The sequence below is a fragment of the Promicromonospora sp. NPDC050262 genome (genome assembly GCF_040655935.1).
Lineage (GTDB): Bacteria > Actinomycetota > Actinomycetes > Actinomycetales > Cellulomonadaceae > Promicromonospora.
The window spans coordinates 285,917-342,267 of the sequence record NZ_JBFAKX010000001.1; the positions used below are offsets into that span (position 1 = coordinate 285,917).

At 73.8% G+C, this 56,351-nt stretch carries 47 protein-coding genes (2 of these 47 running past the window's edge); 24 read left to right on the forward strand and 23 right to left on the reverse strand.

All coding sequences use genetic code 11. The features are described 5' to 3' along the window. On the forward strand, positions 1–902 hold the 3' end of the coding sequence (locus tag AB0I29_RS01265; protein ID WP_357477045.1) for a helix-turn-helix domain-containing protein. Its footprint begins 1,276 nt before the window's first position; 902 of the gene's 2,178 nt are visible here — the last part of the coding sequence; the start codon falls outside the window, past its left edge; the stop codon is at positions 900–902. After that, positions 856–1,020: a hypothetical protein gene (locus AB0I29_RS01270; RefSeq protein ID WP_357477048.1), complete on the forward strand. Its 165-nt coding sequence runs from the start codon at positions 856–858 to the stop codon at positions 1,018–1,020. Before AB0I29_RS01265 ends, AB0I29_RS01270 begins: the two co-directional genes overlap by 47 nt. Here the strand turns inward: AB0I29_RS01270 and AB0I29_RS01275 are convergent. Both AB0I29_RS01275 and AB0I29_RS01280 read right to left on the reverse strand, forming a co-directional pair. Beyond that, positions 1,010–1,606 carry an NAD(P)H-binding protein gene (locus AB0I29_RS01275; protein WP_357477051.1) on the reverse strand — a complete coding sequence of 199 codons (597 nt, stop codon included), beginning with the start codon at positions 1,604–1,606 and terminating at the stop codon, positions 1,010–1,012. The genes AB0I29_RS01270 and AB0I29_RS01275 overlap by 11 nt on opposite strands. A gap of 14 nt (positions 1,607–1,620) precedes the next feature. Then, positions 1,621–2,289 (reverse strand): sigma-70 family RNA polymerase sigma factor, encoded by a 669-nt coding sequence (locus tag AB0I29_RS01280; protein WP_285101417.1) that lies wholly within the window; start codon positions 2,287–2,289, stop codon positions 1,621–1,623. 164 nt (positions 2,290–2,453) lie between these two features. On the opposite strand from AB0I29_RS01280, the gene AB0I29_RS01285 reads away from it, so the two are divergent. From AB0I29_RS01285 to AB0I29_RS01295, 3 genes are all read left to right on the forward strand, one after another. After that, entirely contained in the window at positions 2,454–5,264 is a 2,811-nt protein-coding gene (locus AB0I29_RS01285; RefSeq protein WP_357477056.1) for an AAA family ATPase, read from the forward strand. A 93-nt stretch (positions 5,265–5,357) separates the two neighbouring features. Further along, complete coding sequence (locus AB0I29_RS01290) at positions 5,358–6,758, forward strand: FAD-linked oxidase C-terminal domain-containing protein (RefSeq protein WP_357477059.1); 1,401 nt, start codon at positions 5,358–5,360, stop codon at positions 6,756–6,758. 107 nt (positions 6,759–6,865) lie between these two features. Then, positions 6,866–10,171: a family 78 glycoside hydrolase catalytic domain gene (locus AB0I29_RS01295; protein ID WP_357477062.1), complete on the forward strand. Its 3,306-nt coding sequence runs from the start codon at positions 6,866–6,868 to the stop codon at positions 10,169–10,171. Between the two features lie 8 nt (positions 10,172–10,179). On the opposite strand, the gene AB0I29_RS01300 is transcribed toward AB0I29_RS01295, so the two are convergent. The 3 genes from AB0I29_RS01300 to AB0I29_RS01310 form a co-directional block, all read right to left on the reverse strand. Then, the gene (locus AB0I29_RS01300) at positions 10,180–11,073 is read right to left on the reverse strand and encodes a VOC family protein (RefSeq protein ID WP_357477066.1); all 894 of its coding nucleotides are present in this window, start codon (positions 11,071–11,073) and stop codon (positions 10,180–10,182) included. A 1,038-nt stretch (positions 11,074–12,111) separates the two neighbouring features. After that, complete coding sequence (locus tag AB0I29_RS01305; protein WP_357477069.1) at positions 12,112–12,516, reverse strand: Rid family hydrolase; 405 nt, start codon at positions 12,514–12,516, stop codon at positions 12,112–12,114. Between the two features lie 100 nt (positions 12,517–12,616). Continuing rightward, the gene (locus tag AB0I29_RS01310; protein WP_285101407.1) at positions 12,617–13,138 is read right to left on the reverse strand and encodes a CGNR zinc finger domain-containing protein; all 522 of its coding nucleotides are present in this window, start codon (positions 13,136–13,138) and stop codon (positions 12,617–12,619) included. Positions 13,139–13,164: 26 nt separating this feature from the next. On the opposite strand from AB0I29_RS01310, the gene AB0I29_RS01315 reads away from it, so the two are divergent. Further along, the gene (locus AB0I29_RS01315) at positions 13,165–13,434 is read left to right on the forward strand and encodes a hypothetical protein (protein ID WP_285101405.1); all 270 of its coding nucleotides are present in this window, start codon (positions 13,165–13,167) and stop codon (positions 13,432–13,434) included. A gap of 24 nt (positions 13,435–13,458) precedes the next feature. On the opposite strand, the gene AB0I29_RS01320 is transcribed toward AB0I29_RS01315, so the two are convergent. From AB0I29_RS01320 to AB0I29_RS01335, 4 genes are all read right to left on the reverse strand, one after another. Beyond that, entirely contained in the window at positions 13,459–16,383 is a 2,925-nt protein-coding gene (locus tag AB0I29_RS01320; RefSeq protein WP_357477073.1) for a hypothetical protein, read from the reverse strand. Positions 16,384–16,518: 135 nt separating this feature from the next. Next, complete coding sequence (locus AB0I29_RS01325) at positions 16,519–17,718, reverse strand: DUF4190 domain-containing protein (RefSeq protein WP_357477077.1); 1,200 nt, start codon at positions 17,716–17,718, stop codon at positions 16,519–16,521. A gap of 169 nt (positions 17,719–17,887) precedes the next feature. After that, entirely contained in the window at positions 17,888–18,340 is a 453-nt protein-coding gene (locus AB0I29_RS01330) for a GNAT family N-acetyltransferase (RefSeq protein WP_357477080.1), read from the reverse strand. A 110-nt stretch (positions 18,341–18,450) separates the two neighbouring features. Beyond that, positions 18,451–21,846, reverse strand: a complete 3,396-nt coding sequence (locus AB0I29_RS01335) for a CARDB domain-containing protein (RefSeq protein ID WP_357477084.1) — start codon at positions 21,844–21,846, stop codon at positions 18,451–18,453. Positions 21,847–22,138: 292 nt separating this feature from the next. Between AB0I29_RS01335 and AB0I29_RS01340 the strand changes: the two genes are divergently transcribed. Continuing rightward, a complete protein-coding gene (locus AB0I29_RS01340; RefSeq protein ID WP_357477087.1) occupies positions 22,139–22,567 on the forward strand; it encodes a hypothetical protein in 429 nt (142 codons plus the stop codon). Between the two features lie 22 nt (positions 22,568–22,589). Here AB0I29_RS01340 and AB0I29_RS01345 read toward each other — a convergent pair whose 3' ends face one another. After that, on the reverse strand, positions 22,590–23,336 hold the full coding sequence (locus AB0I29_RS01345) for a hypothetical protein (protein WP_357477090.1): 747 nt from the start codon (positions 23,334–23,336) through the stop codon (positions 22,590–22,592). 113 nt (positions 23,337–23,449) lie between these two features. Between AB0I29_RS01345 and AB0I29_RS01350 the strand changes: the two genes are divergently transcribed. Beyond that, positions 23,450–24,586, forward strand: coding sequence for a class I SAM-dependent methyltransferase (locus AB0I29_RS01350; RefSeq protein ID WP_357477094.1), 1,137 nt, complete (start codon positions 23,450–23,452; stop codon positions 24,584–24,586). 61 nt (positions 24,587–24,647) lie between these two features. On the opposite strand, the gene AB0I29_RS01355 is transcribed toward AB0I29_RS01350, so the two are convergent. Continuing rightward, positions 24,648–27,770, reverse strand: a complete 3,123-nt coding sequence (locus AB0I29_RS01355; protein ID WP_357477097.1) for a glycoside hydrolase family 38 C-terminal domain-containing protein — start codon at positions 27,768–27,770, stop codon at positions 24,648–24,650. An 82-nt stretch (positions 27,771–27,852) separates the two neighbouring features. Between AB0I29_RS01355 and AB0I29_RS01360 the strand changes: the two genes are divergently transcribed. From AB0I29_RS01360 to AB0I29_RS01370, 3 genes are all read left to right on the forward strand, one after another. Further along, positions 27,853–28,491 (forward strand): TetR/AcrR family transcriptional regulator, encoded by a 639-nt coding sequence (locus AB0I29_RS01360; protein ID WP_357477101.1) that lies wholly within the window; start codon positions 27,853–27,855, stop codon positions 28,489–28,491. Between the two features lie 128 nt (positions 28,492–28,619). Beyond that, on the forward strand, positions 28,620–29,909 hold the full coding sequence (locus tag AB0I29_RS01365; protein ID WP_357477104.1) for an MFS transporter: 1,290 nt from the start codon (positions 28,620–28,622) through the stop codon (positions 29,907–29,909). A gap of 37 nt (positions 29,910–29,946) precedes the next feature. After that, on the forward strand, positions 29,947–30,471 hold the full coding sequence (locus AB0I29_RS01370; RefSeq protein ID WP_285101393.1) for a 2'-5' RNA ligase family protein: 525 nt from the start codon (positions 29,947–29,949) through the stop codon (positions 30,469–30,471). On the opposite strand, the gene AB0I29_RS01375 is transcribed toward AB0I29_RS01370, so the two are convergent. Together AB0I29_RS01375 and AB0I29_RS01380 are read right to left on the reverse strand one after the other, a co-directional pair. Continuing rightward, positions 30,455–33,232 (reverse strand): hypothetical protein, encoded by a 2,778-nt coding sequence (locus tag AB0I29_RS01375; protein WP_357477108.1) that lies wholly within the window; start codon positions 33,230–33,232, stop codon positions 30,455–30,457. The two genes, AB0I29_RS01370 and AB0I29_RS01375, sit on opposite strands and share 17 nt — an antisense overlap. Positions 33,233–33,410: 178 nt before the next feature. Then, entirely contained in the window at positions 33,411–34,283 is an 873-nt protein-coding gene (locus AB0I29_RS01380) for an oxidoreductase (protein WP_285101389.1), read from the reverse strand. Positions 34,284–34,435: 152 nt separating this feature from the next. On the opposite strand from AB0I29_RS01380, the gene AB0I29_RS01385 reads away from it, so the two are divergent. After that, complete coding sequence (locus AB0I29_RS01385; protein WP_357477111.1) at positions 34,436–35,302, forward strand: LysR family transcriptional regulator; 867 nt, start codon at positions 34,436–34,438, stop codon at positions 35,300–35,302. A 22-nt stretch (positions 35,303–35,324) separates the two neighbouring features. Here AB0I29_RS01385 and AB0I29_RS01390 read toward each other — a convergent pair whose 3' ends face one another. Beyond that, on the reverse strand, positions 35,325–36,326 hold the full coding sequence (locus tag AB0I29_RS01390) for a squalene cyclase (RefSeq protein ID WP_357477114.1): 1,002 nt from the start codon (positions 36,324–36,326) through the stop codon (positions 35,325–35,327). A gap of 99 nt (positions 36,327–36,425) precedes the next feature. Between AB0I29_RS01390 and poxB the strand changes: the two genes are divergently transcribed. Beyond that, on the forward strand, positions 36,426–38,159 hold the full coding sequence (gene poxB / locus AB0I29_RS01395; protein ID WP_357477118.1) for a ubiquinone-dependent pyruvate dehydrogenase: 1,734 nt from the start codon (positions 36,426–36,428) through the stop codon (positions 38,157–38,159). A gap of 57 nt (positions 38,160–38,216) precedes the next feature. Here the strand turns inward: poxB and AB0I29_RS01400 are convergent, their stop codons facing one another. Further along, positions 38,217–39,677: a PLP-dependent aminotransferase family protein gene (locus AB0I29_RS01400; protein WP_357477121.1), complete on the reverse strand. Its 1,461-nt coding sequence runs from the start codon at positions 39,675–39,677 to the stop codon at positions 38,217–38,219. A 47-nt stretch (positions 39,678–39,724) separates the two neighbouring features. Between AB0I29_RS01400 and AB0I29_RS01405 the strand changes: the two genes are divergently transcribed. Both AB0I29_RS01405 and AB0I29_RS01410 read left to right on the forward strand, forming a co-directional pair. Further along, a complete protein-coding gene (locus tag AB0I29_RS01405) occupies positions 39,725–41,002 on the forward strand; it encodes an MFS transporter (RefSeq protein ID WP_357477124.1) in 1,278 nt (425 codons plus the stop codon). Positions 41,003–41,049: 47 nt separating this feature from the next. Next, positions 41,050–41,649, forward strand: a complete 600-nt coding sequence (locus AB0I29_RS01410; RefSeq protein ID WP_285101379.1) for an NAD-dependent epimerase/dehydratase family protein — start codon at positions 41,050–41,052, stop codon at positions 41,647–41,649. A gap of 104 nt (positions 41,650–41,753) precedes the next feature. Here AB0I29_RS01410 and AB0I29_RS01415 read toward each other — a convergent pair whose 3' ends face one another. Then, positions 41,754–42,359, reverse strand: coding sequence for a TetR/AcrR family transcriptional regulator (locus AB0I29_RS01415; RefSeq protein WP_357477129.1), 606 nt, complete (start codon positions 42,357–42,359; stop codon positions 41,754–41,756). Between the two features lie 127 nt (positions 42,360–42,486). Between AB0I29_RS01415 and AB0I29_RS01420 the strand changes: the two genes are divergently transcribed. Both AB0I29_RS01420 and AB0I29_RS01425 read left to right on the forward strand, forming a co-directional pair. Beyond that, positions 42,487–43,389, forward strand: coding sequence for a TIGR03620 family F420-dependent LLM class oxidoreductase (locus tag AB0I29_RS01420; RefSeq protein ID WP_357477133.1), 903 nt, complete (start codon positions 42,487–42,489; stop codon positions 43,387–43,389). Between the two features lie 47 nt (positions 43,390–43,436). After that, positions 43,437–44,186: a glucose 1-dehydrogenase gene (locus tag AB0I29_RS01425; RefSeq protein ID WP_285101373.1), complete on the forward strand. Its 750-nt coding sequence runs from the start codon at positions 43,437–43,439 to the stop codon at positions 44,184–44,186. Positions 44,187–44,264: 78 nt separating this feature from the next. Here AB0I29_RS01425 and AB0I29_RS01430 read toward each other — a convergent pair whose 3' ends face one another. Next, entirely contained in the window at positions 44,265–45,029 is a 765-nt protein-coding gene (locus AB0I29_RS01430) for a tetratricopeptide repeat protein (protein WP_285101371.1), read from the reverse strand. Between the two features lie 255 nt (positions 45,030–45,284). Then, complete coding sequence (locus tag AB0I29_RS01435) at positions 45,285–45,728, reverse strand: cupin domain-containing protein (RefSeq protein WP_357477139.1); 444 nt, start codon at positions 45,726–45,728, stop codon at positions 45,285–45,287. 97 nt (positions 45,729–45,825) lie between these two features. Between AB0I29_RS01435 and AB0I29_RS01440 the strand changes: the two genes are divergently transcribed. Then, a complete protein-coding gene (locus tag AB0I29_RS01440; protein ID WP_357477142.1) occupies positions 45,826–46,800 on the forward strand; it encodes a DUF5937 family protein in 975 nt (324 codons plus the stop codon). 101 nt (positions 46,801–46,901) lie between these two features. Next, positions 46,902–47,375 carry a cold shock domain-containing protein gene (locus AB0I29_RS01445; protein ID WP_357477145.1) on the forward strand — a complete coding sequence of 158 codons (474 nt, stop codon included), beginning with the start codon at positions 46,902–46,904 and terminating at the stop codon, positions 47,373–47,375. 27 nt (positions 47,376–47,402) lie between these two features. On the opposite strand, the gene AB0I29_RS01450 is transcribed toward AB0I29_RS01445, so the two are convergent. Next, the gene (locus AB0I29_RS01450) at positions 47,403–48,158 is read right to left on the reverse strand and encodes an SDR family oxidoreductase (RefSeq protein ID WP_285101364.1); all 756 of its coding nucleotides are present in this window, start codon (positions 48,156–48,158) and stop codon (positions 47,403–47,405) included. 198 nt (positions 48,159–48,356) lie between these two features. Between AB0I29_RS01450 and sigJ the strand changes: the two genes are divergently transcribed. Then, complete coding sequence (sigJ, locus tag AB0I29_RS01455; protein ID WP_285101362.1) at positions 48,357–49,316, forward strand: RNA polymerase sigma factor SigJ; 960 nt, start codon at positions 48,357–48,359, stop codon at positions 49,314–49,316. Continuing rightward, positions 49,309–49,803 (forward strand): hypothetical protein, encoded by a 495-nt coding sequence (locus AB0I29_RS01460; protein ID WP_357477150.1) that lies wholly within the window; start codon positions 49,309–49,311, stop codon positions 49,801–49,803. The genes sigJ and AB0I29_RS01460 overlap by 8 nt, the downstream gene beginning before the upstream one ends. A gap of 69 nt (positions 49,804–49,872) precedes the next feature. Here the strand turns inward: AB0I29_RS01460 and AB0I29_RS01465 are convergent, their stop codons facing one another. Together AB0I29_RS01465 and AB0I29_RS01470 are read right to left on the reverse strand one after the other, a co-directional pair. After that, positions 49,873–50,247, reverse strand: coding sequence for an L-rhamnose mutarotase (locus tag AB0I29_RS01465; protein ID WP_357477153.1), 375 nt, complete (start codon positions 50,245–50,247; stop codon positions 49,873–49,875). A 91-nt stretch (positions 50,248–50,338) separates the two neighbouring features. Beyond that, the gene (locus AB0I29_RS01470; RefSeq protein WP_357477156.1) at positions 50,339–51,313 is read right to left on the reverse strand and encodes an AraC family transcriptional regulator; all 975 of its coding nucleotides are present in this window, start codon (positions 51,311–51,313) and stop codon (positions 50,339–50,341) included. A gap of 80 nt (positions 51,314–51,393) precedes the next feature. On the opposite strand from AB0I29_RS01470, the gene AB0I29_RS01475 reads away from it, so the two are divergent. Continuing rightward, positions 51,394–52,260, forward strand: a complete 867-nt coding sequence (locus AB0I29_RS01475; RefSeq protein WP_357477160.1) for an NmrA family transcriptional regulator — start codon at positions 51,394–51,396, stop codon at positions 52,258–52,260. Positions 52,261–52,353: 93 nt separating this feature from the next. Here the strand turns inward: AB0I29_RS01475 and AB0I29_RS01480 are convergent, their stop codons facing one another. Then, entirely contained in the window at positions 52,354–53,100 is a 747-nt protein-coding gene (locus tag AB0I29_RS01480) for a DUF899 family protein (protein ID WP_357477163.1), read from the reverse strand. Positions 53,101–53,247: 147 nt separating this feature from the next. On the opposite strand from AB0I29_RS01480, the gene AB0I29_RS01485 reads away from it, so the two are divergent. Next, positions 53,248–54,591 carry a hypothetical protein gene (locus AB0I29_RS01485; protein ID WP_357477166.1) on the forward strand — a complete coding sequence of 448 codons (1,344 nt, stop codon included), beginning with the start codon at positions 53,248–53,250 and terminating at the stop codon, positions 54,589–54,591. Positions 54,592–54,709: 118 nt separating this feature from the next. On the opposite strand, the gene AB0I29_RS01490 is transcribed toward AB0I29_RS01485, so the two are convergent. Continuing rightward, positions 54,710–55,369, reverse strand: coding sequence for a GntR family transcriptional regulator (locus tag AB0I29_RS01490; protein WP_285101348.1), 660 nt, complete (start codon positions 55,367–55,369; stop codon positions 54,710–54,712). A 72-nt stretch (positions 55,370–55,441) separates the two neighbouring features. On the opposite strand from AB0I29_RS01490, the gene AB0I29_RS01495 reads away from it, so the two are divergent. Further along, a protein-coding gene (locus tag AB0I29_RS01495; protein ID WP_357477171.1) for an amidohydrolase family protein crosses the window boundary here: on the forward strand, positions 55,442–56,351 show its 5' portion. Its footprint extends 365 nt past the window's final position; only the first 910 of its 1,275 coding nucleotides appear in the window; the start codon lies at positions 55,442–55,444; its stop codon lies beyond the right edge, outside the window.

A 56,351-nucleotide genomic window follows, 5' to 3' on the forward strand; every position in this document is an offset into this window, starting at 1 on the left:
CGGCCGAGCGGCGGATGACCGACTGGCTGCTGGAGACCGCGACCGTGGCCGGGCAGGTCTTCGAGGCCGACGACGAGGCGCCGCCGCCACCCCGCACGGGCCTGGTCGCGCTGTCGATGCCCACGGAGGCCCGGGTGTGGCTGGAGGCGGAGCAGGAGACGTGGCTCGCCGCCCTGCGGCTGGCGGCCGCCGCGGAGCGGGACGAGCAGGTGGCCGAGCTCGGCGAGGCGCTGCGCTGGTACGCGGGCGACAACCAGCAATGGTGCCGTGAGTGGCTGGAGGTGTTCGGGCTGACCCGAGCCGCGGCGGCACGGCTCCCCGACCGCCGTCGCGAGCTCTGGCACATGAACCGCTACGCCTGGGCGTTCACCACCGCCGACACCGCCCAGGGAGGTACGCGGGCGCGGGAGGCGGCGGAGCAGGCAATGGCGGTCCACGAGCTCGCCGCGAGCGCCGGCGGCCGTCCGGGAGCAGGCGGACGCCCTCTGCAATGCGGCCGAGGCCTGGCGGATCTGCCTGGACCACGACCAGGCGCTCCAGGCGTACGCCCGGGGCCGGGAGCTGGCCGAGGCCGACGGCTACCACGGGACCTTCTACTGGGCGAGCAACGGCCTCGCTGCGACGCTCGTCGACCTCGACCGGCGGGACGAGGCGATCGAGGCCTACCGGGACGTGCTGCGGAGCATCGACGAGCTGGGAACGGCCTCCGCCGCCGTGCAGCACGCGCGCATGTTCGCCCAGGCGAGCCTGGCGGGCGCGCTCTGCTTCGCGCAGCGCTTCGAGGAGGCCGTCGAGGTGGCCGAGCCTGCCCTGGCCGAGAGCGTCGAGCGGGGCAGCAGCTGGTGGATCTCGTTGATGCACTGGGTGCTGGGCACCGCCTATGCCGGGTACGGCGCGAATGACGCGGCCCGCGACCACCTGACCCAGGGCATCGAGCGTGCGGAGGAGCGCGGCACGTGGATCCCCGCGATGCTCGGGCGGATGAAGGAGAAGCTGGCGTCGCTCGACGTCAGGCACTGATCGCCGCGCTCCTCCCCGCCTGCTCCGGCCAGCCCGCCTCGACGACGCCGTCGACCGGGCCGCCGGCCGCCCGGCGCGCGACCGCACCGGCGATCTCCCCGGAGCCGATCGGCTGGAGGTGGCCCAGCAGCACCCGCACGGGCGTGTCGGCGGCCGCGGGCTCCCGGACGACCCTCGCGTAGTCGAGCAGGTGCGTGGCGCGGACGATCGAGTAGCGGAGCCCGGACGCGGCGACGAGCCGCTCCTGGGCGGCCCGGGCGCGCAGGTAGTCGCTGCCGGGGAGGCGGTCGCCGCCGACGACCGAGAGCGCGACGTAGTGGCCCACGCCCGCGCGCCGGGCGGCGGCGAGCAGGTTGCCCGTCGACGTCACGAAGTGGGCGGCGAGGTCCGTGGCGTCCGACCAGGGCGCGCTCGACATGTCCACCAGCACGTCGGCGCCGGACGCCGCCTCGGTCAGCCCCACGTCGGCGAGCGCGTCGCAGCCGGTGCCCGGGGTGGCCAGAGCCGCGTCGCACCCGCTCGCGCGGAGCCGGGTGACCACCTTCGAGCAGATCAGGCGCGTCCGGCCCACGACGACGATCCTCATGACGCCCCCCCAGCTCAGGCCGCGGCCGCGGGCGGCGTGGCGGACCTGCCGTCGTCGGCCACCAGCAGCCGCTCGAGGTCGCCCAGGTCACCGTTGCGAGCCGCGTCCAGGAACGCCGCGACGAGGCGGCGGCACGCCGTGGGCGAGACCGGGCGCGCGCGGTCACCGACGAGGCGCGCCTGCGCGCGGCTGACGAGCTGCCGGGAGTTCGCGGCGCTGGTCCGGAGCAGCCGCGCCAGGTCGGCGTACGGGTAGTCGAAGCCGCGCCGCAGCACGTAGGCGGCCAGCTCCCCCGGCGTCAGCCTCGTCAGCAGCAGCGCGAACGCCTCCTCGGCCGCCCCCGTCTGCTCGGCCTGCAGGCCCGGGTCCTGGTCGGAGGCCGAGCGCGCGGCGTCGGGCACCGGCACCGTGGACAGCAGGGACTCCCGGCGGTACCGGGCGGACTGGATGACGTTGAGGGCCAGGTTGGTCGTGGTGGAGGTGAGGAAGGCGGCGGGGTTCCTGACCTTCGTGCGGTCGGTGCGCTGCCAGCGCACCCACGCCTCCTGGACCACGTCGTCGGCCTCCGCGGGGTTGCCGGTCACCCGGCGGGCGATGCGGACCAGCTGGGTCCGCTGGGCGAGGAAGACCGAGAGCGCGGCGTCGTGCTCGGCCGGACCGGTGGGGATCTCGTGTGTCGTCATGCCGTTCACCCTCGGCGCGGCGTCGGGCGGACCGCGCCACGGTGACTCCGTGGTCGGGTCCGTGGTGCACCCCGGGGAGCCGTGCCCCCGGGCAGAGACCGCCCCCTACTTCTGCCTGCCGTTCTGCCTCGTCAAGCATTCGACCGTCGAGTTGGATCGGTGACATGAGCACCTCACCGATCCCCTCCGCCCCCACGGTGCTGCTCGCGAGCGGGGACCGGCGGCTGCCGCTGTACGGCCGGCAGGCGGAGTGCGAGGCCCTGGACCAGCTCGTCGCGACGGTCCAGGCCGGGCGCAGCGCGGTCCTGGTGCTGCGCGGCGCGGCCGGGATCGGCAAGACGGTGCTGCTGGAGTACGCCCACGGCAGCGCGTCGGGCTGCCGGATCGCCCGCACGACGGGGGTCGAGGCCGAGTCGGAGCTGGCCTTCGGAGGCCTGCACCGGCTGTGCGCCCCGTTCCTGGACCACCTGCTGCGCCTGCCCGGCCCGCAGCGCGACGCCCTGTCCACGGCGTTCGGCCTGACCTCCGGCGACACGCCGGACCGCTTCCTGGTCGGCCTCGCGGTGCTCAACCTGCTGGCCGCCGCCGCGGAGAAGGGACCGCTCGTCTGTCTGGTCGACGACGCGCAGTGGCTGGACGAGGTCTCGGCCCGCACCCTCGCCTTCGTCGCGCGGCGGCTGCCCGTCGCGGCGGTCGGGCTGGTGCTCGCGGTGCGCGACCCCCACCTGCGGGCCGAGCTGACGGAGCTGCCGGAGCGCGAGGTGGGGCGGCTGAGCGACGGCGAGGCCCGCGCCCTGCTGGAGTCGGTCACGCCGGGGCGGCTGGACGACCGGGTCCGGGACCGCATGGTCGCCGAGACGCAGGGCAACCCGCGGGCCCTGCTCGTCCTCCCGCTCGGGCTCACGCCCGCCGAGCTGGCCGGCGGGTTCGGGCGGCCCGACGTGCGGCCGGCGGCCGGCGACGTCGAGCAGAGCCTGCTGCGGCGCGTGCGGGCGCTCCCGGACCCGGCCCGGCGGCTGCTGCTGACCGCCGCGGCGGAGCCCATGGGCGACGTCACCCTGCTGAACCGGGCGGCGGACCTGCTGGGCCTCGACCTGGCGAGCGCGGCCCCCGCCGTCGGTGCCGGGCTGATCACGCTGGGCACACGCGTCCTGTTCAACCATCCCCTGGTGCGCTCGGCCACGTACCAGGGCGCCTCGCCGCAGGACCGGCAGGACGCACACCGCGCGCTGGCCGACTCGACCGACCCCGTGGCCGACCCGGAGCGCCGGGCGTGGCACCTGGCCAACGCGCTGGCCGGCCACGACGAGTCCGTGGCCGCCGAGCTGGAGCGCTACGCCGAACGGGTGCGCGCCCGCGCCGGGGCCGCGGCGTCGGCCGCGCTGCTGGAGCGGGCGACCGAGCTCACGCCCGACCCCGGCCGCCGCGGCACACGGGCGCTGGCCGCGGCCCGGGCCAAGCTCCAGGCCGGCGGGTTCGACGCCGCGCTGGAGCTGCTGGGCGCCGCCGAGCTCGGCCCCCTCGACGCGCTCGGACGGGCCCGGTCAGGCCTGCTGCGCGGCCAGGTCGCCCTCGCGTCCACGAGCCCCGGCGTCGCGCTGCCGCTCCTGGTCGCGGTGGCCGAGGACCTGGAGCCGCTGGACCCCGCACTCGCCCGTACGGCCTACCGGGACGCGTTCGAGGCCGCCGTCACGGCCGGGGACCTGCCCGGCGGCGGCCGGCTCGCGGAGGTCGCACGGTCGGTGCTCGCGGTGCCGGCAGGGTCGCCGCCCGGCCGCGGGGACCTGCTGCTCGACGGCGCGGCGGTGATGGCCACCGAGGGCGCCGCGGCGGGGGTGCCGATGGTGCGGCTGGCCCTCGACGCCTTCTGCGCCGAGGCGGGCTCCGTCGAGGAGAGCCTGGACTGGCTCCCCCTCGCGTGCCGCGTGGCCCACAACGCCTGGGAGTTCGACGCCTGGACCACCCTGTCCCGGCGGCTGGTCGACGCGGCCCGCGAGACCGGGACGCTGTCGGTGCTGCCGACCGCGCTGCACCTGCTCCTCTCGAACCGGGCGCTGGCCGGCGAGCTCGCCGTCGCGGACACGCTGCTCGCCGAGGCCGTGACGGTCGGCGAGGTGACCGGCAGCCGGTTCCCCGCCCAGTACGCGGCGCTGGTCCTCGAACCCTGGCGGGGCCGGGAGGCCGCCACCCGGCGGGCCATCGACGCCGTCGCCGGCAACCCCGCCCTGCGCGGCGAGGGCAAGGTGGCCACGGCCACCGGGTGGGCGAGCGCCGTGCTCTACAACGGGCTCGGCCGCTACGAGGAGGCGTACGCAGCGGCCGAGCGCGGCTGCGAGCACCCGGCGCCGCTGGGCGGCCCCTTCAACCGGTCGCTGACCGAGCTCGTGGAGGCGGCGGCCCGCAGCGGACGCCCGGCCCGGGCCGCCGAGGCCGCGCGGCAGCTCGACGTGCTGGCGCGGGAGAGCGACACCGACTGGGCGCTCGGGGTCGCCGCGAGCGCCCGCGCCCAGGTGAGCGAGGGCGCCGACGCCGAGGAGGCGTACCGGGAGTCGGTCGAGCGGCTCGGCCGCACCGAGGTCCGGCTGATGCTGGCCCGCGCCCACCTGCTGTACGGCGAGTGGCTGCGCCTGGGCAACCGTCGCGTGGACGCCCGCGAGCAGCTCGGGGTCGCGTACGAGATGCTCAGCGAGATGGGGGCGGAGGCGTTCGCCGAGCGCGCCCGGCGCGGTCTGCAGGCCGCCGGGGAGACGGTCCGCCGGCGCCTGCCCCAGCCGCACACGGTGCTCACCCCGCAGGAGTCGCACATCGCCCGGCTCGCCGGGGAGGGGCTGACCAACCCGCAGATCGGTACGCAACTCTTCATCAGCCCGCACACCGTCGAGTGGCACCTGCGCAAGGTCTTCCAGAAGCTCGGCATCGTCTCGCGCAAGCAGCTCCGGGGACAGCTCCTGGACCGGGCGGTGGCCACGGCCTGAGCGGGCAGCGGGGCTCGTGAACGCCACCCGGTGGACCGATACCTGAGCAGGGCGCGGGCGGTCCCCAGGTGGCGGGACTACGATCCGGGACCGATGACCACCGACGAGTCCTCCGCGCTGGCCGCGGCCCTGCAGACCGCCCTGCCCGACGGCGCCGTGCTCACCGCCCCGGAAGCGGTCGAGCGCTACGCCCACGACGACGCCGAGTGGGCCGAGTACGCCACGCCCGCCGCCGTCGTGCTCGCCACGAGCCTGGACGACGTGGTCGCCACGGTGCGGATCGCGGGCGAGCACGGCGCGCCCGTGGTGCCGCGCGGTGCGGGGACGGGCCTGTCCGGCGGGGCGAACGCGATGGCCGGCGCCGTGGTGCTGTCGCTGGAACGGATGACGCGGATCGCCGAGGTGAACGCGGCCGAGCGGTTCGCCGTGGTCGAGGCCGGCGTGCTCAACGACGACCTGCGCCGGCACGTCGCCGAGCACGGGCTCTGGTACCCGCCGGACCCGGCGAGCCAGGCGATCTCCACGATCGGGGGCAACGTCGCCACGAACGCGGGCGGCCTGTGCTGCGTCAAGTACGGCGTCACGCGCGACTACGTGCTGGGCATGACGGTGGTGCTCGCCGACGGCTCGGTCGCCCGGCTCGGTCGCACCACCGCGAAGGGCGTGACGGGCTACGACCTGACGGGGCTGCTGGTCGGCTCCGAGGGCACGCTGGGCATCATCGTCGACGTCACCCTGAAGCTCCGGCCGCTCGGCGGCCGCGAGGACCGGGCGATCGTGGGCTGGTTCCCCTCGCTGGCCGACGCCGGCGACGCCGTGGCCGCCGTCTCGGCCGCGGGCATCGTGCCCGCCGCCCTGGAGCTCATCGACAGCACGTGCCTGCGCGCCGTCGCCGACTGGCAGGACTGGACGCTCCCCGAGGGCGCGGCCGCGCTGCTCCTGGCGAAGGTCGACGAGCCCGGGGCCGCGGGCGAGGCGCTGGCCGACCGGGTCGCCGCGTACTTCGAGCAGGCGGGCGGCACCCACGTGGAGCGCGCCTTCGCGCCGGACGACGTCGACCGGCTGTTCCTGGCCCGCCGCCTCGCCTACCCCGCGCTGGAACGGCTCGGGCCCGTGCTCACCGAGGACGTCTGCGTGCCGCGCGGCGTCGTGCCCGCGATGCTCGGCCGCATCGAGGCCATCGCCCGCGAGGCCGACGTGGTGATCGCCAACATCGCGCACGCCGGCGACGGCAACCTGCACCCGCTGATCATCGCGCCCGAGGGCGACGACGCGGCCAAGGCCCGCGCCAAGGTGGCGTTCGACCGCATCGTCGACGAGTGCCGGGCGCTGGGCGGCACCGTGACCGGCGAGCACGGCGTGGGGCTGCTCAAGCTCCCGGGCGCGGCGGCGGAGCTCAGCCCCGTGGTGCTCGCGATGCACCGGGCGGTCAAGGACGCGCTGGACCCGCGCGGGCTCCTCAACCCGGGCAAGGCGTTCCCCGCGGGCGTCTGATCCGCCGCCCCCCTGGTCTGCGGCGGCTCGTCGCCCCTACACTGGCGACCGCGTGTTTGAAACGTTGCAACGGAGCTCGTTCTCTCGACACCGCACATGGAGGCGTCATGGCCCTCGACCGCAGAACGTTCCTCAAGACCGCCGGCGTGGCGTCCACCGCCGCCGCGCTCCCCACCGTGGCCGCAAGCACCGCCGTCGCACTACCGGGCGACGTCGACGCGGCGGGGCCCCGGCCCGACGGGACCGGCGGCATCCGGCTGACCGACCCGCTCGTCGAGAAGAAGACGAGCCCGCTCGGGATCGACGTGGACCGCCCCCGGTTCTCGTGGACGATCGAGACCGACCGGCGCGGCGTCGAGCAGGAGTCCTACCGGCTGCGGGTCAGCACCACCGGGCCGGGTTCCCGCACCGTGTGGGACAGCGGCGTGGTGCCGTCCCGCGAGTCGGCGAACGTCGGGTACGCGGGGCCGGCGCTGCGCGCCGCGACGGAGTACGCCTGGCGGGTCGACGTCGCGACGACGCACGGGGCCGGCTCGACGACGTCGGCCTTCCGCACCGGGCTGTACGCCGAGAGCGACTGGGCGGGTGCCGCGTGGATCGGCAACGAGCGCGTCCCGGACGAGGTCACCGACCTGAGGTTCGACGGCGCCGCGTGGATGTGGGCGGCCGAGGGTGAGCTGCCGGGCCAGGACCGGGCGTTCCGGATCGCGCGCACGGCGCCCGACGGCGCGCACGCCACCCGGGCGGAGGTGCTGATCACGGCCGACGACTCGTTCACGCTCTGGGTCGACGGCGTCGAGGCGGGCGGCACGGAGCCCGCCGAGAACGGCTGGCAGGCGGCACGCTTCCACGACGTCGACCTGCCTGCCGGGTCGCCCGGGACGCCCGGCGCCGCCACGGTGCTCGCCGTGCGCGGCACCAACGACGCGGTCAGCGCGGGCGCGGTGCTCGCCGTCGTCCGCCTGACCTACTCGGACGGGACCACGGCGACCCTCACGAGCGGGAGCGGCTGGAAGGCCGCCACCGCGTTCGAGGCGGACTTCGCCCGGCCGGACCTGGACGACTCCACCTGGGCGCCGGCCGCGCAGATCGCGACCTACGGCTCGGGGCCCTGGGGCCGCGGCGTGCGGCTGCCGACGCCGGACCCGCTGCCGGCCCCGCTGCTGCGCACGGAGCTCGACGTGCGGGCGGGCCTGCGGAGCGCCACCCTCTACCTGGCCGCGGGCGGGTACGCGAACGTGTCGCTGAACGGCAGGCCCGCCGACGACCAGGTGCTCGCGCCGGGGTTCACCGACTACGACGACACGGTCCAGTACACCGCGACCGACCTGACCCGGAGGCTGCGCCGGGGCCGCAACGCGCTGGGCATCGAGCTGGGCCGTGGCTTCTACGGCATGACGGGCGGCAACGTGTGGCGCTGGGAGGCGCCGCCGTGGCACGACGAACCCGTGGTGCGCGCGGTGCTGCGCCTGGAGTACGCCGGGGGCGCCGTCGAGCACGTGGTCACGGACGCGACCTGGCGCGTCCACGCCGGGCCGACGGTGTTCGACGACCTCTACGGCGGCGAGGCCTACGACGCGCGCCGCACGCTTCCCGGCTGGGACACGGCCGGGTTCGACGACGCCGGCTGGGCCACCGCCACCGTGGCGCCCGGCCCGCGCGGGGTGCTGACGGGCCAGCGCCAGCAGCCGATCAAGGTGATCGAGTCGCTGCCCGCCGTCGAGGTGACCGAGCCGGCACCGGGCGTGTACGTCGTCACGTTCCCGCGGGTGCTCGCGGGCTGGGTGCGGTACACCGTGACCGGACCGGCCGGGGCGACGGTCCGGGCCGCCCACGGCGAGAAGCTGACCGCCGCGGGGCGCGTGAACCTGAGCAACAACGGCGGGTTCCAGGCCGGGTTCCAGACCGACCGGTTCACGCTGGCCGGGACGCCGGAGCCGGAGACGTGGGAGCCGCGCTTCTCCTACAAGGGCTTCCAGTACATCGAGGTCACCGGGTGGCCGCAGGACGGCCCGCCGCCGCTCGACGCGTTCACCGCGCGGGTGGTGCACACGGCCGCCGCGGAGACCGGGTCGTTCCACAGCTCCAGCGAGATCATGAACCGGACCCACCGCGCGGTCGTGGACACGTTGACCAACAACATCCACGGCATCCCGACCGACACCCCGATGTTCGAGAAGAACGGCTGGACCGGCGACGCCGCGATCGGCGCGGAGATGTTCCTGCTCAACCTCGACGTGCACGAGCTGTTCGCCAAGTGGCTGCGCGACGTGCACGAGACGCGCGACGAGCAGGGCCGGCCGCTCGTCATCGCGCCCAGCTCCGGCGACTGGGGCGAGTGGGGCGTGTGCCCGCCGTGGCACGCGGCCTACGTGATGATCCCCTGGTGGCTCTACCAGTACGGCGGGGACACCCGCGTGCTGACCGAGTGCTACGACGGCATGAAGCGGTACGTCGACCTCGAGTTCGACCGGTCCCAGGGCGGGATCGTCCCGGACGCCCGCCTGGGCGACTGGGTCAGCCCCGAGGCGAGCCCCGCGGGCGGCAACGCGCCCGAGGACCTCCGGGTCTCCGCCACGGCGTTCCTGTACTCCATGACGCTCTTCATGCGCCGCAGCGCCGGCTTCCTCGGCAAGGCCGCCGACGTCGAGCACTTCGCCCGGAACGCCGCCACGATCAGGGCCGCGTTCAACGAGACCTTCCTCGACGCCGACGCCGGGTACTACCGCGGCGACGGGGACCGCGGGTACCGGCAGACCCACAACGTGCTCGCGGTGGAGTTCGGGCTCGCGCCGGACGCCGCGACGACACGGCGGGTGGTCGACAGCATCGTGGCCGACGTCCGGGCCAAGGGCACCACGCTCAACACGGGCGTGCTCGGCACCAAGTGGCTGCTGCCGGTGCTGACCCGGCACGGGCACGCGGACGTCGCCTACGAGCTCGCCGTGCAGACCGTCTACCCGAGCTGGGGCTACATGATCGAGAGCGGCGCGACCTCGATGTGGGAGCACTGGTCACGGGAGGCGCGCTCCTACGGCCACTACTTCCTCGGCACCGTGGACGACTGGTTCTACCAGCACGTGGCCGGCATCCAGGCCTCGCCCGAGACCGGGTTCCGCGATGTGACGATCGCCCCGGCGGTCACGGAGCACCTGGACCGGGCGAGTGCGAGCGTCCGGACGCCGTTCGGCACGGTCGCGAGCGACTGGCGGCGCGCCGGCGGCAGGCTCCGGCTGAACGTGACGGTCCCGGTGGGGTCGACGGCGACGGTGCGGCTCCCGGTCGACGACCCCGAGGCCGTCACCGAGCAGGGTCGCCCGCTCCGGCGCGCGGAGGGCGTCACGGGCGTCTCGGTCGAGGACGGCGCGGTCGTGGTGCGGGTCGGGTCCGGCCGGTACGCGTTCGTCGCGTAGTCCGGGGCTCAGGCCTTCGGGGCCTGTCGCTCGGCCTCGAGGTACGAGTCCGGCGGATCGAACTGCGCGAGCACGAGCTCGGCGCCGAACGGGTCGCGGATCACCGCCTCCTTGCTCCACTCGCCGTCCTCCGTGCCCAGGACCGTCGCGCCGGAGCCCTCCGCGACCGCGACGGAGGCGTCCCGGTCGGCGACGGCGAAGGCCACCGACCAGTGCGCGGGCCCCTCGCCGCGCAGGATCCCGGCCGCGACGTCGGCGAAACCCGGAGGGACGAACTCCTGCCGCTCCAGGATGCGGGGATCGACCGTACGGGCCAGGTGGTCGCCGTAACCGGGGACGCGCGCCATGCCGGCGCCGAGGTCGTCGCTGCGCTCCCAGCCGAGCAGCGGGCCGTAGAACCGCAGCGCGGCGTCGACGTCCGGGGTGAACAGGTTGCTGAAGTTCCACGTGTTCGGGGCGTTGACGGCCTGTGCGCCGGGGCGGGTGCCCGCCTGGACCAGCCGGCTGGGCGCCCCCTGCGGGTCGACGATCCGCGCCATCCGCCCGGCGGGCTCGCCCGGCGGTCCCACGTCCTCGGGCCCGGAGCTCACGACGCCGCCCAGCTCCGGGACGCGCCCGGCCGTGGCGTCGACGTCGTCCACGGCGACGTAGGTGTGCCACGCGACCTCGCCGTCGAGGCCCGCGGAGGGGGTGGCGATCGCCGCGACCGCGGTCGCGTCCGTGCCGTCCAGCGACGCGACCGCGTAGCGCTCCGGCGTGCCGGGCGGCAGCATCTCGGTGAACCTCCAGCCGAACAGGTCGCCGTAGAAGCCGAGCGCCGCGTCGACGTCCGGTGTCTCCAGGTCGACCCAGCTGGGCACGCCGTGCGGGTAGGTCCGGGGCGTGGTGGGTGTGTCAGCCATGACGTCCTCCAGGTCGGTTCCGCTCTTCTGATCCTGCCTCGCCCGGCCGGCATCCGCCGCCGGGCCGGTCGCGCAGGTCACCGGATGGGACAAATAGGATCTTCCGCCCGAACTGTGTGAAACAATCCGCCGCATGTCGACGACCACCCGGCGTGCTCGGATCTCGCCCTGGTTCTTCCTGCTCATCGCGCCGGTGACGTGGCTGGTGGTGGGTGCGGGCCCGCAGGCGGCGCTGCTCGCCGCCGTCTCCACGCCGAGCATGCCCGAGGCCTCGGCCGTCGCGACGGTGGCCTTCGCCGGCGCGGCCGCCGCGCTCTGCACGTCGTGGCTCAGCCCGAGGCCCCGCTGGGCGGCGGGCGCCGGCGCCCTGGGGATCGTCGTCGTGGCGGGCGCCATCTGGCTGATCGGCCAGGCCCAGCACCTCGACGCGCTGCTCGCGACCACGTGGCGGGCAGGCTCCGCGGGGACCGTGGTGGCCCAGGCGACCTTCCTCGTCGCCCTGGCCGCGTCGCTGCTGGGCCTGCTCGCGGGCCTGTTCGCCGTGCTCGGCCCGGTGTGGCTGCGCGGGTTCTGGCTCGCGGCCCCGGTGTTCTTCGCGCAGGACGTCCTGCGCCTCGCCACGAGCGGCCTGCGCACCGGCGGGCTGAGCCTCGGGCACACGGTCACCGTGCTCGTGTTCGTGCTTCTCGGCGTGGTGCTCGGCGTCAGCGTCACGCGCAGCCGCTGGTCGTGGCTGTCGTGGGTCCCGGCGCTCCTCGTGTTCTGGGTCGCACAGTCGGCCGCCCCCGCCCTCTACACGGCGGCGAGCTCGGTCTACCCCGGGGCCACCTGGCTGACCGCCAACCCGGACGGGCCGCTGATGATCGCCTGGGACGCCTTCCGGGCGGCGTTCGCCGAGCCGGGCACGCATCTGATCGTCCTCCACTGGCGCGCGCTGCTCTGGCTGGTGGCCCTGGCGGTCGGCGTGGCCGTCGGCATCGCCCGCACGCGCGACCGGGCCGACGGCGACGGTAACGATGACGGCGACGGCGACGGCGATCAGCGCACCACGGCCGCGAGCGCCGACACCTCGACCAGCGCGCCCGGCACGCCGAGCCCGCGGACGAACATGCCCATGACCAACGGCGGCTCGGGCAGCCCGGCGAGCGAGGCGGACGCCGCGCCGTAGGCGGCGTTGATGTCGACGCCCTCGACGAGCACGACGGTCACGCTCACCAGGTGCTCGATGCCGGCTCCGGCGGCGGCGAGCGCCGTGGTCAGGTTCTCCATGACCCGCCGGGTCTGCGCCCCGACGTCGTCGCCGCCGACCAGCTGACCGGTCGCGTCGACGGCGTTCTGCCCGCCCACGTGGATCGTCGTGGCCCCGGGCGGGACGACGGCGACGTGGCTGAAGGCGGGGCTCTTCACGAGTCCTTCTGGCTGCAACAGCTCGATCTGGTCCATGCCGGCCACGTTAGGCGTGGTGGAGGACAACCGCTGTCCTAGTCACCCGGCGAGCGCCCGCCCGCGATCCGGCGGCGGCGTGCGACCGGGACCGCCGGAGCTACGGGACCGCCCGCTCCCGGTGCCGGCGCACCGCCGCCCGGTTGGCGCAGCGCACGGAGCAGTACCGCTGCCGCCCGTTCCGGGTGACGTCGACCACCACGTTGGTGCACGGCTCCGACGCGCACCGCCCCAGCCGGTGCATCCCGCGCGTGACGAGGTGCAGCGAGGTGCCCACACCGATCACGGCGCGCAGCACCGCGGACAGCACCTGGTTGTCGTCCCGGTAGTGCAGGTGCCAGTCCTCCCCGTCGTGGTTCGTCAGCCGGGGGTAGGCGGCGACGGCGGCCATCTGGGCGTTCAGCAGTGCGGCCCGCTCGGCCGGGTCGGGGGTGTCCACGACACGCAGCCAGTCGTCGATCGCCTCGCGGGAGCGCGCGTGGTCCTCCGGCACCTCCAGGAACGTCATCGTCATGCCGAACTCACGCGTGCGTGCCTCGATGCCCGCCCGGTCGTCGGGCCAGTCGTTGGCGAGGGACGCCGCGAGCAGCACCGCGTACTCGCCGTAAGGGTTGAGATGCACAAGGCCATTACAGCATCGTGAGGTGCATGACGACGACCGGGACCGGTTCCACGCTCCGCACCACTGCCACCACCTCCGCCGGCACCGGAAGCGCCGCCGGCACCGCCCGCGACGTCGGCCACGAGCACGCGTGGACCACGGACTCGCGGCACCGGACCTCGGCCGGATACGTGCTCTACGTGCGGTGCACGGCGTGCGGAGCGCACCGCGTGGACCTGCAGCGGCGCACGGACGCGCCGCCGGCGCCCCTGAGCAGGGCGGCCGGCGGCGCGTCGCGGGCGCCGACGCCGGCGTGACGACGCCGGCGGAACGGCCTCGGACTACCGGCGCACCACCAGCCGGTCCACGTTGACGCCTGTCCCGGAGGCCGACTCGCTGCCCTGACCCGTCGCCACGAGGGTCAGCGTGTGCTCGCCGGCGCCCAGGTCGGGGCTCGACCAGATGAGCTGGTTGCCCACGCGGGTGCGGCCGTAGAAGTCGGCGGCACCGACCTCCACGCCGTCGACCAGCACGGTGGCGAGCCCCTGGTTGGAGGCGCGCAGCCCGTACAGGTCCACGGACGAGCCCGAGAACCGGAAGTCCACGGAGTCGCCGGCCACCGTCGTCGACGTCACCGACGAGTGGTACAGGCCCGTGCGGTTGATGCAGCCGGGGCAGCTCAGCCAGCCGTCCCCGTGGTAGTCGAGGCGGCCCTGGCCGGTGCCCTCGCTCTGGTCGTCCACCGAGCTCGTCCCGCCGCCCCCGGGCGCGACGTCGACCCGGTCGACCGAGACCCAGCCGCCGGAGCGCCCGGAAGCCACCTCGAACCGCAGGGCGTGCGGGCCGTCGACCAGCACCGGGGTGCGCCACTCCACCGCGCCGCGATCGGCGTAGGACACCGTCACGGGCTCGTTCCCGTCGATCGAGATCCTCGCCGTCCCGCCTCGCGGCCCGGCCACACCGGTCAGCGTGGCCTGCGTCCCGTCGAAGGTCACGGTCAGGGCGTCGCCGCGGTCGCGGCTCGCGCTGACCGTGCCGCCGACGGCGTCGCGGAGCTGCCTGGCGGTCACGGCGGGGCACCGGTCCCCGTGCCGCGCACCCGCCGAGCAGTGGGTCCAGCCGTCGCCCTCGTAGGCGATCGCCGCATCGGCGTCGTCGATCGTCGCGACCGGCCGGAGCGGGCCGACGGCGAGGTCGGCGAACTGCACCGGCGCGTAGTCGCCCGAGAGCCCGACCATGCCGGACGTCCAGGTGGAGTCGGTGACCTCGGCAACCTGCGCGCCGTCGACCGTCGCGGTGATCACGTCCTGGTCGAAGGACAGCTCCAGGTCGTGCCAGCCGGCGCCGGCACCCTCGCCGCCGGACCCGCCGTCCAGCGTCCCCGTGCCGAGCTCCAGCCAGGCCCGCCCGCCGGGCTCGCCCCGGCCGAGCGACCACGTGCCGTCGGCGCCCAGGCTCAGGCCGTAACCGTTCGGCACCGGCTGCATCGCGTCGTTCGACACGCGGCCCAGCACCTCGGCCGTGCCGCCCGCGGGCACGTACGCCGTGACACCCACCGAGTAGTCGGACCAGTTCAGGTCGCCCAGGATCCCGGTCGGCTTCTTCCACGCCGCCCAGGAGATCGCGGGCTGCGGCGACACCTGCGTCAGGCACGTGCCGCTACGGTCGCCCGCGCACGGACGCTCCTCGTAGGCGCCCTCCATCTGGGAGAAGTACGGCGTCTGCCCGCTGGGACCGCCGTCGGCGAGGCTGTTCTCGTACGGGAACGGGAACGCGGACTCGTGCCCGCCCTCGGCGTCGCCGAGACCCTTGGCCGCGCCCTTGCCCGCGCCCTTGTCGCTGACCGTGGTCACCGTGACCACCGCGTTCGCAGGAACGGTCACCGAGTACGTGCCGTCGGCGGCGCGCCGGAGGTCCGGCTGCCGGACCAGCCGGTCCTCCGCCGTCGACTGCCAGACGTGCAGGTCGCGTTCCTTGAGCCCGCCCTCCGCCGAGAGCGTGACCGTGCGGGGCGCGGCCGCGCCGATCGTCTCGATCACGGTGCTCCAGTCACCGCCGCGCGGCGCCTTGCGCGTGACGAAGCTGCCCTGCGTGGTGTCGGCCGCGTCGAGGTAGCCCGACGACGCGTCCAGGTGCTGCCAGCCCGGCTCGGCGAACTGCGTGGTCTGCGCGACCGCCCAGATCGCGGACTGCACCTGGTACGCCCCCGACCAGGGGGTGTTCGCCCGCATCAGGCCCGCGTCGGAGATGCTCAGGCCGTCGTAGTAGGCCGTGAGCAGGTTCCAGAAGTTCACGCCGGTGATGCGGCCCTCGAGGTAGGCGTGGTTGATGAGCGAGGGCACCGAGGCGGACGAGCCGCCCGCGCCCCACTCGGCCGACCACGGCCCGCCCTCGGAGATCCACAGCGGCTTGCCCAGCGCCTGGGCCGTGGCGGAGCTGGGCCCGCGCGAGTAGTGGTTGCCGAGCAGGTCCACGGCGTCGAAGAGCTCCGGGTCGTTCGCCATGTCGACGGCGATGGGCCACTCCCCGCGGCGCGCGGCCTCGTCGGAGGCGATGATCCGCACGTCCGTGTAGCCGGCCGCGTCGAGGGCCGCGCGGTAGTCCTTGACCCACTGCGCCTCGTACTCGCGCTCGTTGCGGATGCCCACGTTGTCGATGGTGAGCCCGTGCCCGGCCGCGCAGTCGAGCCAGTCGACGAAGTAGTCGATCGTGTCCTGCGAGTAGTACTCGCCGTCACCCAGCCAACCGGGTGCGCCCCAGGCGAGGGCACCGAGCGTGATGTCCGGGTTGCGCTTGACCGCCTCCCGCATGAGCCACCACTCGTAGCCCGCGTCACAGCTCACCTCGCCGCGCACGTGCTCGTGGCTCGACTCCGAGCCGTCGGTCGTGTTGGTGTCGCCGCCGATCTCGACCTTCAGCATCTCCAGCGACGCCCCGTAGCCCGGCGTGAAGAGGTAGTCGAGAATCTCCGCTCGCTCCTCGCGCGGGTAGTCCAGCAGCAGCCGGGACGTCGCCCCGCCGCCGGAGATCGCGCCGACGCCGTCGTAGGTGCGGCCGCCGCTCGCGCCGTCGACGACGATGGTCGCGGCGGCGGTGTCGGCCGGGGCGACCTCGGCGGCGGCCGAGACGCTGCCCGCCAGAGCGCCCGCGGCGAGCAGGGCCCCGGCCAGGACCGACGCCGTGAGGCCCCGTCGTCTGCTGCCCCGCCGTGAGCCCGGCGTCCGCGCCGATGGTCCCAGGCGCTCGGGGGTATGGGTGGCTTGCATGCTGGACTACTCCCTCGTATCCGTGCCGCTGCGCCGGGCCGCCCCATCTTTGTGAGCGCTAACATGCCCGGCCGCCACAGACTAATGAGATGTATGACGAATGACAAGATGAGGCGAGTCAGCGCCGGAAGGCCGTCACCCGTCGTACCGTTCCACCAGCTCGGCGCGGACGACGGCGCCCGCCGGGATGTCCACGAAGAAGTCGACGGACGTCTCGGCCGTCGCTCCCGGCTTCACGGCCCGGACGAAGGCCGTGCCGGTGTCGTACGTCGTCCTGCCGTCCCTGCTCTCGACCACCACGTGGATGAAGTAGTCGAACGCCCGCGGGCCGCTGTTCGTCACGGTGACCGGCACCCTGTTCAGGGCGGGCGCCATGAGCTCGATCGCCCCGAACTCGACGTCCTTGCTCAGGTCGGCCAGGCCGACGTCCTCGATCTTCGCGACGGTCAGCGCCGGGACCGTCGAGGCGCCACCGATCTGGTTCTCGTACGTGAAGGACCCGTCCACCACGGCGTGGATCTTCAGCACGTCGCCGGCCTCCACGCCGTCGAGCAGGGCCTCCTCGGCGACGAAGACGGACTGGGTCTCCAGCTCGTACGCGGAGCCCGGCTGGTCCACACCCGCGCCCGCCAGGAAGCGGTCCGGGCCCGTGCTGCCGTCGAACTGCATGACCTCGGCGAACACCACGACGGCACGCCCCTGGGCCTCGTCGGGGTTCTTGGCGATGGACTCCCACTGCGCCGCGTCGAGCCGGACGAACTCCTCCGGGGCGGGGGTCGGGACGCCGTCGTCCTCCTCCGATGGCGTGGTGACGCCCTCCTCGACGATCGTCCGCGCCGTGTCGGTCACGAAGTCCGTCACGGCCGCCGCGGCGAACACACCGAGGACGGCGCCGGCCAGCGAGAGCATGATCCCGGTGATCGCCGCACCCCGCCCGATCGGCGGGTCGGTGCGGCCCGCGCGCGCGACCCCCACGGCCCCGAGCACCACGCCGAGGATCGAGGGCACGAACAGCAGGCCGAGGAACAGCGACGAGATCCCCAGCACGAGGCTTGCCGTCGCCTGCGGGTTGGTCGGTGCCGCCGGCCCGGTGCCGGGCGCGTACGGCGGCTGCTGGTACTGCGTGTGCTGGTACGGCGCCTGCTGGTAGGACCCCTGCGGATACGGCTCGTACGGGCGCGGCACCACGGACGGCGGGGTGGGCCCAGGGGCGGCGGACGGCGGGGTGGACCCTGCGGCGGACGACGGCGGCGCCATCGGCCGCGTGTCCCCGACCGGCGGCTCCGGCGCGGTGAACCGCAGGTCCTGGGTCCGTTCCGACTCCCGCTCGTCCACCCGTGTACCCCCGTCGCCGCGTCGCGCGTCTGTAGCCGGCACCCGTTCCGTCGGAACGACCGGCGCTCCCTGGCTGAGAATCGTACGGGTCAAGCCCGGACAAGTATCGGAAAAAGCCCGTTCAGGACAGGACTCCCGGGGTGAAATTCCGACCGGTCCCCCGCCCGCCTCACGTCCGCAGGTCGAGCTCCCCGACCACCTCGCCCAGCAGCTCGCCCGTGGGCCGGAACCCGCACCTCACGTAGAACCGCTCCGGGCTCCTGGCATGGGTCGCGTCCCACAGGACCGTGATCCGGTCCAGACCGCGCCGCAGGGCCTCGGCGGCGACCTGCTCGACGGCGAACCGCCCCACGCCGCGCCCGCGAGCCGCCGTCGCGACGTTCAGCCGCCAGATACCCGCACGAAAGGCCGGCTCCGGCTCCTCGGGGCTCCAGTTGGCCATGACGAAGCCGACCACCGCGCCGTCGTCGGTCACCGCCCGGGGCCAGGCGGTCGGGTGGACGTACGCCTCGGCGACCGACCAGGCCGTGGACGCGACCGGCTCGTCGTCACCGGCCTGCGGCGGCAGGCGCAGGACGTCGCCGAGGTTGTCGACGCTCAGTTCCTCGAGTCGCAGCACCATGCCTCCGAAGGTACGCGTCACCTCTGACACTCGGCGGCGGGGCGCCGGCACGACGTGCCGACACCCCGCCGTCGTCGTCCTTGCTGAGCGCGGTGAGCTGCTGGGGCGAGCTACTGGCCGGTGAACACGAACGGCGAACCCGGCTCCTTCTCGACGTCCCCGTCACGGGAGTTGGTGACGGTCACGTTCGACAGGATCGCGTTGCCGCGGGCGCCGGCCATCGCGAGGATGCCGGAGCCGTTGTTCGACCGGTCGATCCGCACGTTCGTGATGCGGACGTCGGGCATGTTGCCGCCGCCGTTCTTGAACTGGATGCCGTCGTAGGTGGAGTCGACGATGTCCGTGTCGCGGATGGTGACGCCCACGATGTCGTGGGTCTGCGGGAAGATCGTGATCGCCCCGAACTCCTGGTCCTCGTTCCAGAATGCCCCGCCCGTGCGGTACAGGCCGTTGTTGGCGATGAGCGTGGTCCCCGAGAACGGCAGGGGGTCGTGGTCGGTCGCCAGCATGATGCCGGGGTAGTTCATCGTGTCGTAGACCAGGTTGTTCTCGATGGAGTTGTCGTAGCCGCCGTAGATGGCGATGCCGTTGGCCCGCCACGGGAGCTGGACGGTGTTGTTGCGGAACGCGTTGTCGTGGCCGATGTCGACGTTGCGGTCCTTGACGTACGGGTTGGCCCAGACGGCCAGCGCGTCGTCGCCGGTGTTGCGGAACGACGAGTTGAACACGAGCGAGTTGCGCGTGCCGTTGCTGAAGTTGATGCCGTCCGCGTAGGTGTTGCGGATGCGCATGCCGGAGAACTCGACGCCGTCGCCCGGCCCCCACAGCTCGGGGATGTTGGTGTAGTCGCGACCCACCCACACGCCGACGTTCGCGTGCTCGATCCACACGTTGGTGACCTTCGTGTTCTGGCCGAAGCGCCCGTTGAGGCCGACGCCGCCCTCCTCCTGGCCGTTGTTGCCGCGGATGTCGCCGGAGCCGAAGATCGCGATGTCGGAGATCTGGACGTTGTCGTCGATGTCGAACCCGAAGTTGCCCTCGTGCGGGTGGTTGATGACGCCCGGGGCGAGGTGCGGCTTGATGAGGCTGTAGAGCTGCGAGTGCCACATGCCCGCGCCGCGGATCGTGACGTCGCTGATGCCCACCTGGTTGTGCGTGCCGCGGTTGAGCGGGTCGTCGGTGAGGATCTTCTTCTCCTGGCGCCACTGGCCCGCCGGGATCCACACGCAGTCGATCTCGCCCTCCTGGTTCGCGGTGACGGCGGCCTGGATTGCTGCCGTGTCCTCGAGCCCGTCGTTCGGGACCGCGCCGTACTCGGTGATCGACGTGCACTGCGCGGGCTTCGAGGTGGGCGGCGCCACCTGCTCGAGCTCGACCAGGTCGATGATGTAGAACGCGGCGTCGTCCCCGGCGTCGCGCTGGAGCTTGAACACCGTGCCCGCCGGGAAGGACCGGCTCAGCAGGGCGTGCGACTCGTCGAAGAGGCGGCGCGCGTCACCGCCCGGCGTGTTGACGAGGCCCTCGGGCTGGTCGGTCGTGCCGTACAGCCACGAGTGCTTGGACGACAGCGTCAGCTTCTGCACGAACTGGCCGTCCGCGTAGAGGCTGATCGTCTTCTCCTGTCCCCCGCCGCCGGCGGCGTCGGGGATCGAGTTGCGGACGACGATCGAGTTGGTCTGGTTGGTCGACGTGAACTGCACGTACTGGCCGGTGCTGTTCAGCCGCACCGACTCGCGGCCCGACGACTCGGTCGCGAAGTTGGTGTGCCCAAACGTGCGCAGCGGGTCGGTCTGCAGCAGCGCGCCCGTGTACTGGCCGGCCTCGGCCTCGTAGGTGGTGTACGGCACGGCGGCGCCGCGGCCCACGGTCACCGCGAGCGTGCCGGTGTTGTTCTCCTCGTTCGTCTCGTCGACGACGTCGGTCGCGTCGGCCGTGGCCGTCACCGTGACGCCGCCGTTGGTCGCCGTCCACGTCGCCGAGGGCGTGACCGTGACGGTGCCGCCCGCCGGGACGGCAGGCGTCGTGCCGTTCAGGGTGGTCGAACCCGCCACCACGCGCGTGACGGAACCGGCCGCGACCGCTTGGTTGCCGCGGTTGCGCACCTGGACCGAGAAGGACACGGCCGCACCGACGGCGGGGTTGGCCGGGTTGGAGGAGACCGAGACGACCTCCAGGTCGGGCCCGGGCGCCTCGCCCACGACGAGCTTCGCCGTGGCCGTGAACGCGTTGTCGGTCTCGTCCTGCTCGGCCACCGTGTTGCCGGGGTCGACGACGGCGCCGACCGTGTACTCGCCCGCGGGCCGGGTGCCGGCCGCTACCGTCACCTGGGCTGTCGCGCCGGGCTGGAGCGCGGCGACGTCCGCCGAGCCGGCTGTGCTGCCGCCGATCTTCCCGTCCAGCGACGTGGCCGCCGACGCCCGGTCACCCGTGTTCTTCACGGTCGCGGTGAGCGTCACCGGGGTGGTCGCCGTGGGCGACGCCGGGGACGCCGTCACCGCCGTGACCGTGAGGTTCGGGTTGGGCGCCGGGGCGCCGTAGACCTCGAGCTCGGCGACCTGGCCGTTGCCCGCCCCCGTGTTGCCGGTGAAGCGCAGGCGCACGTCGGTGACGGTGCCGGTGACCGGGATGTCCACGAGGTTGCCGCTCGCGGGTGCGAACGCGTACCCGGCGGACGCCTTGATCTCCTGCCACGCGCCGGTTCCCGAGCGCCCCCAGACGGAGAACGTCTGCGTGCGCGCGCCCCAGGCGGCGTCCGGGTTGACCCGCACGCGCACGCTGCTGACCTGCGTGGGCGCGGCCAGCGAGGCGTCGAGCGTCGACGGGTACTGCCCGCCGGCACCCTCCCAGTACGTGCCGGCCTGCCCGTCCACGGCGTTCGCCGCGACGTACGTCCACTCGGTCGACGACGCCGCCGCGGGCCGGTTCAGGGCGTAGTTGGTGCCGGTCGGGTCGGTGGGATCAGTCGGGTCCGGCGGGTCGGTCGGGTCGCCCGTGGGCGTGCCCCAGACCTGCAGCTCGGAGACCTGGCCGTTGCCCGCGCCGGTGTTGGCGCTGAACGCGAGGCGCACCTCGTCGGCCTCGGCGTCGAGCGGGATCTCGACCGTGTTGCCGGTCGCGGGGTCGAAGCCGTACGACGCGGAGGCCTTGAGCGTCCGGTACGACGACTCGCCGTCGGACCGGCCGAGCACGCTGAACGTCTGGGTGCGCGGGGACCACGCGGCGGGCGGCGGGAGCTTGACGACGACGCGCTCGACGTCGGAGTCCCGCCCGAGGTCGACCGTGAGGTGCGCCGGGTACTGCCCGCCCGCGCCCTCCCAGTAGGAGGCGGTGTTCCCGTCGTTCGCGTTGCCCGCGACGTAGTTCTGCGTCACGGACGACGCCGTGATCGGCTTGCCGAGGGCGAGGTTGGTGGCGTCCGCGGCGTGCGCGACGGCGGCCAGGCCGAGCGGCGCGACGAGCGCCAGCGCGGCGCCCGTCACGACCGTGTGCTTCCAGGGGATTCTCATGAACGTCCTCGTTCTCCCGCCGGTGGCGGGCTCGGCCACCCACGGGCAACGGCGCCCGACGACGGCGCGACCGGCTGGTGCGTCGACGTCCTGGGTGGGTCGGGTCGGCGCCACCGAGGCAGCCCGAAGAGGGCTGCGTGCCGGGGGCGAGAGTGCAGAGTTGCAGTACGCGCACTGCTTTGTGCTCGTTGTCTGTCAAGTTCTTGCAGTCTTGCGGTTCGGATATTACGAGGGCGAAACCTGGGACGTCAAGGGTCCGGAGCCACCCGGAAGCGCTGGCATCATGGCCCGCATGTCCGACGCCGCACGCCTCACCTGCCCGTTCTGTCACCTGGCCGTCTCGCCGGCCACGCTCCGTCTGCACTCGTGGTGGCACCAGCGGCGCCGCCGGGACGGCCAGCAGAAGGAGCACGTGACCCTGACGCCTGATGCCCGGTACGAGGGCTCGCTCGACGGCGTCCCCCAGGCCTACCGCCACCTGGTCTGCGGAGCGGGCACGGGCATGCCCGAGGAGATCGTCCGCAGCTACCTCGCCAACCCGTTCCTCTACGGTGACCGCTCGTTCTGCACCGGCTGCGGCGACTACGTGTCGAAGGCGGAGCTGCGCTGGATCGAGACCGGCCAGCCGCTGCGCGAGTACTTCGACGCGCTCCGCGCGGCGGCGACGCCGGAGCTACGGGCGCGGGCGCACGCGCACTACCGGGGGATCGGGGACCGGTAGCAGCTGGTGGGGCACGGGCCGCTCAGACGTGAACCTGTGCGGTGGTCGCCCAGCGGCCGAGCGCCGCCTCGGCCGCCTCGACGTCACGTCGCAGTGCCGCGAACTCGGTCTCGTCGAAGGGCGTGTCGCCGGCGAGGTAGCGGGAGCGCGCCTGGTCGGCCGTTGCGACGCTCCACAGGTGGTCCAGGAACATCCGCCGTTCGACGACGCCCAGCTGGTCGAACCGCGAGATCAGGCGCAGCACGTCGCGGTTCCGGCCCAGCACCGCGCTGCGCGCCGTCCGGTCGACGCGCAGCTCTCGGATCTCGCGGACGGAACCGCGGGCGAGCCAGCCGGCGACAAAAGCTGCGATCCCGAGAACCGCGAGGTACGTGAGAGTCACCGGTGTCGCGTCGTCGAAGGCCGCCCGGGTGTCGCCGCCCGCAGCCTGGCCGGCTGCGGCCACGAGGGCAATGAAGAGCACGGGCCAGGCGTAGAACAACCCGGTCAACACGCGGGCCGGCACGTAGCGCAACCGCGCCCTGCGCCCGACCTCAACGAGCCGGCCTTGAGCAGCCGCGAGCGCATCCGGCGGCGCGGAGGGGTCGACGACGACGACCCACCGATCGATTCCCGACTCGGGCGCCGTGCCGATTGCCAGGCTGCGCGTGATGAAGATCGGCGACGTCACGTTCTCAACGAACCAGGCGAACGCCAGAAAACCGCCCGGACGGGGACTAACCCAGACATGCTGCACCTGCACACAGTAGAGCTCGACCAGGTCCGACATGCCGTCGCCGCCGGCCCGAGAGCCGACAACCGTTGAGCCGCCGTGCCGCGCGCCCGGAAAGATCCCCCGCTCCCGCAGTGGTGGGCCGCGCGCGACAGGCGGACCGTGGAGAGATGGATCCCACCCCGGACGCGGCCTCGACCGACGCGGCGACGGACGCGACACCGACCGACACACCCTCCGCCGATGCCGTGGCCGAACGCCTCTTCGGCGCCGTCCTCGGCACCGTCGACCTGATGTCGACGTTCCTGGGCGACCGCCTGGGCTGGTACCGGTCGCTGGCCGACGACGGCCCCGCGACACCGCCCCAGCTCGCCGAGCGCACCGGCACGGACGCCCGCTACGCGCGGGAGTGGCTGGAGCAGCAGACCGTCACCGGTCTGCTGCACCTCGACTCGGACGGCACCCCTGACGAACGCGTCTTCAGCATCCCGCCGGGCACCGCGGATGTGCTGACCAACCAGGACAGCCTCAACTTCCTGGCCCCCGTGGGACGGATGTTCGGGGCCGTCGGCCCTGCTCTCCCCCAGCTGCTGGCCGCCTACCGTACCGGCGACGGCGTGAGCTGGGACGACCTCGGCGACCATGCCCGCGAGGGTCAGGCGGACGCGAACCGGCCGTGGTTCGAGCACCGGCTGGCCGACGCGCTCGCCGGCGTCGCCGACCTCCACGAGCGGCTCGCGCGACCCGGCGCCCAGGTGCTCGACGTCGGCTCCGGCGGCGGCTGGTCCAGCATCGCCCTCGGCCGGGCGTACCCCGGCGCGACGGTCCACGGCATCGACATCGACGCGCCGTCGGTGGCGATGGCCACCGAGAACGCACGCGCCGCCGGCGTCGCCGACCGGGTCCGTTTCTCCCATGGCGACGCCGCCGAGCTGCCGGCCGGCCGGTACGACGCGGCCTTCGCCTTCGAGTGCGTCCACGACCTGCCCCGCCCGGTCGACGTGCTCGCGGCCGTCCGGGCGTCTCTCGCACCGGGGGCGCCGTTGATCGTGATGGACGAGGCCGTGGCCGAGTCGTTCGCGCCGCACGGCGACGAGCTCGAGCGCATGATGTACGGCTTCAGCCTCTTCGTCTGCCTGCCCGACGGCCGCTCCAGCCGGCCGAGCGCGGCCACCGGGACGGTGATGCGGCCGTCCCTGCTGCGGGAGTACGGCGCGGCCGCCGGGTTCAGCGAGTTCGAGGTGCTGCCGATCGAGGACTTCGGGTTCTTCCGCTTCTACCGGATGAAGGAGGCGGGGACGTCCTAGAGCTGGGACCCGCCGCCGTCGCCGGCCGGCCCCCGCCCCGCCGGCCCCGTGGCCTGACGGTTCAGGACGTCGTCCGCACGCGGACGGTCGCGATCTGGAACGGGCGCAGCTCCAGGCCGATCGGCTCCCCGCCCGCCCAGGACTGCTCGCCCAGGTCGCGCTCGAGGAGATCGGTGCGCCACGCCGCCGAGAAGGGCGTGCCGAGCCCGAGGGTGACCGCGGTCCGTGCGCCCTGCGCCTCGTACAGCCGGACGACGAGGTCGCCCGACCGGTCCTCGGCGAGCTTCACCGACTCGACCAGGACCGAGGGCGCCGAGACGGTCACGATCGGGTCGACGACGGCGTCCGGGTCCCCCGGAACGTGCCGCGCCGGGAGGTTGAGCCGGTAGCCGGCGGCCGCGGCGTCGAGCACCGTCGCCGCCGGGCCGATCGTGGTCCGGAAGACGTGGGCCCCTTGGTCGGCCTCGGGGTCCGGGAACTTCGGCGCCCGCAGCAGGGACTGCCGGACCAGGGTCGTCGTGCCGCCGTCGGCGCGCGTGGAGCGCGTCACGTCGTGCCCGTACGTGGACGCGTTGGCCACGGCCACCCCGAACCCCGGCTCGCCGACGTGCACCCACCGGTGGGCGACGGTCTCGAACCGCGCGGCGTCCCAGGACGTGTTCGCGAAGGTGGGGCGCATGACGTGCCCGAACTGGATCTCGGAGGCGAAGTCGTCGGCGCGCACGTCCACGGGGAAGGCGAGCTTGAGCAGCTTCTCCTGCTCGTGCCAGTCGACCTCCGTCTCGACCTGCAGCTCCGCGGCGCCGGCGGCCAGCCGGAACCGCTGGACGATCGTGGAGCCGCCGTGGGTGTGCGTCACGGTCAGGGCGTCGCCCGTGACCTCGACCGTGTCCGGGGTGCGCAGCTCGGTGACGGCGTTGGCGTAGGAGCGGTCGATGTCCCACGCCTCGAACATGTTGGGGCGGTCCCGGAAGACCTGCAGCAGCGCTGCCTGCTCGCCGTCGGGGACGAGGTCGCGGCCCGACGACAGATCGACCAGGGAGACCAGCAGCCCCGCGGCGTCGAAGCGCGCCGAGAGGCGGCCGTTGTCCAGGCGGTAGCCGCCGGGCACGGCGGCCGGGGCCACGTTCGGCGTCGAACCCGGGCCGGCACCCGGCCCCGCACCCTGCCCCGCGGCGACGTCCTGCGGGGCGAGGACGGCGGCGCCCAGCGCCGGCACGTCCCCGTGGTCGAACGGTGCCGCGTTGAAGACGACGGCGGCTCCCCCGTCGCCGGCGAGCGCCCGCTGGGCGGACGCGATGATGCCCTCCAGCTCCTCGCCGACCCGCCGGTAGGCCTCCTCGGCCTCCTCGTGGACCCATGCGATCGCCGAGCCGGGGAGGATGTCGTGGAACTGCTGCAGCAGCACCGTGTGCCAGATCGTGTCGAGCCGCTCGTAGGGGTAGTCGAGCAGTCCGCGGACGGCGGTCGTCGCGCTCCACAGCTCGGCCTCCCGCAGCAGGTGCTCGCTGCGCCGGTTGCCGAGCTTGGTCCGGGCCTGGGAGGTGTAGGTGCCCCGATGGGTCTCCAGGTACATCTCGCCGGTCCAGACGGCGGGCCGGGGCAGGTTCTCCTTGGCCGCCGCGAAGAAGTCGGCCGGCGCGCCGAGCGTCACCCGCGGGGAGCCCTCGAGGTCCCGGGTGCGCCGCGCGGCGGCGATCATCTCGCGGGTGGGCCCGCCGCCGCCGTCGGACCAGCCGAACAGGGTGACCGACGTGTTCGACGTCGCCTTCTCGGTGTGCTGCCGCTGCGCCTTGGCCAGGTCGGCGGCGCCGAGGTCCGAGCCGTAGGTGTCGTTCGGCGGGAAGTGCGTGAAGAGCCGGGTGCCGTCCAGGCCCTCCCAGAGGAAGGTGTGGTGCGGCATCCGGTTGGTGTCGTTCCAGGACATCTTCTGGGTGAGGAAGCTGTCCGTGCCCGCCGAGCGCGCGATCTGCGGGAAGGCCGCGGTGAACCCGAAGGAGTCGGGCAGCCAGGCCTCCCGCGCGAGCGTCCCGAACTCGCGGAGGAAGAACCCCTGCCCGTGCAGGAACTGGCGCACCAGCGCCTCGCCGCCCGGCATGTTCGTGTCGCTCTCCACCCACATGCCGCCCACGGGGACGAACCGCCCCTCGGCGACCCGGGCCCGGATGCGCTCGAAGAGCTGGGGGTAGTACTCCTTGACCCACGCGAGCTGCTGCGCGCTGGAGCAGGCGAAGACGAAGTCGGGGTCGGCGTCCATCAGGTCGAGCACGTTGGAGAACGTGCGGGCGCACTTGCGCACGGTCTCGCGCGTGGGCCACAGCCAGGCGGAGTCGAGGTGCGCGTGGCCGACGGCGACGATCGAGTGGGCGGTCGCATGGGCCGGGGCGGCGAGCACGGCCGCGAGCTCGCCCCGGGCGGCCGCCACGGTCGCCGCGACGTCGTCCGGGTCGATCGCGTCGCACGCCCGCTCCAGCGCGCGCACGATCTCGGCCCGGCGCGGGAGCCCCGGGTCGAGCTCGCGCGCCAGGCCGACCAGCGCGGAGATGTCGCTCAGCAGCGCGTCCACGTCGAGGTCGCGCTCGACGAGCGTCACGTCGCGCAGCGTGTAGACGGGCTCGGAGCCGGCCGTCGCCTTGTGGCCCAGGCGCGCGATGTGGGAGGCGCCGGCGGGCAGGAAGGTCCCCGGGAGCGCCGCCGCCATCCCCGCCGCCGGGGTGGGCGGTGCCGAGGCGAAGAAGTGCTCCAGCATGTTCGGGTTGGACGCCGCCTCCACGAAGACGTCGACCGTGTCGCCGTCGACGTCGACGACGTGGTTGAACGGCTCGACGCCCTTGATGATCGAGCCGTCCGGCCGGTACAGCAGGCCCTCCGCCTGGAAGGCGGGCATCAGGCGCGAGAAGCCGAGGTCGACGAAGAGCTGGACGGTGGTGCCCGCCCGCCCCCAGCCGTCCGGGACGGCGCCCGTGACGTGGAACCACGTGGTCCCCCAGGGCCTGCTCCAGGCCTGACCCACCTCGAACGGCGTGAACTCGTGCCGCACGGCCTCCGCGAAGGGCACGGGCTCGTCGGGCACCTCCCAGGCCGTGACACGGACGGGCGCCCTGCGCGGGAAGAGGGCGGGTACGAGGAGGTCGCGGACCGTGTTGTTGACCCGGTGCTCGACCTGGACGGCGTTGTCGTTCATGAGGGCACCGTAACAGAAAAGCTCCGCGTGGAACTTTTCGCGCTGATAGGTTGAGGTCCGGCGAGCAACATGGAGGTGGGACGTGTCGCAGAGCGAGCGCGCCGAGGCGCCCGTGAGCACGGAACCGGAGAGCCGGTCACGACCGCGCGGCAGGTACCCCAAGGGGATCCTGCGCCGGCAGCAGATCCTCGACCGCACCATCGGGGTGTTCGCCGAGCTGGGGTCCGAGGGCACCAGCCTGCGCGCGATCGGCGAGGCGATCGGCGTGAGCCACGCCGCCCTGCGCCGGTACTTCGAGACCCGCGAGGAGCTCTTCCTCGAGGTGCTCCGCGAGAAGGACCGCCAGGCCCTGGCCGACGCCCGCGAGAGCGGCGCCGCCCCGACCGACTTCACCGCGCACCTGGAGGCCTACGCCCGGCGGACGCCGGGACTCATGGCCCTGCGGCACAGCATGGTGGCCCGGGCGCTGGAGTCCGACAACGAGCACTCCCGCACGTTCTTCGTCGACCGCTACCGGTCGCTGCGCGACGAGGCGCTGGCGATCCTGCGCGTCGCGCAGGCCGCCGGCACCGTGCGGTCCGACATCTCACCGCAGGTGGCGGCCTCCCTGGTAATCGCCGCCATGGACGGGCTCTCGACGCAGTGGCTGCTCGACCCGGACGTGGACATGCTCCAGGGGATGACGCTCCTGGAGAACCTCCTGCGGCCGGCCGAGGGGTAGGGACGGACGGGAGCGCGAGACGGCCGACGAGAGGCGGGCCACCAAAAAGTTCCACGCGGAACTTTTTGGTGTTACGTTGACTCCTGCCCGGGCACCGCAGCCCGGAATGCTCGCAGAGAGAAGTCGACGTGGACGAGAACCCCCATCCCGTGCCCACCGACGGCGGCCCGACGGCCGTCGCCGCTCCCCCGACCCCGGCGCCCGGCGCCGGGACACTGCGCTCGCGCTATCCCCAGGTCGCCGTCCCGCTGGCCATCCTCGGGTTCTCGATCGCCCTGGTCCCGCCGCTCGTCGTCACCATCGCGCTGCGGCTGCGCGAGCTCGACCTGGACAACGCCGCCGCCGACCTCGGCCTGATCCTCGGCGTCGGCGCGGTCTTCTCGCTCATCGCCAACCCCCTGGCGGGACGGTTCTCGGACCGGACGACCAGCCGCCTCGGCATGCGCAAGCCGTGGATCTTCTCGGGTGCCGCCGTCGGCTACGCCGGGATCGTCGTCATCGCCTTCGCACCGAACGTACCGCTGGTGCTCGTGGGATGGAGCATCGCGCAGGTCGGCCTGAACTTCGCGCTCGCGGCGCTCGTGGCCATGCTCCCGGACCAGGTCGGTCCCGAGCGGCGCGGGCGGACTGCGTCGTTCATCAGCCTGGCGCAGAATGTCGGCGGCGTCGCCGCGACGTTCCTCGTGCAGCTCTTCCCGTCCGGGCTGGTGCAGTACCTGGTGCCCAGCCTGATCGGCGTGGTGCTGATGGTCGTCATGGTGGCGCCCGTCAAGGACCGGGTGCGCACGGAGCGCACCCGGGAGCCCTTCGGTCCGCGGGCCCTCCTCGGCTCGTTCGTCTTCGACCCGCGCAAGAACCCGGACTTCGGCTGGGCGTGGCTCACGCGGTTCTTCCTGACCACGACGCAGTTCACCGCGACCAGCTACCTCACGTACTTCCTCATCGCCCAGTTCGGGGTGTCCGACGCCGAGGCACCCACCCTGGTCTTCCAGGCGATCCTCGCCAACGCGGTCGGCATCGTGCTCGTCGCACCCCTGCTCGGCTGGCTCTCGGACCGCCTCCGGCGCCGCAAGCCGTTCGTGATCGTCTCCGCGGCGATCGCCATCGTCGGGCTCACGGTGATCGCGCTGGCGCCGTCGATCGAGGTCGTGCTGCTCGGCGAGCTCGTGCTCGGCGCGGGCCTGGGCGCGTTCTTCGCCGTCGAGCTGGCCCTGATCGCCGACGTGCTGCCCAGCTCGGACACCGCGGGCAAGGACCTGGGCGTGGCCAACCTCGCGCAGTCGCTCCCCCAGTCGCTGATCCCGGTCGCGGCACCCGGCCTGATCGCCGCGTTCGGCTATCCGGGCCTGTTCCTCAGCGGCGCCCTCCTCGGCGTCCTGGGCGCGATCAGCGTCACGCGGGTCAAGCAGGTGCGGTAGCCGCCGCGGCGGGCGGCCACCGTCCTAGGCTGTCCTCGTGGCGCTGGCCGTCTGCCTGCTCTTCGACAGGCCCACCGAGCGGGTCCTGCGACGGCTGTGGCAGCGACTCGAGGACCAGGGCGTGCCCACGCTCGCCGGCCACACCCACCGCCGGCACGTGCCGCACCTCTCCCTGGCGGTGCTGCGCTCCTGGGACCTGGACAAGGTGCGCGCCGCCATGGAGGCGCTGCCCGACGCCGGCCCCACGACCGTGCGGTTCGACGCCGTCGCCGCGTTCCGCCGGGGCCGGATGAGCCTGGTCCCGGCGGTGACGAGCGCGCTCGCGGCCCGCCAGGAGCGGGTCGTCGAGGCGCTCGGCGCGACCGACGACGAGCTGCACAAGCACTACGTGCCCGGCGTCTGGACGCCGCACGTCACCGTGGCCACCCGCGCCCGGCTCGACCAGACGCCGCTGGTGCTGGAGGCGGTCTACGAGATCGTGCCGCTCACCGGCACGCTGAGCCGGGCCGCGCTGGTGGACGCCGGGACCGGGATCGCCTACCCGCTCAGGATCGTCCCCTGACGGACAGCACGTCCACGCCGTCGAGCGTGAAGGTGCCGCCGACCACGCGGACCGCGACCGTGTGCGACCGCTGCCGCAGGTCGCGCAGCCAGTACGACGTCTCGCGGGTGCCCGCAGGCCCGACCTGCACGGTCGTGGGCGCGCCGCCGTCCACGGCCACCTCCAGCGTCGCGGCCGCCGTGGCACCGAACAGGTTCAGGCCGGTGCCGGTGAACGCCACGTCCACCGACTGGCCCGCCCTCAGGACGTGCTGCGTCCGGTTGAAGTGCGCGTAGCCCGCCTGGGTGAACGTGAAGCCGTCGGGGTAGGTCAGCCGCGCGTCCGAGTCGTCGATCTTCTCCGACGCCCAGGCGTGGCCCGGCACCGCGGTGACCGCGAGGTTGTCGTACTGCGTGTTGTAGAACCCGCTGGTCAGGGCGATCCGGCCGGTCAGCACCGGGTTCGCCCCGGCGTCGGTCCACCGGGCGAACCGGTCGCCGTCGAGGGTCGCCGTCACGATGTTCCCCCGCGCCTCGACCGCGAGCCGGTGCCACCGGCCGCCGTCGAACCCGGCCACCGTGCCCGAGGCCACGACCTGGTCGAGCTTGCGTAGCTGCCAGCGGCCGTCCTCGTGCACGCGGACCGCGTAGGTGGCCTGGTCGCCGCCGCGGGCGTAGACCTGGCGCACGCCGAGCCCGGCGAAGTTCTCCAGCGCCGCGTCGCGGTCCACGGCGTCGAGCCGGAAGTCCACCGCCGCGGTGTAGTCGGCCCAGCGGTGGTCACCCAGCACGGTCGACGGAGCCGCCGTCTGGAGCACGTCCTGGCGCCCGTTGCCCCAGACGTTCCAGGTGAACCCGCGGTTGCCCGCGTGGATCTGCTGCTGGAGCACGTGCCCCTTGCGGCGGTCGCCGGCGTCGACCACCTCGAACGCGCCGTCCTGGTCCGCCGTGTAGCGTGGCGTGCCGCCCCGCCGCTCCAGGTAGGTCATCTTCTGCCCGCCGACCTGCTTCACCGGGTACCCGGCGTACTCGAAGTCGTCCCGGTAGGGCAGCGGGAGGATCGTGTCCTCGGCGTCGGGCGCGAAGTCGCCCGGCGCGTACGGCTCCGTGGCGCCGGCCACACCGTGCGCGAGCGTGGACAGCGTGACGATCGAGTACGCCGGGACCTTGACGCGGTAGACGTCGTGCTCGACACCGCCGACCGTCTCCGTGCGGACCGGCTCATAGACGTCGGTGTTCTGGAAGTAGTTCTCGTCGTGTTCCTGGCCGGCGTCCGGCCCGCGCGTCTCCCACGCGTACAGCGGCCGGTCGGCCGGGCCCAGGTCCGCGACCTTCACCTCGAAGTACCGGTCGGTGCGGGTGTTGTTGGCGTGCACCTGCGACCACTGCGCCTCGCCGTCGGCGTCCGCGGGCGTGCGGGCGGTCAGAACGGTGCGGGTCGACGTGTCGACGTTGGTGCCGCCGTCGCCCTTGGTGCCGTCGCCGCCCGTGGCGCCCTCGACGTACTCCCAGCCGTCCCCGACGAACTGGTGGAAGTGCCGCACGGCGACCAGGCCGACATCGCCCTCCCAGTAGCCGGACCACGGGTCGGAGGCCCGCACCAGGTGCTTGGGCGAGTACTGCGTGCCCTCGTACATGGCGCTGACCGCCGGCTGGAACAGGAACGTGGTCATGTGCGCGGGGTCGTTCCCGGCGCCGCTCCAGCGGTAGGCGTTGATGAACCGGTCCGCGATGTCGGCGGCCGAGACCGTGCCGCCCACGCCGCCGCGGGCCGGGTCGGCCGCGACCCGGTACTGCGGGTCGATCATCGGGGCCACGCCCTCGGAGTACAGGACCTCCTTGCCGAACTCCTTGTTCAGCCGCGTGACGTTGGGCCCGCCGACGATGTCGTAGTGGAAGGCGAGCGCGTCCACCTGTTCCAGCGCCGCCGGGTCGGCCAGGATGCGCGCCGCGACGGCGTCGCCCTCGCGGTAGGAGTCCAGCGCCACGATCTTGATGTGCGAGTAGTCGTAGCGGGCGTCCGGCGCCGCGGCGTCCCGCTCCAGCCACTGCGCGAACCGCACGGTCCACGCCAGCTCGGACGCCTGGTAGGTCGCGCCGCGCACCTCGTTCTGCGACGGGCTCATCCAGTCGAGCTCCACCCCGTACGTGTCGTACGCGGCGTCGATCGTCTCCTTGTACCACTGGTACCGCTTCACCGGGTCGTTCCCGGTCCAGGACGGCTCGCCCCAGCGCAGCGCCTCGGTCTCGATGTCCGGGTTGATCGTCAGCGCGTCCGCGATGAAGTGGAAGCCGGCGCCACGCAGCACGTTCGCGGGCTCGTCGGCGCTGCGCTTCGTGGCCGGCTCCGCCCCCGACGAGCTGTTGCTGTCCGCGCCGAGCTCCACCTTGATGTGCTTGAGCCCCGCGCCCGTGACCGGGTCGAAGAGCATCCGCATGATCCGCCAGTAGGCCTCCGGCTGCTCCTCCTTGTAGTCGAGCAGCAGGTTGGAGGTGTTGTTGCAGGACACCGAGCCGAACCCGCCGAACGTGTTGTACGCGCCGCCGTCGGCGCGGCGCTCCACGTCGTCGCCGTCGACCAGGAGCTCCCGCCAGTCGATCGAGGGGTCGTCCAGCCGGAGCACCGGCAGGTCTGGCTGGGCTGCGGTGGTCGACGACGGCGTCGTGGCTGCGGCGCCCGGTGCGCTCGCGCTCGCCGAGGGGGCCAGGAGGCCGCCCGCGGCGAGGACGAGGACCGCGGCGACCGCGGTGGATCTGGCCGTGCGGCGGTGGGGACGTGGCATGGGGCACTCTCCGTCGTCGTTGACTGGACCGGGTGCACGGGGCGACGATCAGCGGTGATCGTTTGTGATCGCTTCGCGCGATCACCCCGTGCTCTGCTCAGGCAGAACGTAGGCCGGGCGCACGACGAGGTCAATATTCTGATCGGTAATGATCGAATCGTGCGCGCCGGCGAGCACGCTATCCCCCGATCCGGTCCAGCTCGGCGAGCTCGTCCGCGCCGAGCACCAGGCCCGCGCCTGCCACGTTCTCCCGCAGGTGCGCGACCGACGACGTGCCCGGGATCAGCAGCACGTTGGCGGAGCGCTGGAGCAGCCACGCCAGCGCCACCGCGATCGTCGTGGTGCCCAGCCGGGCGGCGACGGCGGTCAGCGCATCGGACTGCAACGGGCTGAACCCGCCGAGCGGGAACCAGGGCACGTAGGCGATGCCGTCGGCGGCGAGCCGATCCACCAGCCCGTCGTCCTCGCGGTGGGCCAGGTTGTACATGTTCTGCACGCTCACGATCGGCGCGATGGTCCGGGCCTCCGCGACCTGACGGGCGGTCACGTTGGTCAGGCCCAGGTGCCGGACCAGCCCTTCCTGCTGCAGCGCGGCCATCGTCTCGAAGGCCTCCGCGAGCGAACCCTCCTTCCGGCCCGACGCGTCGCCGAGGCGCAGATGGACCAGGTCCAGCGTGTTCAGCCCGAGGGTCTCCAGGTCGCTGTGGATCTGCCGCCGGAGCTGGTCGGGCCGGCGCTCGACCGGCCAGCCACCCTGCTCGTCGCGGTAGGCGCCTGCCTTCGTGACCACGTGCAGCGTGTCGGGGTAGGGGTGCAGGGCCTCGCGGATGAGCTCGTTGGTGATCCGCGGCCCGTAGGCGCCGGCGGTGTCGATGTGGGTGATACCCAGGTCGACGGCCTCGCGCAGGACGGCGAGGGCGCCGTCCCGGTCGGCGGGCGGACCCAGCACCCCGGGACCGGCGAGCTGCATGGCGCCGTAGCCGAAGCGGGTGACGGTCATGTCCCCCAGGGTCCAGGTGCCGCCGGGCAGGGTGGGAGCGGTGGTGCTCACGATCGTGGCCTCTCGTCGGTGGAAGTCGCGGACGACGGCAGGTGTGCGGCCGTCCGGCCCCGACGTCGATCGTGCGGCCGCCACCACGGCGGCGTCCAAGACCGGTTCGATCGGGACTGATACCCCACCGGTATCACCGCTACCCTGGGCCTGTGGACGGACTGGAGACCCGCGAGCTGAGGTACTTCGTCGCCGTGGCGGAGGAGCTGCACTTCGGCCGGGCCGCGGAGCGCCTGAACATGGCCCAGCCGCCGCTGTCGCGCGCCGTCCAGCAGCTCGAGCGGCGCCTCGGTGTCGTACTCCTGGACCGGGACCGCCGGGGCGTCTCGCTCACGGCCGCCGGGGCGGCCATGCTGGCCGAGGCGCGGCTCGCCCTCGACGCGGTGGACGCCGTCGTACGCCGGACCCGGCGTGCGGCGGCGCCGACGCCAGGGCTGGTCCTGACCACGAAGGCCGGCGCCTCCCACGAGCTGCTCAAGCGGTTGCTCGACTCGTACGCGGCGCGACCCGGTGCCGTGGAGGTCGACGTGCTGCTCTGCGAGATCGGTGGGCAGGGCCAGCTCCTGCGCAACGGCAGCGCGGACGTCGCGCTCGTGCACTCCCCGTTCGACGTGCTGACGGGCCTGGACACCGTCGAGATCGTGACCGAGGGCCAGGTCGCGATCGTCCCCGCCGCGCACCCGCTCGCGCAGCGCACCAGCCTGACCGTGGCCGAGGTGAGCGGCGTGCCCGGCCTGCCGATCGCGCGCTGGCCGCAGCACGACGGCACCTACCCGCCCGGTCCCGGGCCCGAGGTCCGCACCCAGTCCCAGCTCGCGCAGCTCGTCGCCCTCGGCCGCACGCTGCTGGTCATCCCGGGCTCCAGCCGGGCCTGGCAGTGGCCGGAGCACGTGGCGGTGCCCGTCGTCGACGCACCCGAGGTGACGACGCTGCTCGCCTGGCCGGCGGGCGCCCGGTCGGCGGCGCTGGACGGCCTCCTGGAGACCGCGGCGCACCTGGCGGCGAGCGCCTCGTCCTGACCCCGTCCCGGCCGGACGCGCCTCAGCAGCTCCCGTGGGCGGCGTCGTCCCACCAGGCCAGCACCCGCGCGGCGTGGAACGTCAGCCACTTCGACGGCTGCCCCGCGTCGACGTCGACCTCGAACCACACGCGGCCCGGGTGGCGCCGCGCCTGCAGCCAGGTGCCGTCCGGCTGCCGCTGCGCGCGGACCAGCTCGACCGCCTCCGCGACCCGTGCGTCGGGCGGCGTGCCGCGGAGCACGGAGGCCGCACGGAAGTAGTCGGTGGCGCTGAGCACGTCGTAGAACGACCGGAACGGGTACGCGAGCCGGAAGACCCAGTCGGCGACGGGCTCGCCGGTGGTCAGCCGCCGGATCAGGTGCCGCTCCAGGAGGTACTCCTCGCCGCGGGCCTGCGCCTGGCGGACGGCGTCCGTGCCGCCGGTCGCCTCCTCGTAGGCGAGCAGGCCCTTGAGGGAGTTGAGCGTGGAGCGCACCGAGGCGCGGGTCGACCCCTCGACCCACTCGCAGTTCCAGCCGCCCTCGTCCATCTGGTGCGCCACGAACCAGTCGGCGATCCCCTGGACGTCCGCCCCGAGCCAGACGCCGTTGGCCAGCGTGAACCCGTTGATGCACGCGTCCACCTCGCCGCCCCAGTACGGCAGGTCGTCGTACTCCCACCGGGCGTTGGCCGCGATCAGCCCGGCGGTGTCCCGCTCGCGCAGCACCGCGGCGTCCAGGCCCCACTCCCGCAGGGAGTTGAGCGACCACGTGGTGGCCGTCCACGGCTGCCCGGCTCCGGGCTGGGCCTCCGGCCCGGAGAAGTCGAAGCCCGCGGGGAAGAACGCCCCGCCGGCCCAGGTACCGGCGTCGTCCTGCCGGGCGAGGAGGCCGGCACCCAGGCCCTCCGTGGCCACGCGGGCGCGAGTGGCCCGCCAGACGGCGTCGGGCGCGCGCAGCAGGTCCCGCTCGACCTGCCAGCGCAGCGCCGGGTCGCTGTCGAGCAGCCAGGCCAGCACGTCGTCGGACACCCGCGAGGAGGTCATACGCCGAGACTAGAGCGCGACGGTCGCGCGTTCCAGGCAAGTGCGGGTGACCCGGCATCCGGCGTTGCGACGCGATTCGACCGGGCATACGTTCGCGCCATGACCAACGTTGCCGAGACCATCGTCGAGATCATCGAGGACGCGGGGGTCGAGCGGGTCCACGGCCTGCCGGGCGACTCGCTGAACGGGTTCACGGACGCCATCCGGCGCAACGACACGGTCACCTGGCAGCACGTGCGCCACGAGGAGGCGGCGGCGTTCGCGGCGGCCGCCGAGGCCGCGCTGACCGGTGAGCTCGCGGTGTGCGCGGGGAGCTGCGGGCCCGGCAACCTGCACCTGATCAACGGGCTCTACGACGCCAACCGGAGCCGGGTCCCCGTGCTCGCGATCGCGGCGCACATCCCCGGGGCCGAGATCGGCAGCACCTACTTCCAGGAGACGCACCCGCAGGAGCTGTTCCGCGAGTGCAGCGTCTACACCGAGCTGGTGAGCATGCCGGAGCAGCTCCCGCGGGTGCTCGAGATCGCGATGCGCACCGCGGTGGAGCGGCGCGGCGTCGCCGTCGTCGTCGTGCCGGGCGAGGTGTTCCTCGCCGAGAGCGCGGGCCGCAAGAAGTCGGCGCCGATCCGGGCGACCCAGCCCGTGGTGCGCCCGGGCGAGCACGAGCTGGGGATCGCGGCGCAGATCCTGAACGAGGCGAAGAAGGTGACCATCCTGGGCGGCGCCGGCACGGAGGGCGCCCACGAGCAGGTGGTCCGGATCGCCGAGAAGCTCAAGGCGCCCGTCGTGCACGCGCTGCGCGGCAAGGAGTTCCTGGAGTACGACAACCCGTACGACGTCGGCATGACGGGGCTGCTCGGCTTCGCCTCCGGCTACCGGGCCATGGAGAGCTGCGACGCCCTGCTCATGCTCGGCACCGACTTTCCCTACCAGCAGTTCTACCCGTCCAAGGCGCAGATCGTGCAGGTCGACCTGCGGGGCGAGCAGCTCGGCCGGCGCACGCCGATCGACCTGGGCCTGGTGGGCGACGTCGGCGACACCATCGAGGCGCTGTTGCCGCGGTTGGACGAGCGCGGCAACCGCCGGCACCTCGACTCCTCCCTCAAGCACTACGCGCGGGCGCGCAAGAGCCTCGACGAGCTGGCCGACAACGACCGCAACCGCGAGCCGATCCACCCGCAGTACGTCGCGCGGCTGGTGAGCGAGCTGGCGAGCGACGACGCGGTGTTCATCCCCGATGTCGGCTCCCCCGTGGTCTGGGCCGCCCGCTACCTGGAGATGAACGGCAGGCGCCGGCTGATCGGGTCGTTCAACCACGGGACCATGGCGAACGCCCTGCCCCACGCCATCGGCGCCCAGTCGGCGTTCCCGGAGCGTCAGGTGGTCGCGCTGGCGGGCGACGGCGGGCTCGCGATGCTGCTGGGCGAGCTGCTCACCCTGCGGCAGAACAAGCTGCCCGTGAAGATCGTGGTGTTCAACAACTCCTCGCTGAACTTCGTCGAGGTGGAGATGAAGGCCGCCGGCTTCGTGAACTTCGGCACCCAGCTCGACAACCCGAACTTCGCGGACGTCGCGAACGCGATGGGGATCCACGGCCGGCGGGTCGAGCAGCCCGACGACCTGGAGGGCGCCCTGCGCGCCGCCTTCGAGCACGACGGCCCGGCGCTGGTGGACGTCGTGACGGCCCGCCAGGAGCTGTCGATCCCGCCCGCGATCAGCGCCCAGCAGGTCAAGGGCTTCACGCTGTACGCGATCCGCACGATCATGTCCGGGCGCGGCGACGAGCTGGTGGACCTCGCCGACACGAACGTGTTCCGGCGCCTGTTCGACTGATCCGGCCGCGTCGCCGTGCGACACCGCCGTGCACTGGTCACATCGTCCCTGAGGGGCTCACCCGGGCCGCCGACCCGGCCCTGGCGGCATGATGCGGCAGAGCGTGTCCAGCGCACGCGGCCAGGCGCTGTCCGACACCGCGGAGTAGTTGACGACGAGCGCTGCCCGGTCCGACCCGTGCGAGCCGGTGGTCAGGCCCTCGTGCCGGAACTCGGTGAGCCCGCTCACCAGGAGACCGTGCTGCGCCGCCGACCGGAGCGCCGCCCGCTCGGTCCCGGGTGGTAGCTCCACCACCGCCTGCAGGCCCGCCGCCATACCCGTCACCCGGACGCCCGGCGCGTGCTCCGCCAGGGCCGTGATCAGCTGGTCGCGCCGACGGCGATAGCGCTGCCGCATCGCCCGCACGTGGCGGTCGAACCCGCCCGAGGCGATGAGCTCCGCGAAGGTCAGCTGGTCGAGGACGCTCGTCACCTCGACCGGCCCCTTGACCGCGGCCACCCTCGGGACCCAGCCCTTGGGCAGGACCATCCAGGCGAGGCGCAGCGCGGGGGCCAGCGACTTGCTCGCCGTGCCGAAGTACGCGACCCGTTCGGGGTCCAGTCCCTGGAGCGCCCCGATGGGCTGCCTGTCGTACCTGAACTCCCCGTCGTAGTCGTCCTCCACGATCAGCCCGCCGGTGCGGTGCGCCCAGTCGAGCACTGCCGCCCGGCGTCCGGGAGCCAGCGCGACGCCGGTCGGGAACTGGTGCGCCGGTGTCAGCAGGACGGCACCGACCCCGGGCAGGGTGGCCAGGTCGCCCGTCCGCGCACCGTCGGCGTCGACGCGCAGCGCAGGGATGTCGAGCCCGGCGTCGGCCAGCAGCTCGCGGTAGAGGTCGAGGCCGTAGGACTCGACGGCGACGGCCCGGACGCCCTGCGCCTTCAGGGCGCGGGCGAGCAGGCCCAACCCCTGGTGGAAGCCCGCGCTGATGATGATTCTCTCCGGCTCGGCGTACACGCCCCGTACGCGGGCGAGGTACTCCGCCAGCGCGGAGCGCAGCTCGATGCGGCCGAGCGGGTCGCCGTACCCGAACGCGTCGTACGGCGCCGCGGCCAGGGCCCGTCGCGCGGCGGCCACCCATGCGGTCCGGGGGAACTCCGCGAAGTCCTCGGCGCCCGGGACCAGTCCTTGGGCAGGTCGCCGGTGCATGCGGTGCGGCTGGGGCGGCGTCGGCCCGCCGGCCCCAGGACCGGGCCGGGCGGCCACCCGGGTGCCGGAGCCCTGCTGGGCGGTGAGCCAGCCCTCGGCCACCAGCTCGGCGTAGCACTCGGTCACGGTGCTGCGCGCCATCCCGAGGTCGGCGGCCAGCGTGCGGGACGCGGGGAGCCGGGTGCCGGGAACCAGGCGTCCGGTACGCACCGCCTGCCGGAGGGCGTCGGTGAGTCCGGCCCGAACGCCGGGGCCCTTCGGTTCCAGGTGCAGGTCGATCCCAGCGGCCGAGAGGAACTCCGCCCCCGAATTGGTCTGCGAAACTTCCATGAAAGTGGACGGTATGCCCGGACCGCTTGCTTCGTAAAGTCGGGGGCATGCGCAACAACCAGCTCCATGGCGCCGCGGGCAGCAGCCCCGAGCGGCGCACGCTTCCTGCAGGCCTGGCACTGGCGGGTGCGGCTCTCGCGTTCACCAGCATGTATCTCGCGGCAGGTGCGCTCACGCCCCTGCTCGTCGTCTACCGGGCCCGGTGGGACTTCCCGCCGTCCTTGCTCACCGTGGCGTTCGCGGTCTACGCGGTCGGCTTCCTCGCCGCGGCGCTCGTCCTGGGCTCGCTGTCGGACCATCTCGGGCGACGGCCGGTGCTGATCGGCGCCCTGGTCGTCCAGCTCGCGTCGAACCTGGTCTTTCTCCTCGCACTCGACGTCGGCTGGGTCATCGCGGGCCGGATCATCCAGGGGATCGCCAGCGGCGCGGCGACCGCCGCCTTCACCGCCGCACTGGTCGAGCACGCGCCCGACGGCCGGAAGGGCCTCGGCCCGATCCTCGGCAGCGTCGGGCTCACCGGCGGCCTGGCCGTCGGCTCGCTCCTCGCCGGTCTCGCGATCCAGCTCACACCCTCGGCCAACACGATCGTCTTCGTCGTGCTGAGCGTGCTGACCGTGGTCGGCGGACTCGCCGTCGCCGCGTCCCCGGAGACCATCCGGAGAGGCCCCGGCGCCCTCCGGTCGATGATCCCCCAGGTCGCCGTCCCGCCCGCGGCGCGCCCCGAGTTCCTCGCCGCGGCTCCCGTGGTGGCGGCGGTGTGGATGCTCGCGGGCCTCTCGGGCGGCCTCGCCCCGAGCATGGTGCACAGCGTGTTCCACCTCGACAGCGGCCTGCTCGACGGGCTCGCCGGGTTCATCGCACCGGCGGTCTCCGTGGTCGTCGGCCTGTCGTTCGCGCGGGTGCGCCCCCGCACGGCGGTCACCATCGGGATCTACTCGGCGTCCCTGGGCGCCGTCGGGATCATCGCCGGAGCCTGGGCGGGCAGCCTCGGTGCCATGTTCGTGGGGCAGGCGGTCGCCGGCGTCGGGTTCGGCGCGGCGTTCACCGCGGCCCTGGGCCTGATCATCCCGCTCGTGGCCGCGCACCAGCGGGCAGGAGTGGTCGCGGGCGTCTATGTCGTGTCGTACCTCGGCCTGGGGCTGCCCGTCGTCGTCGCCGGCCAGCTCACGGACGCCCTCGGGGTGGTGCCCACCGTCGGCTGGTACAGCGCGGTCGTCGTCGCCCTCTCGCTGCTCAGCCTCGGCGCACAGCAGCACCTGAAGCGCCGCGGGCTGGGGCAGGACGCCGGCGACCCGGCCGGCCCGCGCGAGCTCAGCCGCGCATGACCAGCTACCCACAAGAAGAAACCCCCACAAGGAAAGAAGGTAGGCACATGCCCAGCACCAACGGCCGACGAGTGTTCGTCGCCGGAGCGTCCGGCGTCATCGGTCAGCTACTGGTCCCTCGGCTGGTCGAGGCCGGCTACGTCGTCGGCGGGATGACACGAACCGCCGGCAAGGCCGACCTGCTCAGGCAGCTCGGCGCCGAGGCGATCGTCTGCGACGTGTTCGACCGCGAGAGGCTGGTCCAGGTGGTCCGTGACTTCGCGCCCGACGTGATCCTGAACGAGCTCACCGACCTGCCGGACGACGTCGGGAGCATCGGCGCCCATGCGGAGCTGAACGCCCGCATCCGCACGGAGGGGAACCAGAACCTGATCGAGGCCGCTCGCGCGAGCGGGTCGCCGAGGTACCTCGCGCAGACGGTCGCCTGGCAGCTGCCCGACGGACCGGACGCGCTGGCCGTGGCCGAGCTGGAGCGCACCACCCTCGCGGAGGGCGGCGTCGTGCTGAGCTACGGGCAGTTCTACGGCCCCGGCACCTACAACGAGGGGCCGGTCCCCACCGAGCCGCGGGTGCAGATCGACCACGCCGCGAAGCTGACCGTCGAGCTGTTGGACGCGCCCTCGGGCGTCGTCGTCATCACCGACTGAGGCAGCGGCGTCGGCACCGGCCGGGGCCGGGGCCCGGGGTGGACGCGGCTGCCGCGCCCACCCCGTCGCGTCCACCCCGTCGCGGCCACTCCGTCGCGGCCCGGTCAGCCCGCGGGCGCGAGAGCCTGCTCGAACGCCTTGAGGGCGATCGCCGCGGACTGCATCAGCTCGTCGCGCGTGACGCCCGCGGACGCGTGGACGGCCTGCCCCTCGGACACGACCATGACGTAGCGGGCGAGGGCCGCAGGGTCGGCGTCGGCGGGCAGGTCGCCCTCCTCGCGCGCCCGGGTGAGACGCTCGGCCAGCGCGTCCTCACCGGCCCGGCGGCTGCTCGCGAGGAACTGCGTCACCGTGTCGTGGGCGGGGTTGGCGGACAACCCGCCCTGGATCGACAGGCACCCCCGGGGGCGGTCGGGGCGCGTGAGCGCGACCGCGTTGCGGTCGAGGTAGTCGCGCACCACCTCCATCGCCGTCGGGCGGGTGAGGGCGTCGCGGAAGTAGGCGAGCTCCACCTCGGCGTAGCGCCGCACGACCTGCTGGAACAGCTCCTCCTTGGTGCCGAACACCGCGTACAGGCTCGGCTTGTTGACGCCCATCCGCTCGGTCAGCTCCGAGACGGCCGTGCCCTCGTAGCCCTGTCGCCAGAACACCTCGACCGCACGGTCCAGCGCTGCCTCGGCATCGAACGTCCGCGGCCTTCCGCCCGCCATGACCACTCCTTCCCGAGTGTCTCCGCCTGCAGTGTACCCAATTTACAACCGATCGTTCAGAAACTTGGCGCTCGCGATCGCAGCGTGCTACGTTCCAGTTCTTAACCGAGCGGTTAGAAACTAGGAGATGAGTGTGATGGCAGGACGCGAGCTGGCCAGAATCCTGGGGCCCCTGGGCGTGTGGAGCATGCAGCTCCGGGGTGCGGACCGGCCGGTGGTGCAGGACGCGGCCGCCGAGCTGAACGAGCTCGGGCTGCGCGCGCTGTGGATCCCCGGGCTCGACGGGAAGGGCGTGCTCGAGGACACCGAGAACCTCCTGCGCGCGGCGCCGGAGAGCACGGTCGCACTGGGCGTCCTTGGCATCTGGGGCACCCCGGCCGAGAAGGTCGCGCACGAGGTGGCCCGGCTCGACCGGCTGCACGGGCCCCGGACCGTCGTGGGTCTCGGGATCAGCGACCCCGGCTCGGCGCGCGGCCACGGGCACCAGTTCGGCAGGCCCGTCGTCTCCATGACCCGGTACCTCGACGACCTGGACGCCGCACCGACGCCGCTGCCGGCGGACCGTCGGCTGCTCGGCGCCCTGGGGCCGCGCATGGCGACCCTCGGCGCGGCGCGAACCGCCGGCACCCACCCCTTCCTGGTCACACCGCGGTACACCGCACGCTTGCGGGCGGCGCTCGGCCCGAGCCCGCTCATCGCCCCGCACCAGGCGGTCGTCCTGGACAGCGACCCAGACCGCGCGCGGGCGACCGCCCGCGCCGGCGTCGGCATGTTCGTCGGTCTCCCCGCCTACCGGAACAACCTCCGCCGCCTCGGCTTCGACGACGACGACCTCGTGCCGGGCGGGAGCGACCGGCTGATCGACGCCGTCGTCGCCTGGGGTGACGTCGACACGATCCAGGCGCGGGTGCGTGCGCACCTCGACGCCGGGGCCGACCACGTCGCCGTCCACGTCCTGGGCTCCGACGACCTCCCGCGGGCCACCTGGCGCGAGCTGGCGACGTTCCTGCCGTCGCTCGCCGAGGCCTGACCCACCTACCAGCCCCACCCTGACCACCACGAAAGAAGAAGATCGACATGGGACAGCTCCAGAACAAGACCGCACTGGTCACCGGCGGCACGTCGGGCATCGGCCTGGCCACCGCGCGCAGGTTCGCGGCCGAGGGGGCGCACGTCTTCCTCACCGGCCGCCGGCAGGCGGAGCTCGACGCCGCGGTGGCGGAGCTCGGTGACAACGCCACCGGTATCCGCGGCGACGTCTCCGACCTCGACGACCTCGACCGGGTCTTCGCGACGGTCACCGCGCACGGCCGGGGGCTCGACGTGCTGTTCGTCAACGCCGGGGGCGGCCGGTTCGCCACCCTCCAGGAGCTGACGCCGGCAGGCTTCGACGAGACCTTCGGCGTCAACGTCCGCGGCACGGTGTTCACCGTGCAGAAGGCCCTGCCCGTGCTCAACGACGGCGCGTCCGTCGTGATCACCGGCTCCACCGCCGCCAGCAAGGGGGCCCCGTCGTTCGGCGTCTACTCGGCGACCAAGGCCGCGCTGCGGTCCTTCACCCGGACCTGGGCCGCGGAGCTGACCGGCCGCGGGATCCGCGTGAACGCGATCGCCCCCGGACCCACCGAGACGCCCGGGCTGAGCGGCCTCGCGCCCGACCCCGCCCAGGCCCCCGGCCTGCTCACCATGCTCGCCGGCAACGTCCCGCTGGGCCGGCTCGGCAGGCCCGAGGAGATCGCGAACGCGGTGCTGTTCCTGGCCTCCGACCAGAGCAGCTTCGTCACGGGCACCGAGCTGTTCGTCGACGGTGGTGAGGTGCAGGTCTGACCGGGGCCGGCGAACCCTGAGCGCGCTGCCGGTTCGGCGGCTGCTCCTCCCGCGCCGGCTCGACTTCGCGGGCCGGCTCTACTTCCCGGTTCGGGCGACGCCGGGCTCGACGCCTCGTTCCACGGCGCGGACCAGCGTCTCCCACGGGTCCAGCCCGGCCCCGGCCACGCGTTCCTCCTCGGCCCGGACCGCGCCGAGCGCGCTCCGCACCGCCGTCTCGACGGCGGCGAGCTCCTCGGCGTCGTCCGGGTCGGGGACCTGGCCCAGGTCGTCGAAGGCGCGCCGCGCGAGGCCGAGCAGGCGGGCCGCCCGGACCAGGTCGTCGTCGGCCACCGCCGTCGCGGCGGCCCCGACGTACGCGTACGGGACGAAGTCGCGGTACCCGGCGCCGACGATCCGGGACCGGCTTGTCGCGAACCGCTCGCGGGCCGCCGCCGTCTCGCCGAGGCTCAGCTCCGTGAACGCCAGGTTGTGCAGCTCGGAGGTGACGGTGTCGTCGTTGCCCAGCGCCTCGTTGAGGTCGATGCTCTCCTGGTAGAGCACGCGGGCGCGGGGCAGGTCGCCCGCCATCCGCGTCACGCCGGCCAGGACGTGCCGCGGTCGTTCCTCCAGGCTCCGATCGCCGGTCCGGACGGCGGCCGCCAGCGCGTCCGAGGCGATGCGCGCCGCCTCGGCCAGGTCGCCGCCCCGGATCGCCAGCCGCGACTGCATGTAGAGCGCCTCGACGAGCGCGGGCAGGTCGTCGGCCACGCGGGCCCGCTCGACCTCGTCGTGCGCCAGCCGCGCGACGGCGGCGTCGTCCCCGCGCCGGAACGCAGCGCGCGCGGTCTCGCTGAAACTCATCCGGGTTGCCTTTCTCGTAGCCCCGGTGAGCCTAGCCGCGCAGGGACGCCGACCGGGCGGCCGTCGAGGGGACGGTCGAGAGGGCCATCGAGGCCTCTGACCGGCCGTGGCCGACGGCGGGCATGGCCAGCTCATCTTCGAGGGCCCGACTTTCTTCGCTTTGGAGCCGTCCAAAGCGAAGAAAGTCGGGCCCTCGAAGGCGAGCAGGGTCAGACGCCGCCCGGCATCGCCGTCGGGGTCCGCCGCCGGCCGCCGTCACCGGTCCTCGTCGACGAAGTGGTTGTCGTGCGCCTCGTGCAGCCGATCCATGTCCGCCTCCCGGGCGGTGGCGAGCTGCGCGAAGTAATCCTCCCGCCGCACGCCCGGCGAGAGCACCATGAGCAGGGTGGCCGGCTCGTCGCGCTCCTTGCGGAGCCCGTGCACGGTGCCGCGCGGGGAGTGTGCCGTGCCGCCCGCGCGGAGGGTGCGCCACGCGGTCCCGTCGAAGTAGTCGACCTCGCCGTCCTCGACCACGAACGTCTCGCCGAAGGTGGTGTGGAAGTGCGGGGCCGGTCCCCTGCTGGTGGGCGCCAGGCGCCAGCGGTAGAGGCTCAGGGCCCCGTCGGTCTCCCCGGCGCTCGCGAGGACCTCGATGGTCGAACCGCTGGCGCCGAGGTGGATCAGCCGGTCGTCGGTCTGCTGCGTCGTGTCCTGTGTCATGCCCCGAGTCTCGCCAGCGGGCCACGCCGCCCGCGCTCGATTCGGCCGTGGCCGAACAGTCTGGTCCCGCCTGCGGTGATGCCCCGACAATGAGGCGGTGATCCGCTACCGACTGGGCGCCGGCGCCGCGAGCGTCCGGTGGGCGATGTCGCCGGTCCACGAGGTGGTCAGCCTCGCCCGGCTGCTGACCGAGCCGCGGCGGCACCCCGTGTTCCAGCCGTGGCTGCGCCGGCGGCGGCAGCGTCTGACGGGCCTGGACCTGTCGGCGCTGACGGTCTTCATGGCCGACGGCGCCTACCGCCCCGACTTCCTGGACCCGTCACCCATGTCCAGCGAGCCGACCTTCGACGACGGCCTGGCCGCCCTGCTCGCCGCGCCGCTCGACCAGGTGCACGCCGAGCTGGTCGACGCCGCGGCCAGGCACGACGACGACGTCCGCCGCCGCCTGCTCGACGACCCCGAGCGGACCCGCACCCAGGCCGCCGCCGCGGTGCGCCGCCTGTGGAAGGCGGCCGTGGAACCGGAGTGGCCGTCCATGCGGCAGGCGCTCCGCGCCGAGATGCTGGACCGGGCCGTGCAGGTCAACCGCGAGGGGCTACGCGCGGTCGTGCCACGCCTGCACCCCTCCGCGAGCGCCGAGGGCGACACGATCACGATCGAGTCGGCGGTCGACGTCGGCGTCGACTGCCCGGACGGGCTCATCCTGGTGCCGTCGCTGTTCATCACCGACCGGGTGCAGTGCACCACGTCGGACCACTGGTCCCCGGCGATCTGCTACCCGGCGACGGGACGCTACCTCTGGTCGGCGCCCGTGACCCCGAGGTCCCTGGACCGGCTGCTGGGCGTCACCCGGTCGCGGATCCTGGCCGCGCTCGTCACACCGCTGCAGACCTCCGTGGTGGCCGACCTGGTCAGCGTCACGAAGCCGACGGCCAGCGAGCACCTGACGATCCTGCGCGACGCCGGGCTGATCGACAGCAGCCGGGCCGGACGCACGGTCACGCACGAGCTCACCGTGGCCGGCCGCGCCCTGCTGGAGGCGGCCCCGCCGCGCCCCCGACCGGGCCGCTGACGGGGCCGACCGGCCCGGCCTCCTTGTCGCCGCCCGGCTCCCCCGCTACGGTCCTGGCCAGACGACCGCACCGCACGACCACACCGCACAGGGGGCACGTGATGGCCGAGGGGACCGTGTCGGCGTACGACGCCGGGACCGGGTGGGGCGTGATCGTCCCGGACGGCGGCGGGCCGCCGCTGCGCGTGCACCAGGTCGAGATCCGGACGCACGGCGACCAGGCGCTGGAGCGAGGCGAGCGGGTCGCGTTCGCGATCGCGCAGCACGCCGACGGCCCACGCGCGGCCGCAGTCACCCCGCTCGGCCCGATCCTCACCGAGGAGGAACTGGCGGGGCTCGGGCTCGTACCGGAGCCCGGACCCGCCCAACCGGCCCGCCCGGACCAGTCGGACCAGCCGGTCAAGCTCCCCACCTGGATGCGAGCCGTGATCACGCTGGTCGCCCTCGCGGCGCTGCCCAGCCTGGTGATCGGCGTGATCCAGGTGGCCAACGGGCACGAGGAATGGACGCCGCTGCTGATCAGCGGCGTCATCATGCTCGTGGTGCTCCGGTGGATCCCGCACGACCTCTGGTGAGCGGGGGTCCGCCGGGGCCCGTGACCGTCAGCCGACCGGCCGGTGGTCCTCGCTCGCCAGCCAGTCGTCGAAGGTGATCTTGCCCTCGACGCGCTCGCTGCCGCCGCGCAGCGAGCCGGAGGCCAGGCCCCGCGTGTAGGTGCCGGGCAGCCGGACCTCCCACACCCTGCGGCGGATGCCCTCGTGCGCGAGCTGGCGGCGCGCGACGTCGGCGAGCTGCTCGTCCCGCGGCCCGACCAGGTCGGTGGCCCGCCCCACGGCCCCGCCCTCGGCCACGGTCACGAGGTGCTCGCCGACCTCACGGGCGGCGACCGGGCGCATCGGCGCCGTCGGCATGATCACGACCGGGCCCTTCTGGCTGTGCAGGAGCTGCCCGACGAACTCGTGGAACTGCGCCGCGCGCGCGATCGTGTACGGCACGTCGCCCGCCATGACGGCACGCTCCTGCGCGATCTTGCCCGCGTAGTAGGAGGCGTCGATGTTGTCGATCCCGACGATCGACAGGGCCACGTGGTGGCCGACGCCGTTCGCCCGCTCTGCCGCGAGCAGGTGGTGCGTCGCGGTCTCGAAGAACTTTCGCGCCGTGGACGCGAAGAACGTGGTGGTGTTGGTGACGTCGATGACGACGTCCACCCCGTGCAGCGCCGCCGTCAGCCCCCGGCCCGTGGTGACGTCCACGCCGTCCGATCGCGACAGCACCACCGCGTCGTGCCCGCGCTCGCGCGCCGCGGCGACGACGTGCCTGCCGACCGTTCCTGTTCCTCCTGCGACTGCGATCCTCATCGCTCTTCCTCCGGTCCTTGCCTCATTGTGTCCCTGGAGGGTCGGGGCCGCGCCCCAGCCCTCCGGGGTCCTGACGAGACGGGCGCGGAAAGTGTGAGGTCCGCCGCAGGGTCACCCACCCGGCCTCACACTCCGCGGGGCTGCGTCGTCAGGGTGATGATGAACGAGAGACCACCCCACCGAAGGCCGGGAACGTCCATGAACGACCAGCCGGACCACACGGATCAGCCGGACCACACGCTGGACGACGTGTTCGCCGAGCGCCGCCGCCTGCTGTCGCTGGCGTACCGGATGACCGGGACCCTCGCCGACGCCGAGGACGTGGTGCAGGAGACCTACGTGCGCTGGTACCGGATCGACGAGGCCGAGCGCGCCGAGATCGTCAACCCCGCCGGGTGGCTGACCCGCGTGGCCGGCCGCATCGCCCTCGACCTCCTGGCGTCGGCGCGCCGGCGGCGGGAGCAGTACGTCGGGCAGTGGCTGCCCGAGCCGGTGCCCGCCGGCCTGTTCGACGGCACGGCCCCGCTCGACGGCACGACCGACCCGCTGGAGCGGGTCACCCTGGACGACGCCGTCAGCACGGCGCTGCTCGTCGTCCTGGAGGCGATGACCCCCGCGCAGCGGGTCGCGTTCGTGCTGCACGACGTGTTCGCCGTCCCGTTCGACGAGATCGCGGGGATCGTCGGGCGGTCGCCCGCCGCCGTCCGGCAGCTCGCGGCGTCCGGACGGCGGCAGGTCCGCGAGAACCGGACCGCCGCCGTGCCCCGCGAGGAGCACGACCGGACGGTCCGGGCGTTCCTGCACGCCGCCCAGGCCGGCGACATCCAGCAGCTCATGCGGGTGCTCGCGCCGGACGTCCAGCTCCGCACGGACGCGAACGGCCTGGTCACCGCCGCGCTCAACGTCATCGAGGGCCCGGGCCGGGTGGCGCGGCTCGTGCTCGGCGTCGACGCCAAGATGCCCGAGCTGACCCACCACCTGGAACCCACCGCCGACGGCCTGGGCGTGGTGCTGCGCACCGGCGACCAGGTGGCCGGCGTGATGACCCTGCACGTGGAGAACGACCTGGTCACCGACGTGTGGATCATGCTCAACCCCGCCAAGCTCACCCACTGGATCCCGACCCCCGAGAAGCTCGAAGGACACGACCATGACTGACCCGGCAACCACAGCGCCCGCACCGGCCGGGACGCGGCCGGTGGGCCGCGTCCAGTACGGGTCCCTGGTCGCGACCGTGATCATCGTCGGCTTCGTCGGCGCGTGGTCGTACTTCCTGCCGCAGGCCTACTACGACCACTTCCCGTCCGTGCTCGGCGAGTGGGTCTCCAAGGACGGCCCCTACAACGAGCACCTGGTCCGCGACCACGGCGCCATGTACCTCGCGCTCGGCGCGGCGAGCCTCTACGGGCTCTTCCGGCCCTCCCAGGCGGGCTGCCGCGTGCTCGGGATCGCGTGGACGGTCTTCGGCGTCCTGCACTTCGCGTACCACGTGACCCACCTCGGACACCTCCCGACCGACGAGGCGATAGGCCAGGTCGTGGTGCTCGCCGTCGCGATCCTGCTGGCGATCGGGCTGCTGGTCCCGGGCCGCCGCCCGCAATCGATTGCAGGCCCGACGGGAGACGTCACCCAGCCGGAGAGGTAACGGAGACGTAGCACTGCTACGTCTCCGTTACCCGCTCCCGGGGACGACGTCGCCCCCGCACCCGCCCCGTCAGGACAGGTGCCAGACCTCCTGCATGTCGCGCCAGCCCTCGCCCGGCGCGGCGTCGGTGCCGAACGCCGTCTGGCACGGGTCGGTGTGCGTCCACCACTCCTGCGTCACGGGGTCCTCCGCGATCCGGGCCATGTCGGCCTCATGATCGTCGCCGGTGTACTCGTAGTAGGCGAACAGCGTGTTCTCCAGCACGAAGATCGTGTAGTTGTGCACGTTGCAGGCCTGGAGCGTCGCCTCGACCTGCGGCCAGACGGCGGCGTGCAGGCGCAGGTACTCCTCGCGCTTCTCGGGCACCACGTCGACCACGAGCCCGTGCCGCTCGACCTGCGGCTCGACGTGCTGTTCGACATGCTGCTTTGCTTGTCGGTTCACGGGTCGGCACGGTATCAGGACCTGGTCAGAGCCCGAAGAACTCGCGGGGGACCGTATCGCGGGCACCGGGCGCGGCCACGACGATCCGGGCTCAGCCCCGCATCACCTTCGTCGCCCCGACCGACCGCGGACCCTCCGCGAGGCGACGCCGGTACGCGGCCGGGCTGACGTCGAACGCGCGCGTGAACGCCGTGCTCAGCGCGAACCCGCTCGAGTACCCGACGCGCTGGGCCACGGCGTCGAGCGTGAGCGAGCGGTCCACGAGCAGGTCGCGCGCGAGGGCGAGCCGCCAGCTCGTCAGGTACCGCAGCGGGGGCGTGCCGACGAGCTCGGTGAACCGCGCGGCGAGCGTCGCGCGGGAGACGGCGGCCGCCTGCGCGAGGCCGGCGACGGTCCAGGCGCGCTCGGGTTCGGCGTGCATCGCCCGGAGGGCCGCGTTCACCGCGGGGTCGCCGATCCCACCCACCCAGCTGGGCCCGGCGGGCGGGTGCGCGCCGGTCCAGGCGCGGATCGACTCGATGGTCACCACGTCGACCAGGCGGTCCAGCACCACGCTCTGGCCGAGGTCGTCGCGCGCGATCTCCCGCGCCAGGTGGCCGACGAGCGCCGGGTCGAGCGCGCCCGCATCGACCACGGCGGCGTCGGGCAGCACCTCGGTGACGAACCGCCCGACGCTGCCGACGTCGGCGTAGGAGGCGACGATCATCCGGTCCGGGCCGTCGGGGTCGTTGCCCCAGTGCCGCAGCCCGTGGGCGAGGGCCAGGTCGAGCGGGGCGCCGTCCGGCGTGACGCAGCGCTGGCCGGGCTCGATGATCGCGACCGTCGCGCTGCCCGCGGCGTCGGCCACGCGGTAGGGCAGCGGGCCGCGGACCAGCGCGACGTCCCCCGTGCGCAGCTCGTGCACCGCGTCGCCGGCCTCCAGCAGGCCGCCGCCCGAGGTGACGATCACGACCGTGAGCGCGGCCTCGTCCTCGACCCGGACCGCCCAGGGCGCGCGCATCGACATCAGCAGCGTGAAGGCGCCCTCGGCGTGCGGGTGCGCGAGGAGCTGCGACAGGGGGTCCATCCGCCCACCTTAGACGCTGGAACATGGGGCATAGACTCTGAGCTATTCAGAGTCCAGGCCGGCGCCGCTTCGATGGACCCATGACTACTTCGGAGAGCACCGCACCAACCACCACCACGACCACCGCGCCGATCCTCGTCACCGGCGGCACCGGCCGAACCGGCCGCCGCGTCGCCGACCGGCTCCGCGCCCAGGGCCGCCAGCCCCGCATCGCCTCGCGCTCCGGTGCAGCCCCCTTCGACTGGCACGACGACGCCGGCTGGGACGCCGCACTGGACGGGACCTCCGCCGTCTACGTCTGCTACTCCCCCGATCTGGCGCTGCCCGGCGCCGACGCGGTGATCGACGCGTTCACCGCGCGCGCCGTCCGGCACGGTGTCGAGCGCATCGTCCTGCTCTCGGGCCGCGGGGAGGACGGCGCGCGGGCCTGCGAGGACCTCGCCCTCGCCGCCTCGGCCGCCACGACCGTGGTGCGCTGCTCCTGGTTCCAGGAGAACTTCAGCGAGCACTTCCTGCTCGGCGGCGTGCTCGACGGCCGCATCGCCGTCCCTGCCGACCAGGTGCGCGAGCCGTTCGTCAGCCTGGAGGACGTCGCAGACGTCGCCACCCTCGCGCTCACCAGCGACACCCACGCCGGCGAGGTCCTGGAGCTGACGGGCCCTGAAGCCTTGACGTTCACCGAGGTCGCGCGCGTGCTGAGCGCGGCGACCGGACGGACGGTCCAGCACGTGCCGCTCACGCCCGCCGACTTCGTCGCCGAGCTCACCGCCGCCGGCGTGCACCCCGAGGAGGCCGAGAGCCTCGCCTGGCTCTTCCAGGAGGTGCTCGACGGGCGCAACACGGCGACCACGGACACGGTCGAGCGGGTGCTCGGCCGGCCCGCGACGCCGTTCGACGCCTTCGCCCGCCGGGCCGCGGCGTCGGGCGCCTGGACGCTCCCGGCCTGAGGCCGGGTCGGTCGTCCGGCTCCTGCACGAACCACCCGTCGCCCGTGACGTGCGTGTGGCACGGCCCCGTGCCGGCGATCGCGCCCGTCAACATCAGGCCCCCGGCCGGGTCCACTGCGGCGTGGGCCGGCTGGTCGGTCCCCAGGTGGCCTCTCCGTCCGCGTCGGTGGCCCAGTACCAGCACGAGGTGTGGCCCGCGGGCCAGCCCTCGGGCACGTCCTCCCAGGCCTCGCCGCGTCCGTAGGGCGTCATGTCCAGCAGGCCGAAGATCCCGGCGGCCGGCTCGTTGCCGCGGCCCGTGGTCCGGTAGGTGAGGTAGACGCGGTCGCCGTCGCGCAGGAAGCAGGCGATGTGACCCATGTCGACGCCCAGCGGCGCGGGCAGGTCGCGCACCGAGTACCAGGGCTCGGTGTAGCCCATGAACTCCACGAACGGCGCGACCTCGGCCCAGGGGCCCTCGGTCAGCATCGCGAAGGACACGCCGCGCGCCCGGAGGTAGGGGGCGGCCTGCTGGACGTGCCAGGTGTTCATGGTGCAGCCGGGGCACTGGCCGCTGATCGGGTCGCCGTCGTGCCACATGTGCTGGTAGACCACGAGCTCGTCGCGCCCCTGGAACAGGTCGGCGAACCGCACCGGGCCATCGGCGCCGGTGACCGGGACGGTGCCGTCGAGCTCCGTCATCGGCAGCCGGCGACGGGCGGCCGCGAGCGCGTCGCCCGCGCGGGTGTGCGCCTTCTCCAGGGCCAGGAGCTCGTCGCGGGCGGCCTGCCAGGCGTCCCGGTCGACGACGGGCGGACGGGCGGTGGTTCTCGGCAGGGTGGTCTCGGGCGTCTCGGTCATCGTCTGCTCCTGGGCATCGGGTCCGGCGCCGGACAGCGCCCACAGGTACCGACGACGACCGGGGCCCCGACTCATCGCGCGGAGCCCTGGTCGCGGCCGGGCAACCCCTCTACGCTGCATCGGAGCATGCCGGGCGAAGGGGGTCGCATGAGATCAAGGCAGCGTCGCGTCTCCGTGTTCCTGCAGGTCGTCGGCCTCCTCGCGTGGCTGGCGTCGGCCGTCTCGTCGATCGTGCTCGTGGTGCACGACGAGTCGCGGGACCTACGGGTCGTCCCGTGCGCGACGATCGCCGTCTCGCTCGCCGTCATCACGCTGCTCGTCCCGCCGGAGGTCACGCCGCTGCCCGCCCTGTCCGGCCGCCGACGGCGGAGCGTGGCCGCGTTCGGCCGGCTGGTGGTGCGGGTGTGCTGGCTGCTGCGTGGCCTGGCGACCGGTGCGGCCGCGTGGGTCGTGACGTGGAACGCCGACTCGGCGGCCTTCCAACCGCTGACAGCGGCCCTGGTCGCGGCCTCGATGACGCTCGCCACCGCGGGCCAGCTCGGGCAGCATGCCGCGGGGTTCGTCACGGCGGCCGAGGACCTGCGCGGGAGGGGGCTGCTGAACCGGTTGGGCACGATCGTCGTCGCGGCGGTCACCGCCGGCTCCGCGGGCCTCGTCGCCGCGTTCGTGAACTGGTTCTGGGACCGGGCCGGGGAACCGGTCTGGACGCTCACCCGCGAGGACTGGGGTCTGCCCTCGTTCGTGGCCGGCCTGCTCACCGGCGTGACGACGTTCCTGGTCGTGGCGACGATCGCCGGTGCCGTGGGTGTGGCGATGATGTCGGTCGCCCTGGCCCTCGGACCGGGCAACGCCGTCGGACGATGGCTGGGCGCCCACTCACCGGTCCAGTACGCGCGCTGGATCGACAGCGTCCACGTGAACGTGCTGGGGTTCACCTACTCCGGCCCCGCCGTGCCCACGGAACGTGTCGCCCGGTCGATCTACCGCGGGGTGCGCGACAGCTCGGGCGTCCTGCACCCCGTCTTCCTCCGGATGCTGTCCGAGGACGTCCTGGCTGCCGCAGCCCGGCTGCTCCCGGCCGGAGCCCAGGAACCGTGGGTCTCGCTGCGCGCGGTCGGGGACCACGAGGAGATCTACCTCGAGTTCCTGCCCGCCGGAGCCGGCCCGGACGAGCCGCGCGAGACCCGCCGGCTCCACGACTTCGCCGAGGCCGCCGCTCTGCGGCGCCTCCGGACCGGGCTGCCCTCGCCGCTGGAGGGGCTGCCCGCGGAGGTGCGGTGCGCACCCCGGGGGACCCCGATGGGTGCGGGGCGATGGACCGACCTCGGCGACTCCACCGTGGGTGAGCCGAGGGCCGCCAACGGCGACCCGCTGGAGCCTGACTGGGCCGACGTGCCGGTCCGTGACGACCTGATCCGGGAGGTGGTGCGTCACCCGCCGGGCCCGCGCCGGGTGCGCGAGCAGCTCGGTCTGCCGCAGGTCCGGTGGTGACCGGCCGGACGCCGGAGAGCGCACACCGGGGAAGGAACCTCGCGCCGAGGGTGTGAACCGGGTCCCTGCAGCCTTACTGCTTGGAGCCTTACTGCCTGGAGCCCTACTGCCCGGAGCCCTACCCCGGCGACGGCGCCGCCCGGCGCTCGGCCGCCGCCGAGCGGCTCGTGCGCAGGTGCTCGCGGGCCAGCCGCGCGGCGGCCTCGGCGTCCTGGTCGCGGACGGCGTCGAGCAGCGCCCGGTGCTCGTCCGCGATGCCCGTCAGGTCGGAGTGCTGGGCCAGGAGCCACCGCACCCGGCTGGCGGTGACGGCGTGCAGCTCGGCGAGCACGGGGTTGCCCGACGCCGCGACGACCGCCTCGTGGAAGTCCGCCGCCGCCCGCCGTGCCGCCGGGGCGTCGCCGCGCCGGGCGGCGGCGTCCTCGCGCTCCCATGCCTCGGTCAGGGCCGCGAGCTGCTCCGGGGTGCGCCGCCGCGCGGCGAGCCGGAACTGCGTGGGGTCGGTCGCCTCGCGCACCTCCTGCAGGTGCGCGACGTCGGCGTCGGTGAACTCCCGCACGACGGCCCAGGTCCGCGGGCGCGGCGTGACCAGCCCCTCCGCGACGAGCGCCCGCAGGGCGTCCCGCACCGGGATGCGGCTCACGCCCAGCTCCGCGGCGAGGTCGCGTTCGACGAGCCGGCTGCCGGGCGCGCGGGTGCCGTCCACGATCTGCTCGCGGACGGCACGCGCGACCCGCACCGACTCGGGCTCGAAGTCGCCGTCCGGCGGCATGCTCATGGGCGCCATCCTGCCAGGAACTGAAATGGGATACCATTTTACGCCGCCTGCCCCACCGAGGAAGGAACCCTCATGACGAGCACCACCCCCGTCACCGTCCTGCGCGACGTGCGCCCCTGGGGCGGCGAGCGCAGCGACCTGCACATCGCCGACGGCGTGATCACCGCCGTCCTCCCCCACGACCCGGCAGCGGGCGGCGCCGCCCGCGACACCGGCGGCGGCGCGCCCGGCGGGACCGTCGAGGGCGCGCCCGGCGGGACCGTCGAGGGCGCGCCCGGCGTCGTCGACGGCGGCGGCCTGCTCGCGTTGCCCGGCCTGGTCAACGCGCACGCGCACGTCGACAAGTCGTGGTGGGGCAAGCCGTGGGTGAGCTACGGCGGGGAGCCGGGCACGCAGGGCCGGATCGCGCACGAGCGCGCGCACCGCGACGAGCTCGGCATCCCGGGCGTCGACGTGACGCTCGCCGTGCTGCGCGAGTCGGTCCGCACCGGCACCACCGCCGTCCGCTCGCACGTGGACGTCGACCTGGGTGTGGGGCTGCGCGGCATCGAGGTGGTGCGCGAGGCCGTCGCCGCCCTGGGCGGTGCGGTGCACGCCGAGATCGTGGCGTTCCCGCAGGACGGCGTGCTGCGTCGCCCGGGCGTGCTGGACCTGCTCGACCAGGCGGCGGCCGCCGGGGCCGAGCACGTCGGCGGCCTGGACCCGGCGTCCATCGACCGCGACCCGGTGGGCCAGCTCGACGGCCTGTTCGCGATCGCGGAGCGGCGCGGCGTCGGCATCGACGTGCACCTGCACGACGGCGGCGAGCTGGGCGCGTTCCAGATCGAGCTGATGATCGACCGCACCGTCCGGTCCGGCCTGCAGGGCAAGGTCAACGTGGCGCACGGCTTCGCCGTCGGGCAGCTCGCGGGCACCCGCCAGGCCGACCTGGTCGCGGCGATGGGCGAGGCGGGCATCACGATGACCACGGTCGCGCCGATCG

What these genes read in the sequence shown, in the direction of transcription:
- AB0I29_RS01270 (WP_357477048.1), top strand. Translation starts at nt 856, where the DNA reads ATGCACTGGGTGCTGGGCACCGCCTATGCCGGGTACGGCGCGAATGAC.
- AB0I29_RS01275 (WP_357477051.1), bottom strand. Translation starts at nt 1,606, where the DNA reads ATGAGGATCGTCGTCGTGGGCCGGACGCGCCTGATCTGCTCGAAGGTG.
- AB0I29_RS01280 (WP_285101417.1), bottom strand. Translation starts at nt 2,289, where the DNA reads ATGACGACACACGAGATCCCCACCGGTCCGGCCGAGCACGACGCCGCG.
- AB0I29_RS01285 (WP_357477056.1), top strand. Translation starts at nt 2,454, where the DNA reads ATGAGCACCTCACCGATCCCCTCCGCCCCCACGGTGCTGCTCGCGAGC.
- AB0I29_RS01290 (WP_357477059.1), top strand. Translation starts at nt 5,358, where the DNA reads ATGACCACCGACGAGTCCTCCGCGCTGGCCGCGGCCCTGCAGACCGCC.
- AB0I29_RS01295 (WP_357477062.1), top strand. Translation starts at nt 6,866, where the DNA reads ATGGCCCTCGACCGCAGAACGTTCCTCAAGACCGCCGGCGTGGCGTCC.
- AB0I29_RS01300 (WP_357477066.1), bottom strand. Translation starts at nt 11,073, where the DNA reads ATGGCTGACACACCCACCACGCCCCGGACCTACCCGCACGGCGTGCCC.
- AB0I29_RS01305 (WP_357477069.1), bottom strand. Translation starts at nt 12,516, where the DNA reads ATGGACCAGATCGAGCTGTTGCAGCCAGAAGGACTCGTGAAGAGCCCC.
- AB0I29_RS01315 (WP_285101405.1), top strand. Translation starts at nt 13,165, where the DNA reads ATGACGACGACCGGGACCGGTTCCACGCTCCGCACCACTGCCACCACC.
- AB0I29_RS01320 (WP_357477073.1), bottom strand. Translation starts at nt 16,383, where the DNA reads ATGCAAGCCACCCATACCCCCGAGCGCCTGGGACCATCGGCGCGGACG.
- AB0I29_RS01330 (WP_357477080.1), bottom strand. Translation starts at nt 18,340, where the DNA reads ATGGTGCTGCGACTCGAGGAACTGAGCGTCGACAACCTCGGCGACGTC.
- AB0I29_RS01335 (WP_357477084.1), bottom strand. Translation starts at nt 21,846, where the DNA reads ATGAGAATCCCCTGGAAGCACACGGTCGTGACGGGCGCCGCGCTGGCG.
- AB0I29_RS01340 (WP_357477087.1), top strand. Translation starts at nt 22,139, where the DNA reads ATGTCCGACGCCGCACGCCTCACCTGCCCGTTCTGTCACCTGGCCGTC.
- AB0I29_RS01345 (WP_357477090.1), bottom strand. Translation starts at nt 23,336, where the DNA reads ATGTCGGACCTGGTCGAGCTCTACTGTGTGCAGGTGCAGCATGTCTGG.
- AB0I29_RS01350 (WP_357477094.1), top strand. Translation starts at nt 23,450, where the DNA reads ATGGATCCCACCCCGGACGCGGCCTCGACCGACGCGGCGACGGACGCG.
- AB0I29_RS01355 (WP_357477097.1), bottom strand. Translation starts at nt 27,770, where the DNA reads ATGAACGACAACGCCGTCCAGGTCGAGCACCGGGTCAACAACACGGTC.
- AB0I29_RS01375 (WP_357477108.1), bottom strand. Translation starts at nt 33,232, where the DNA reads ATGCCACGTCCCCACCGCCGCACGGCCAGATCCACCGCGGTCGCCGCG.
- AB0I29_RS01390 (WP_357477114.1), bottom strand. Translation starts at nt 36,326, where the DNA reads ATGACCTCCTCGCGGGTGTCCGACGACGTGCTGGCCTGGCTGCTCGAC.
- poxB (WP_357477118.1), top strand. Translation starts at nt 36,426, where the DNA reads ATGACCAACGTTGCCGAGACCATCGTCGAGATCATCGAGGACGCGGGG.
- AB0I29_RS01400 (WP_357477121.1), bottom strand. Translation starts at nt 39,677, where the DNA reads ATGGAAGTTTCGCAGACCAATTCGGGGGCGGAGTTCCTCTCGGCCGCT.
- AB0I29_RS01405 (WP_357477124.1), top strand. Translation starts at nt 39,725, where the DNA reads ATGCGCAACAACCAGCTCCATGGCGCCGCGGGCAGCAGCCCCGAGCGG.
- AB0I29_RS01410 (WP_285101379.1), top strand. Translation starts at nt 41,050, where the DNA reads ATGCCCAGCACCAACGGCCGACGAGTGTTCGTCGCCGGAGCGTCCGGC.
- AB0I29_RS01415 (WP_357477129.1), bottom strand. Translation starts at nt 42,359, where the DNA reads ATGGCGGGCGGAAGGCCGCGGACGTTCGATGCCGAGGCAGCGCTGGAC.
- AB0I29_RS01420 (WP_357477133.1), top strand. Translation starts at nt 42,487, where the DNA reads ATGAGTGTGATGGCAGGACGCGAGCTGGCCAGAATCCTGGGGCCCCTG.
- AB0I29_RS01425 (WP_285101373.1), top strand. Translation starts at nt 43,437, where the DNA reads ATGGGACAGCTCCAGAACAAGACCGCACTGGTCACCGGCGGCACGTCG.
- AB0I29_RS01430 (WP_285101371.1), bottom strand. Translation starts at nt 45,029, where the DNA reads ATGAGTTTCAGCGAGACCGCGCGCGCTGCGTTCCGGCGCGGGGACGAC.
- AB0I29_RS01435 (WP_357477139.1), bottom strand. Translation starts at nt 45,728, where the DNA reads ATGACACAGGACACGACGCAGCAGACCGACGACCGGCTGATCCACCTC.
- AB0I29_RS01445 (WP_357477145.1), top strand. Translation starts at nt 46,902, where the DNA reads ATGGCCGAGGGGACCGTGTCGGCGTACGACGCCGGGACCGGGTGGGGC.
- AB0I29_RS01450 (WP_285101364.1), bottom strand. Translation starts at nt 48,158, where the DNA reads ATGAGGATCGCAGTCGCAGGAGGAACAGGAACGGTCGGCAGGCACGTC.
- sigJ (WP_285101362.1), top strand. Translation starts at nt 48,357, where the DNA reads ATGAACGACCAGCCGGACCACACGGATCAGCCGGACCACACGCTGGAC.
- AB0I29_RS01460 (WP_357477150.1), top strand. Translation starts at nt 49,309, where the DNA reads ATGACTGACCCGGCAACCACAGCGCCCGCACCGGCCGGGACGCGGCCG.
- AB0I29_RS01470 (WP_357477156.1), bottom strand. Translation starts at nt 51,313, where the DNA reads ATGGACCCCCTGTCGCAGCTCCTCGCGCACCCGCACGCCGAGGGCGCC.
- AB0I29_RS01475 (WP_357477160.1), top strand. Translation starts at nt 51,394, where the DNA reads ATGACTACTTCGGAGAGCACCGCACCAACCACCACCACGACCACCGCG.
- AB0I29_RS01480 (WP_357477163.1), bottom strand. Translation starts at nt 53,100, where the DNA reads ATGACCGAGACGCCCGAGACCACCCTGCCGAGAACCACCGCCCGTCCG.
- AB0I29_RS01485 (WP_357477166.1), top strand. Translation starts at nt 53,248, where the DNA reads ATGAGATCAAGGCAGCGTCGCGTCTCCGTGTTCCTGCAGGTCGTCGGC.
- AB0I29_RS01490 (WP_285101348.1), bottom strand. Translation starts at nt 55,369, where the DNA reads ATGAGCATGCCGCCGGACGGCGACTTCGAGCCCGAGTCGGTGCGGGTC.